The 56,548-nt window shown below is 69.0% G+C and carries 53 protein-coding genes and 3 riboswitches (2 of these 56 only partly in view); of the genes, 35 read left to right on the top strand and 18 right to left on the bottom strand.

Annotation, left to right across the window (positions count from 1 at the left end; translation table 11 throughout):
* The 8 genes from HWX76_RS08250 to HWX76_RS08215 all read left to right on the top strand — a co-directional run.
* Positions 1–133: the 3' end of a non-ribosomal peptide synthetase gene (locus HWX76_RS08250; protein ID WP_176015676.1), read on the top strand. It extends 4,856 nt beyond the left edge of the window; only the last 133 of its 4,989 coding nucleotides appear in the window; its start codon lies beyond the left edge, outside the window; its stop codon occupies positions 131–133.
* Positions 123–1,154, top strand: coding sequence for a GNAT family N-acetyltransferase (locus HWX76_RS08245; protein ID WP_050012614.1), 1,032 nt, complete (start codon positions 123–125; stop codon positions 1,152–1,154). The genes HWX76_RS08250 and HWX76_RS08245 overlap by 11 nt, the downstream gene beginning before the upstream one ends.
* Positions 1,155–1,187: 33 nt before the next feature.
* Entirely contained in the window at positions 1,188–2,564 is a 1,377-nt protein-coding gene (locus HWX76_RS08240; RefSeq protein WP_175978246.1) for a lysine N(6)-hydroxylase/L-ornithine N(5)-oxygenase family protein, read from the top strand.
* A 22-nt stretch (positions 2,565–2,586) separates the two neighbouring features.
* Positions 2,587–4,851, top strand: coding sequence for a TonB-dependent siderophore receptor (locus HWX76_RS08235; RefSeq protein WP_176015675.1), 2,265 nt, complete (start codon positions 2,587–2,589; stop codon positions 4,849–4,851).
* A gap of 88 nt (positions 4,852–4,939) precedes the next feature.
* Positions 4,940–5,779 carry a formyltransferase family protein gene (locus tag HWX76_RS08230; protein ID WP_176015674.1) on the top strand — a complete coding sequence of 280 codons (840 nt, stop codon included), beginning with the start codon at positions 4,940–4,942 and terminating at the stop codon, positions 5,777–5,779.
* Positions 5,779–6,795, top strand: coding sequence for a GNAT family N-acetyltransferase (locus HWX76_RS08225; protein ID WP_124556440.1), 1,017 nt, complete (start codon positions 5,779–5,781; stop codon positions 6,793–6,795). Before HWX76_RS08230 ends, HWX76_RS08225 begins: the two co-directional genes overlap by 1 nt.
* A gap of 250 nt (positions 6,796–7,045) precedes the next feature.
* Positions 7,046–7,309: a type II toxin-antitoxin system VapB family antitoxin gene (gene vapB / locus HWX76_RS08220; protein WP_050012619.1), complete on the top strand. Its 264-nt coding sequence runs from the start codon at positions 7,046–7,048 to the stop codon at positions 7,307–7,309.
* Complete coding sequence (locus HWX76_RS08215; RefSeq protein WP_089488429.1) at positions 7,306–7,722, top strand: PIN domain-containing protein; 417 nt, start codon at positions 7,306–7,308, stop codon at positions 7,720–7,722. Before vapB ends, HWX76_RS08215 begins: the two co-directional genes overlap by 4 nt.
* Positions 7,723–7,766: 44 nt before the next feature.
* Here HWX76_RS08215 and HWX76_RS08210 read toward each other — a convergent pair whose 3' ends face one another.
* Entirely contained in the window at positions 7,767–8,672 is a 906-nt protein-coding gene (locus HWX76_RS08210) for a nucleotidyl transferase AbiEii/AbiGii toxin family protein (protein ID WP_124630388.1), read from the bottom strand.
* Positions 8,641–9,711: a type IV toxin-antitoxin system AbiEi family antitoxin gene (locus HWX76_RS08205; RefSeq protein WP_124652857.1), complete on the bottom strand. Its 1,071-nt coding sequence runs from the start codon at positions 9,709–9,711 to the stop codon at positions 8,641–8,643. Before HWX76_RS08205 ends, HWX76_RS08210 begins: the two co-directional genes overlap by 32 nt.
* Before the next feature lie 359 nt (positions 9,712–10,070).
* Here HWX76_RS08205 and HWX76_RS08200 point away from each other — a divergent pair, with 359 nt between their 5' ends.
* Positions 10,071–11,234 carry a M20 aminoacylase family protein gene (locus HWX76_RS08200; protein WP_176015673.1) on the top strand — a complete coding sequence of 388 codons (1,164 nt, stop codon included), beginning with the start codon at positions 10,071–10,073 and terminating at the stop codon, positions 11,232–11,234.
* A 112-nt stretch (positions 11,235–11,346) separates the two neighbouring features.
* Positions 11,347–11,634, top strand: coding sequence for a type II toxin-antitoxin system ParD family antitoxin (locus HWX76_RS08195; RefSeq protein ID WP_176015672.1), 288 nt, complete (start codon positions 11,347–11,349; stop codon positions 11,632–11,634).
* 35 nt (positions 11,635–11,669) lie between these two features.
* On the opposite strand, the gene HWX76_RS08190 is transcribed toward HWX76_RS08195, so the two are convergent.
* From HWX76_RS08190 to cobA, 4 genes are read right to left on the bottom strand one after another with little or no spacing between them, the layout of a single operon-like run.
* Positions 11,670–12,980, bottom strand: a complete 1,311-nt coding sequence (locus HWX76_RS08190; RefSeq protein ID WP_050012623.1) for a cobyrinate a,c-diamide synthase — start codon at positions 12,978–12,980, stop codon at positions 11,670–11,672.
* A gap of 2 nt (positions 12,981–12,982) precedes the next feature.
* Positions 12,983–13,585, bottom strand: a complete 603-nt coding sequence (cobO, locus tag HWX76_RS08185; RefSeq protein WP_050012624.1) for a cob(I)yrinic acid a,c-diamide adenosyltransferase — start codon at positions 13,583–13,585, stop codon at positions 12,983–12,985.
* A 34-nt stretch (positions 13,586–13,619) separates the two neighbouring features.
* Positions 13,620–13,997, bottom strand: coding sequence for a cobalamin biosynthesis protein (locus tag HWX76_RS08180; protein ID WP_050012625.1), 378 nt, complete (start codon positions 13,995–13,997; stop codon positions 13,620–13,622).
* Positions 13,994–14,803, bottom strand: a complete 810-nt coding sequence (gene cobA, locus HWX76_RS08175) for a uroporphyrinogen-III C-methyltransferase (RefSeq protein WP_244137948.1) — start codon at positions 14,801–14,803, stop codon at positions 13,994–13,996. The genes HWX76_RS08180 and cobA overlap by 4 nt, the downstream gene beginning before the upstream one ends.
* A 109-nt stretch (positions 14,804–14,912) precedes the next feature.
* A riboswitch (cobalamin riboswitch) is annotated at positions 14,913–15,149 on the bottom strand.
* A 298-nt stretch (positions 15,150–15,447) separates the two neighbouring features.
* On the opposite strand from cobA, the gene HWX76_RS08170 reads away from it, so the two are divergent.
* Positions 15,448–16,944 carry an EAL domain-containing protein gene (locus tag HWX76_RS08170; protein WP_176015671.1) on the top strand — a complete coding sequence of 499 codons (1,497 nt, stop codon included), beginning with the start codon at positions 15,448–15,450 and terminating at the stop codon, positions 16,942–16,944.
* Between the two features lie 93 nt (positions 16,945–17,037).
* On the opposite strand, the gene HWX76_RS08165 is transcribed toward HWX76_RS08170, so the two are convergent.
* On the bottom strand, positions 17,038–19,176 hold the full coding sequence (locus HWX76_RS08165; protein WP_176015670.1) for a TonB-dependent siderophore receptor: 2,139 nt from the start codon (positions 19,174–19,176) through the stop codon (positions 17,038–17,040).
* Positions 19,177–19,327: 151 nt separating this feature from the next.
* Positions 19,328–19,593, top strand: a riboswitch (cobalamin riboswitch).
* Positions 19,594–19,813: 220 nt separating this feature from the next.
* On the opposite strand from HWX76_RS08165, the gene cobW reads away from it, so the two are divergent.
* The 7 genes from cobW to HWX76_RS08130 all read left to right on the top strand — a co-directional run bounded on the left by cobW (position 19,814) and on the right by HWX76_RS08130 (position 28,003).
* Positions 19,814–20,902 (top strand): cobalamin biosynthesis protein CobW, encoded by a 1,089-nt coding sequence (gene cobW / locus HWX76_RS08160; RefSeq protein ID WP_176015669.1) that lies wholly within the window; start codon positions 19,814–19,816, stop codon positions 20,900–20,902.
* A gap of 6 nt (positions 20,903–20,908) precedes the next feature.
* Entirely contained in the window at positions 20,909–24,718 is a 3,810-nt protein-coding gene (gene cobN / locus HWX76_RS08155; RefSeq protein ID WP_176015668.1) for a cobaltochelatase subunit CobN, read from the top strand.
* Positions 24,715–25,788, top strand: a complete 1,074-nt coding sequence (locus HWX76_RS08150; RefSeq protein WP_050012630.1) for an ATP-binding protein — start codon at positions 24,715–24,717, stop codon at positions 25,786–25,788. Before cobN ends, HWX76_RS08150 begins: the two co-directional genes overlap by 4 nt.
* 68 nt (positions 25,789–25,856) lie before the next feature.
* Positions 25,857–26,465: a VWA domain-containing protein gene (locus HWX76_RS08145; protein WP_050012631.1), complete on the top strand. Its 609-nt coding sequence runs from the start codon at positions 25,857–25,859 to the stop codon at positions 26,463–26,465.
* Between the two features lie 61 nt (positions 26,466–26,526).
* Positions 26,527–26,979: a YaiI/YqxD family protein gene (locus HWX76_RS08140; protein ID WP_050012632.1), complete on the top strand. Its 453-nt coding sequence runs from the start codon at positions 26,527–26,529 to the stop codon at positions 26,977–26,979.
* Positions 26,980–27,075: 96 nt separating this feature from the next.
* Positions 27,076–27,648, top strand: coding sequence for a DUF1993 domain-containing protein (locus tag HWX76_RS08135; RefSeq protein WP_176015667.1), 573 nt, complete (start codon positions 27,076–27,078; stop codon positions 27,646–27,648).
* A 28-nt stretch (positions 27,649–27,676) separates the two neighbouring features.
* Entirely contained in the window at positions 27,677–28,003 is a 327-nt protein-coding gene (locus HWX76_RS08130; RefSeq protein ID WP_050012634.1) for a low molecular weight protein tyrosine phosphatase family protein, read from the top strand.
* 56 nt (positions 28,004–28,059) lie between these two features.
* Here HWX76_RS08130 and HWX76_RS08125 read toward each other — a convergent pair whose 3' ends face one another.
* Together HWX76_RS08125 and HWX76_RS08120 are read right to left on the bottom strand one after the other, a co-directional pair.
* The gene (locus HWX76_RS08125; RefSeq protein WP_050012635.1) at positions 28,060–28,464 is read right to left on the bottom strand and encodes an NUDIX hydrolase; all 405 of its coding nucleotides are present in this window, start codon (positions 28,462–28,464) and stop codon (positions 28,060–28,062) included.
* Positions 28,465–28,621: 157 nt separating this feature from the next.
* A complete protein-coding gene (locus tag HWX76_RS08120; protein WP_050012636.1) occupies positions 28,622–28,882 on the bottom strand; it encodes a hypothetical protein in 261 nt (86 codons plus the stop codon).
* 277 nt (positions 28,883–29,159) lie between these two features.
* On the opposite strand from HWX76_RS08120, the gene HWX76_RS08115 reads away from it, so the two are divergent.
* The 4 genes from HWX76_RS08115 to HWX76_RS08100 all read left to right on the top strand — a co-directional run bounded on the left by HWX76_RS08115 (position 29,160) and on the right by HWX76_RS08100 (position 33,765).
* Entirely contained in the window at positions 29,160–30,323 is a 1,164-nt protein-coding gene (locus HWX76_RS08115) for a CoA transferase (RefSeq protein WP_176015666.1), read from the top strand.
* A gap of 132 nt (positions 30,324–30,455) precedes the next feature.
* Entirely contained in the window at positions 30,456–31,757 is a 1,302-nt protein-coding gene (locus HWX76_RS08110) for a citrate:proton symporter (protein ID WP_050012638.1), read from the top strand.
* Between the two features lie 37 nt (positions 31,758–31,794).
* Positions 31,795–32,961 (top strand): acyl-CoA dehydrogenase family protein, encoded by a 1,167-nt coding sequence (locus tag HWX76_RS08105; protein WP_050012639.1) that lies wholly within the window; start codon positions 31,795–31,797, stop codon positions 32,959–32,961.
* A gap of 60 nt (positions 32,962–33,021) precedes the next feature.
* Positions 33,022–33,765 (top strand): IclR family transcriptional regulator, encoded by a 744-nt coding sequence (locus HWX76_RS08100; RefSeq protein WP_124630386.1) that lies wholly within the window; start codon positions 33,022–33,024, stop codon positions 33,763–33,765.
* Between the two features lie 102 nt (positions 33,766–33,867).
* On the opposite strand, the gene HWX76_RS08095 is transcribed toward HWX76_RS08100, so the two are convergent.
* The 5 genes from HWX76_RS08095 to cobG form a co-directional block, all read right to left on the bottom strand.
* Positions 33,868–35,223, bottom strand: a complete 1,356-nt coding sequence (locus HWX76_RS08095) for a chitinase (RefSeq protein WP_050012641.1) — start codon at positions 35,221–35,223, stop codon at positions 33,868–33,870.
* Positions 35,224–35,570: 347 nt separating this feature from the next.
* Positions 35,571–37,286 (bottom strand): precorrin-3B C(17)-methyltransferase, encoded by a 1,716-nt coding sequence (cobJ, locus tag HWX76_RS08090; protein WP_176015665.1) that lies wholly within the window; start codon positions 37,284–37,286, stop codon positions 35,571–35,573.
* Positions 37,283–38,017, bottom strand: coding sequence for a precorrin-2 C(20)-methyltransferase (locus HWX76_RS08085; RefSeq protein WP_050012643.1), 735 nt, complete (start codon positions 38,015–38,017; stop codon positions 37,283–37,285). The genes cobJ and HWX76_RS08085 overlap by 4 nt, the downstream gene beginning before the upstream one ends.
* Complete coding sequence (locus HWX76_RS08080) at positions 38,014–38,640, bottom strand: precorrin-8X methylmutase (protein ID WP_050012644.1); 627 nt, start codon at positions 38,638–38,640, stop codon at positions 38,014–38,016. The genes HWX76_RS08085 and HWX76_RS08080 overlap by 4 nt, the downstream gene beginning before the upstream one ends.
* On the bottom strand, positions 38,633–39,994 hold the full coding sequence (cobG, locus tag HWX76_RS08075; protein WP_279612889.1) for a precorrin-3B synthase: 1,362 nt from the start codon (positions 39,992–39,994) through the stop codon (positions 38,633–38,635). The genes HWX76_RS08080 and cobG overlap by 8 nt, the downstream gene beginning before the upstream one ends.
* 106 nt (positions 39,995–40,100) lie before the next feature.
* A riboswitch (cobalamin riboswitch) is annotated at positions 40,101–40,292 on the bottom strand.
* Positions 40,293–40,494: 202 nt separating this feature from the next.
* Here cobG and cbiE point away from each other — a divergent pair.
* The 4 genes from cbiE to cobM are packed head-to-tail and all read left to right on the top strand — an operon-like array spanning position 40,495 to position 44,362.
* Positions 40,495–41,775: a precorrin-6y C5,15-methyltransferase (decarboxylating) subunit CbiE gene (cbiE, locus tag HWX76_RS08070; RefSeq protein WP_176015720.1), complete on the top strand. Its 1,281-nt coding sequence runs from the start codon at positions 40,495–40,497 to the stop codon at positions 41,773–41,775.
* The gene (locus HWX76_RS08065) at positions 41,775–42,863 is read left to right on the top strand and encodes a cobalt-precorrin-5B (C(1))-methyltransferase (RefSeq protein WP_176015664.1); all 1,089 of its coding nucleotides are present in this window, start codon (positions 41,775–41,777) and stop codon (positions 42,861–42,863) included. The genes cbiE and HWX76_RS08065 overlap by 1 nt, the downstream gene beginning before the upstream one ends.
* Entirely contained in the window at positions 42,860–43,591 is a 732-nt protein-coding gene (locus HWX76_RS08060; protein WP_089488440.1) for a cobalt-precorrin-6A reductase, read from the top strand. Before HWX76_RS08065 ends, HWX76_RS08060 begins: the two co-directional genes overlap by 4 nt.
* Before the next feature lie 42 nt (positions 43,592–43,633).
* On the top strand, positions 43,634–44,362 hold the full coding sequence (cobM, locus tag HWX76_RS08055) for a precorrin-4 C(11)-methyltransferase (RefSeq protein ID WP_089488441.1): 729 nt from the start codon (positions 43,634–43,636) through the stop codon (positions 44,360–44,362).
* 37 nt (positions 44,363–44,399) lie between these two features.
* Here the strand turns inward: cobM and HWX76_RS08050 are convergent, their stop codons facing one another.
* The gene (locus HWX76_RS08050; protein WP_089488442.1) at positions 44,400–45,578 is read right to left on the bottom strand and encodes an MFS transporter; all 1,179 of its coding nucleotides are present in this window, start codon (positions 45,576–45,578) and stop codon (positions 44,400–44,402) included.
* Between the two features lie 130 nt (positions 45,579–45,708).
* Between HWX76_RS08050 and HWX76_RS08045 the strand changes: the two genes are divergently transcribed.
* On the top strand, positions 45,709–46,230 hold the full coding sequence (locus tag HWX76_RS08045; RefSeq protein WP_050012651.1) for a MarR family transcriptional regulator: 522 nt from the start codon (positions 45,709–45,711) through the stop codon (positions 46,228–46,230).
* A gap of 176 nt (positions 46,231–46,406) precedes the next feature.
* On the opposite strand, the gene HWX76_RS08040 is transcribed toward HWX76_RS08045, so the two are convergent.
* Positions 46,407–46,760: a colicin immunity protein gene (locus HWX76_RS08040; protein ID WP_080334192.1), complete on the bottom strand. Its 354-nt coding sequence runs from the start codon at positions 46,758–46,760 to the stop codon at positions 46,407–46,409.
* Positions 46,761–47,001: 241 nt separating this feature from the next.
* The gene (locus HWX76_RS08035; protein WP_050012694.1) at positions 47,002–47,706 is read right to left on the bottom strand and encodes a glutathione S-transferase N-terminal domain-containing protein; all 705 of its coding nucleotides are present in this window, start codon (positions 47,704–47,706) and stop codon (positions 47,002–47,004) included.
* Positions 47,707–48,175: 469 nt separating this feature from the next.
* Between HWX76_RS08035 and HWX76_RS08030 the strand changes: the two genes are divergently transcribed.
* From HWX76_RS08030 to HWX76_RS08005, 6 genes are all read left to right on the top strand, one after another.
* The gene (locus HWX76_RS08030) at positions 48,176–49,342 is read left to right on the top strand and encodes an extracellular solute-binding protein (RefSeq protein WP_050012652.1); all 1,167 of its coding nucleotides are present in this window, start codon (positions 48,176–48,178) and stop codon (positions 49,340–49,342) included.
* Positions 49,343–49,392: 50 nt separating this feature from the next.
* Positions 49,393–50,472, top strand: coding sequence for an ABC transporter ATP-binding protein (locus tag HWX76_RS08025; RefSeq protein ID WP_089488650.1), 1,080 nt, complete (start codon positions 49,393–49,395; stop codon positions 50,470–50,472).
* A gap of 49 nt (positions 50,473–50,521) precedes the next feature.
* A complete protein-coding gene (locus tag HWX76_RS08020; RefSeq protein WP_050012653.1) occupies positions 50,522–51,394 on the top strand; it encodes a sugar ABC transporter permease in 873 nt (290 codons plus the stop codon).
* Positions 51,394–52,317, top strand: coding sequence for an ABC transporter permease (locus HWX76_RS08015; RefSeq protein WP_089488443.1), 924 nt, complete (start codon positions 51,394–51,396; stop codon positions 52,315–52,317). Before HWX76_RS08020 ends, HWX76_RS08015 begins: the two co-directional genes overlap by 1 nt.
* Before the next feature lie 113 nt (positions 52,318–52,430).
* Positions 52,431–52,868, top strand: coding sequence for a hypothetical protein (locus HWX76_RS08010; protein ID WP_050012655.1), 438 nt, complete (start codon positions 52,431–52,433; stop codon positions 52,866–52,868).
* A 163-nt stretch (positions 52,869–53,031) separates the two neighbouring features.
* Entirely contained in the window at positions 53,032–53,244 is a 213-nt protein-coding gene (locus HWX76_RS08005) for a hypothetical protein (protein WP_046545736.1), read from the top strand.
* Between the two features lie 212 nt (positions 53,245–53,456).
* Here the strand turns inward: HWX76_RS08005 and HWX76_RS08000 are convergent, their stop codons facing one another.
* Complete coding sequence (locus HWX76_RS08000; protein WP_050012657.1) at positions 53,457–54,422, bottom strand: D-2-hydroxyacid dehydrogenase; 966 nt, start codon at positions 54,420–54,422, stop codon at positions 53,457–53,459.
* Between the two features lie 259 nt (positions 54,423–54,681).
* Here HWX76_RS08000 and HWX76_RS07995 point away from each other — a divergent pair, with 259 nt between their 5' ends.
* On the top strand, positions 54,682–55,872 hold the full coding sequence (locus HWX76_RS07995) for a CaiB/BaiF CoA-transferase family protein (protein ID WP_089488651.1): 1,191 nt from the start codon (positions 54,682–54,684) through the stop codon (positions 55,870–55,872).
* Positions 55,873–55,893: 21 nt separating this feature from the next.
* Positions 55,894–56,548 carry the 5' portion of a hydroxymethylglutaryl-CoA lyase gene (locus HWX76_RS07990; protein ID WP_089488444.1) on the top strand. Its footprint extends 308 nt past the window's final position, so only the first 655 of its 963 coding nucleotides appear in the window; it begins with the start codon at positions 55,894–55,896; the stop codon falls past the right edge of the window.

Genomic DNA, 56,548 nt, shown 5'->3' with positions numbered 1-56,548 from the left:
CGTCGACGTGGCCGGCCGTGCCGGTCATGCGCTGACGGTCGCCGACGTGTTCGCGGCGCCGACGCTCGCGGCGCTCGGCGCGCGGCTCGATGCGCAAGCGGAAACGGGGCAGGAGGCGCGCCATGCTGGCTGAAGTGCGCCCGGACGGATTCACGATGCTCGATACCTACCGCCTCGCGTTCGCGGACGGCCTGTTCGCCGCGCGCGACGGCGCGGAGATCCGCGTCGCGCAGGGCGACGGTATCGGCGCGCAGTTGCTGCGCGCGCAGCTCGGCGACGACGGCGCGCTGCGCCTCGTCGCCTATAACCATCGCGCGGCGCCGGCCGATCAGCGGCGGGCGCTGCTGGCCGCACTCGCCGCGGCGTTCTCGGACAGCGCGCGCCACGCGGCGATTCGGCTCGACCCGGCCGCATGGCCGGCGGTCGCGCTCGACGCGCTGCGCGCGAGCGGCGTGCTGGCCGACGGCGGCCGCTGCCTGCGCGACGGCTGGGCGCAGCAGGCCGACCTGTGGCGCGTCGGCGCGGCGCTGCCGTGCGCGACGCTGCCGACGATCACCGACGGCCGGCGTCATCCGCGCCGTCCGCCCGCACCGCGCGGCGACGTCTATGCGCGCGACCTGCCGGCGCTCGGCGTGCGCTTCACGCTGCGCGGCTGGCAGCCGGCGGAAGACACCGAGCGGCTCGCGCGCTGGTTCGACGAGCCGCGCGTGCGCGACGGCTGGCCCGGCGCACAGCCCGCGCCACGCGGCGCGGAAGGCGCGCAGGAAACCGATCCGCACGTGACGCGGCTGGTCGGCTGTTTCGACGACGAGCCGTTCGCGTATTTCGAAGCGTTCTGGCTGAAGGAGGACGCGCTCGCGCCGCACGTCGCGGCGCGCGACTACGACCGCGGGCTGCGGATGCTGGTCGGCGAGCCGCGCTGGCGCGGTGCGCACCGCGTGGCCGGCTGGCTGCCGTCCGTCGTGCATTACCTGTTTCTCGACGACCTGCGTACCGAAGCGGTCGGCTGTGCCGTTCCGGCCGGCCACACGCGGGTTGCCGACCATCTCGCGCGGCATGGCTTCGCGCGGCAGCGCCGTCTCGCGCTGGCCGACGCGCAGCCGCTGTGGATGCGCACGCTGCGCGAGACGTTCTTCTCCGGCCGTCACGTCTGATGGGCCGGATTCACCGATAAAGGGAGCTGAGACATGCAGAGAGAAACCGTATTCGACCTGATCGGCGTCGGCTTCGGGCCGTCGAATCTGGCGCTGGCCGTGCGCCTCGCGGAGCGCGGCGGCGCGCACACGCTCGCCCATTGCTTCATCGAGCGCCAGCCGGAGTTCGGCTGGCATCGCGGGATGCTGCTCGACGACTGCCGGATGCAGATCTCGTTTCTGAAGGATCTCGTGACGATGCGCGATCCGAAAAGCCGCTACACGTTCATCAACTACCTGTTCGAACGCGGCCGGCTGAACGAATTCATCAACCTGAAGAACTTCTATCCGACCCGTGTCGAATTCCACGACTACCTGAGCTGGGTGGCCGACGCGTTCGACGATCGCGTCCATTACAGCGAGACCGTGCTCGGGATCGAACCCGTGCGCGGCGACGGCGCGAAGATCGACGCGCTGCGCGTGCTGTCGCGCGACGCGGCCGGCCACGAGCGCCAGCGCATCACGCGTGCGCTGTCGGTGGGCGTCGGCGGCACGCCGGCGATTCCCGATGCGTTCGCCGCGCTCGGCCGCGACCGCGTGATCCATTCGTCGACGTATCTGGCCGACATCGACCGGCTCGTCGCGTCGCCCGACGGCGAGCGCCGCCGCGTCGCGGTGATCGGCGCGGGGCAGAGCGCGGCCGAGGTGTTCATCGACCTCGCGCGCCGCTTCCCGCACGTCGACGCGAGCCTCGTGATGCGCGCGGGCGCGCTGAAGCCGGCCGACGACAGCCCGTTCGTCAACGAAATCTTCAGCCCCGAATTCACCGACGTCGTCTATGCGCAGCCGCACGACGCGCGCCGCGCGCTGCTCGAGCGCTATCGCGACACGAACTACGCGGTGGTCGACCGGCCGCTGATCGAGCAGATCTACGAAATGCTCTATCTGCAGCGCATCGACGGCACGCCGCGTCATGCGCTGCTCGCGAACAGCGCGATCGAGGCCGCGGTGCGCACCGCCGACGGCCGCATCGAGCTGACGCTGCGCGACCGGATGAGCGGCGCCACGCGCGTCGAGCGTTTCGACGCGCTCGTGCTCGCGACCGGCTACCGCCGCGACACGCATTCGGCGCTGCTCGAAGGGCTCGCGCCGCACCTGGGCGATGCGCTCACGCGCGGCGACGTCACGCGCGACTACCTGCTCGCGACGCCCGAGCACTTCGCGCCGCGCATCTACCTGCAAGGCTGCTGCGAAGACAGCCACGGCCTGTCCGACACGCTGCTGTCGGTACTGGCGCGCCGCGCCGACGAGATCTGCGCGTCGCTCGAGGACGGGATCGCACCCGCGCACGACGAAGGCGCGGCGCGGGCCACGCACGAAAAACGACCGAACAACGGGGTGAGCGCGGGCCGGATGGCTTTCGCTCTTTGACAAAGGCGCGGTCGGAGACCGCATGAAAAAAGTGGAGCAGAAGAAGATGGAGTGGGCAACAGGCACGCGTTTGCGTGCGATCGCAGCCGCGGCAAGCGTCGCGTTCGGTACGGCGGCGGCAGGGCACGCGTACGCGCAGACGGCGCCGGCCGTGAACGCGGGCGCCGCGGCGTCGGCCAGCAGTGCGCAAAGCGGCGCGACGACGTCAACGTCGAGCACCGCGCAGAACGGCACGCTGCCGGCGATCACCGTCAACGCGGCCTCGGCCGGCGACGGCACGGTCGGACTCGTCGCGAAGCGCAGCACGACCGGCACCAAGACCGACACGCCGCTCAACGAGATCCCGCAGACGATCAACGTCGTCACCGCGCAGCAGATCGAGATGACCGGCGCCACCGACGTGAACGCGGCGCTGCGCTACGTGCCGGGCTTCTCGTCGTACGGGTCGGACAACCGCTCCGACTGGTACGCTGCGCTGCGCGGCTTCACGCCGACCGCCTACGTGAACGGACTGCAGGTGCCGAACACGATCAACCTCGCGAGCTGGCGCGTCGACCCGTACATGATCGACAGCATCAGCGTGCTGCGCGGGCCGACCTCGGTGCTGTACGGCGCGGGCGATCCCGGTGCGATCATCGACGTGCACACCAAGCTCGCCGACGGCGAGCGCGTGCGCGAAGCCGGCGTGCAGATCGGCAACTACGCGCGCAAGCAGTTCATGATCGACGTCGGCGACAAGCTCGATCCGGACGGCAAGTATGCGTACCGCTTCGTCGGCGTCGCGCGCGACGGCAACGCCATGACGGGCCCGAACAACGACCAGCGCGTCGCGCTCGCGCCGTCGTTCCGCTGGCGCCCGGATGCGGATACGTCGCTGACGCTGTCCGCGACCTACCTGCAGGACTGGGGCGACATCTCGTCGAACTTCCTGCCCGCGCAGGGCACGGCGCTGCCGAACCCGAACGGCCAGATCAACAAGGACATCTACGAAGGCGACGGCAGCTTCAACTACTACCGCAAGAAGCAGTGGTCGGTCGGCTACCAGTTCGAGCGCAACCTGACGCCGGCCTGGACGTTCCGCCAGAATACGCGGCTGATGCACCTGTCGCTCGACAACGGCTCGGTGTTCGGCAACGGCTTCGTCGACGGCAGCACGACCGACGTGTCGCGCTGGGCCGGCGTGTTCCAGATGAACTACAGTCGCTTCGACATCGACAACAACCTCGAGGGCCGCTTCGCGACGGGCCCGCTGCAGCACACGCTGCTGCTCGGCTTCCAGTACAACCGGCAGACCGCGACCGACAGCGAGTGGCTCGCCGCCGCGCCGCCGCTGAACATCTACAACCCGGTGTACCAGCCGGTCACGACGGCGGTGTTCACGCCCGACGCGACGTTCCGCACCAACACGTACACGACGCTGAACACGTTCGGCCTGTACGCGCAGGACCAGATCAAGTGGAACCGCTGGACGCTGACGCTCGGCGGCCGCGAGGACTGGGTCAACATGCGGCAGGACGACCGCGCGGCCGGCACGTCGACGAAGGCCGACGTGACGGCGTTCACGGGCCGCGTCGGCCTCACGTACCAGGGCGACTACGGGCTGTCGCCGTACGTCAGCTACGCGACGTCGTTCAATCCGCTGATCGGCGTGAACCTGGTCGGCGGCGGACTGCCGCAGCCCACGCGCGGCAAGCAGATCGAAGCCGGCCTGCGCTGGCAGCCGCCCGGCAAGAACCTGATGCTGAACGCGGCGATCTACCAGATCAACCAGACCAACGTGCTCACGTCGGCGCTGCCGAGCCAGGACCCGACCGGCACGAAGTCGGTGCAGACGGGCGAAGTGCGTTCGCGCGGGATCGAGTTGAGCGCGACCGGCAAGGTCACGCGCAACCTGTCGGTGATCGCGTCGTACGTCTATCAGGACGTGAAGAACGTGCAGGCCAACGACGTTTCGCTGAACAACTGGCCGGTCGACATTCCGCGTCCGCGCCAGATGGCGTCGCTGTGGACCGACTGGACCTGGTACACGGGGCCGCTCGCCGGCTTCGGCCTCGGCGGCGGCATTCGCTACCAGAGCGCGTCGGCCGGTGCGGCCGACAACTCGCTGACGGTATCGAGCGTCACGCTGTTCGACGCGGGCCTGCATTACGACATGCGCAACTGGCGCTTCGCGGTGAACGGGACGAACCTGTTCAACCGCCATTACATCAGCGGTTGCCAGTCGAACAACGTCTGCATCTTCGGGACCGACCGCACGGTGATCGCCACCGCGAAATACAACTGGTGACGTCGCGCGCCGCGGCTCGCCGGCCGGCCTTCGTAGCCGGGGCGGGCCGGCCGCGGCGCCTTCGTCCGCTTTTTTCCACGACGCCTCCATGCCGAAGAAAAATCTCGTCTACATCCAGTCGCTGCGCAACGGCGCGGCCGATCGCGCCGGCCAGCCGGTCGCTTATCGCGGCGGCACGCGCTACATGAAGGCGCCGCTCGAATTCCTCGTCGAGCGCCTGAACGATTCGCCGCTCGGCGAACGCTACACGCTCCAGGGCGTGATCGTCGACGACGACGAAGGCTCGCCGGCCGACCGCGCGAAAGTGGCCGATTACGGCTTCGCGCGCACGCCGGGCCGCCCGTGGATCCTGCCGGAAGGGCTGACGGTGCAGGGCCGGCCGGTCGACGAACTGTTCTGTTCGATCCCGTCGACGTACCGGCGGCTGCCGCGCGACGCGCGCGAGCGCGTGGCCGGCAAACAGGCGTTCGAGCGCCGCGTGCTCGAGCGCCTGCTCGAACTCGACGCCGACATCGTCGTGCTCGACGGGCTGCTCGTGATCCTCGACGAACTCGTGCGGCCGGGCGCGCGCTTTCACCGGCGCATCGCGAACATCCACCCGGGCATCACCGCCGACGATTCGCCGTACCAGCGGCGCGGCGCGTGGGCGACGCTCGACGCGCTGCACGGCGCGCGCGGCGAACGGGTCGACTGGGCCACCGGCGCGACGTCGTCCACCGAACCCGTGACGATGACGGGCGCGTCGTTCCACTACGTCGACAACGGTATCGATTCCGGCGAGGTGATCTGCGACGTGCTCGACACGCCGATCGCGCCGGACGACACGATTCTCGAACTGCGCTGGAACAACTTCCAGCACAGCCTGTTTCCGGCGCTCGAGCGCGGGCTGCATGTGCTCGCCGATCGCCACGACGCGGGAGCATTGTGATGCAAGACACGCTGACGAAACCGGCCGGCGCCGCCGACGCCGTCGAAGGTGAAGTGGCCGCCGCGCTCGACGGCGCCGCGCACGGGCAGGCGGCGGCGGTCGTCGAGCATGCGCTCGACGCATGGCGGCCCGACGACGCGCCCGACGCGCTGCTCGCGACGTTCGTCGCGCTGTTCAACACCGACACGCGGCACGACGCGGCGACGATCACGGTGCCGCTCGGCGGCGCCGATGCGGCGGCCGTGGCCTCGTACGTCGCGCGGGCGGTGCGCGAAGGCGTGATCGACGGCGCGCAGGTCGCGGGCGACGCGCTGCGGCTCACCGTGTCGCGCACGACGTTCTGGCAGAACCCGCGGCCGTGGCTGAAGGCGCCTGCGTCGGGCGGGATGCCGCTGCGCTACGCGATCACGAACGGCCACCGGCATCCGGTGCGGCCGCCGTCGCCGGCCGGCGAGATCTATGCGCGCGCGATGCCGCAGGTCGGCATGACGTTCAGCCTGCGCACCGTCGACATCGACGCGCACGCGGACCTGTTCAGCGGCTGGATGAACCTCGACCGCGTCGCGCATTTCTGGGACCAGCGCGGCACGCGCGACGAGCATGCGGCGTATCTCGCCGAACGGCTGGCCGATCCGCACATGCACCCGATGATCGGCTATTTCGACGACACGCCGTTCGGCTATTTCGAGTTCTACTGGGCGAAGGAGGACCGCCTCGCGCCGTTCTACGACGCACACGACTACGATCGCGGGCTGCACCTGCTGATCGGCGACTCGCGGTTCCAGAGCGCCGGCAAGCTGCATGCGTGGTGGAGCGGGGTGCTGCACTACATGTTCGTCGACGAACCGCGTACGCAGCGGCTCGTCGGCGAACCGCGCGTCGATCACGTGCGGCATATCGCGTACATGCATCGGCTCGGGTTCTACACGCTGAAGGAATTCGATTTCCCACACAAGCGCGCGGCGCTCACGGTGATCGAGCGCGATACGTTCTTTGACACTTTCCGGTTGCCGTGACGAGGCGGGCGCGCGGCGTCGGTGCGACGGCCTGCGTAGCCTGGCGATGCGCATGCATCGGCCGTCCGGTATATGGACCGCGCGGCCTGCGTCGTGAAGAATGGATCGCTCCTCTCATCGACGACAGGCCGGCAGCATGAATCAGACATCCGCGACAACGTGGGACGCAACCGCGAATGCGCGTCCCGACAAATTGACATATGCCAGCATATGTTTAGAATGGGCGCATCGTACTCCCATGGAGTGGCTCATGCGCACTGTTTCCATTTTCAAGAACGCCCGTAACCAGGCAATCCGCATCCCGAAGGACATGGAGTTCGAGGGTGTCACGGAACTCGAGATCCGCCGCGAGGGCGACACGCTGCTGTTGCGGCCGGTACGTCCCACGTGGCTGTCGTTCGCGAACGAACCGCTGGCCGATGCCGATTTCCTGGCCGAACGCCCGGCCGTCATCGAGTCCGGTCGCTTCGACCTGTCCGGCGATGCCGACGCGCCGTCGGAGTCCAACCGGTGACCACGCTCTACATGCTCGATACGAATATCTGTTCGTTCATCATGCGCGAGCGGCCGCCCGTGGTGCTGTCGCGGTTGCAGTCGTGCGTCAACGCACAGCACCGGATCGTCGTGTCGGCCGTGACCTACGCCGAGATGCGCTTTGGCGCGGTGGGCAAGAAAGCGTCGCCGAAGCATGCGGAACTCGTGACGGCCTTCGTTTCGCGGTTGGATGGTGTGCTGTCGTGGGATTCGGCGGCAGTCGACGCTACCGCCGCGATTCGGGCGGATCTCGCCCTACGCGGCACGCCGATCGGCGCGAACGATGCGTCGATCGCCGGACATGCGATCGCGGCCGGCGCGGTGCTGGTCACGAACAACGGCCGCGAATTCAGTCGTGTCGCGGGGTTGCCCGTCGAAGACTGGGTGGCTTGACCCCGACGCGCGGCAGCGTCGTCCGCTTGCCGGGCTGCGTCACGTCACACGCGGCGGGCGGGTGGGCCGGCAAGAAAGGCGTCACGGAACGCGTCGAGATACCGGTCCGCGTCGTCGTCGAACTCACCCGGCAACAGCGCGAACGCACGTGCCAGCAGGTCCTGCCCGAGCATCGCGTACATCGTTTCGTCGGCTAGCAGCGCGTGAATGGCGTCGCGCGTATGCGGCAACGCAATCCGTTTCGCATCGCGCGCCAGCAACGCCGCCGCCGCCAGCTCCGGCTGGAAACCATGTCGTTCCACCAGATCGGGCGCGACGTCCCAGATGCGCTCGCGATTACCCGCGTCGTGAAAATGCGTGAGCAGGAACAGCAGGTCGTACGCGTCGCTGTTCTGGCGCGCGCGCCGGTCCTTCCACGCAAGCAGCTTCAGCAGCGCGAGCGCCGGCAGGCTGGCCACCGGCACCACGACGCCCGCGCCGACCGACACGGGCAGTGCCGTATCGACCGCCTCCTGGAAACCCAGCACGTTCAGCACGAACTCGCCGCCGGGCGGCCACGCGATTTCCCCGGGCGGCGTTTCGAGCGGCCCGAACGGCACGAGATCGAGTTCGGTGCGAAAACCCGGCGTGCCGCTGTCGAACAGCAGCTTCTGCTGATGCTTCGGCGCGTGCGCGAATTGTCCGGTCGCGACGAGCGCATCGACGAGCTGCGCGTGAAACGGCCAGCTCACCGCGCATACGGCAACGTCGACATCCCGCGTCGCACGCACCGGACGGATGCCGTGCACGTGCCACATCAGAATGTCGCGCGCGGTCGCACCGGCCACGACGAAGGCCGCGTCGAGATGCGCGCAGGCCGCGCCGACCGCTTGCAGCAGCGCGACCGCCGCCGGCTCGAGCGGCCGGCTCGCATCGATTTCAAGCGGGCGGGTGGGCGAGGTATCGGTCATGGAGCTGCGCGGCGGCGGCAAGGTTGCGGCTGTCTCCGGACGAGACGAGATCCGCATAGATCAGAAGCGGCGGCACGAGCGGCACATCCTGCTCGCGCCAGTCGAGCGCCGGCGAGCGCGGCCAGAACGCTTCGAGGATTTCGACGTCGCCACGTTCGTCCGGACGCATGCGGCCTTGCAGCAGCAGGCGGTTCGGCACGGCGCCGTGCGTATAGACGGTGATCGTGGCGGGCTTCAGATCGTGAGTCAGCAGATCGGCCGCGGGTTCGCCGCCGAGTTGCGCATCGAAGGACGCGAAATCGAAGTCGCGCCACCAGTCTGGCGAGATCGCGGCAAACCGCCGGGCCGGCAACTTCGCGCGCAGGCGGCTCGGGTAGAGCGCGACCCACTCCTGTACGAAGCGCGGCCAGTCGGGAATCAGGCGCTCGCCGTTGCGCCGTTGCGCGACGAGGCCGCGCGCGATCAGATCGTCCATCGCAAGGTTGACCGTGCCGAGCGCGACGCCCGACGCGGCGGCAATCCCCCGATACGGCTGCGCGACGAGGCCCGACTGCGTCGCGAGTGCGAACATCACGGCGAGCCCCTTCGGCGTGGTCGCGCGTGACGCCTGACGGCGCGGCGTGCGGGCAGGTTTCGGCCGACCGGCGATCATCACGGTGGCCTCCGGCTGGATCAGGCTCGCATTGCCGGCGGTATCGAGAAACGGGATGTCGTGCTCGATCAGGCGGGCGGCCAGTTCGGCGGAAAAATAAGGCGCGACCAGCATCAGCGGCCGCTCGCCCGGCGCCGGCGTGCCGCCGCGGCGACGCAGCGCCGCGAGCGCGCCCTGCAGCGATTCGACGCCGATGCTCACGGCCGCCGGCATCTCGATAGTCTGCCCGGCGATGTCGAAGCGGATCATTGCGTCGGCGCGCGCCCGGTACGTCGCCGGCACGCGCACGGGCCGCGCAGCGAAGCGCCGGGTCGCGCGCGCGAACGCGGCACAGGCCTCATCGAGCACGTGCTGTTCTGATATCGGAAGAGGAGCGTTTGCGGGCATCACGGAGGATCGCTTGTTCACTGTTTTGTCAGCGTACACAAAGAATGTACATTCGTCAAAAAATGAACAAACGTTCCCAACCATTTGATGTAAATGGATTATTCCAGATTGTTGAGCGACACCCAACGATCCCCTCCGCATGAAAATTCGAACCTGAACACACAGTGTCGTGCGTGCCGATCGCCAGCGGCAGTCGTCCGGACGGCATAGCGCTCGCGAGGGCCGCGCTTCGTCCCCTGCGTGCGCGATCCGACCGGCAATCAGTGGTTGCCGCCACGACGACTTTCTGTCTGTCCGGTTGCTGCTCAACGCACTATCCTTGCCTGCACATTCCCCACTGCATAACAGGAGACGACACCGTGACGCACAGCGTGATCCCCGCAGGCCTCGCCGACGAAATGATCGAGATCCGGCACCGCATCCATGCGCATCCCGAACTGGGTTTCGAGGAATTCGCGACGAGCGAGCTCGTCGCCGAGCAGTTGCAGTCGTGGGGCTACGCCGTGCATCGCGGGCTCGGCGGCACCGGCGTCGTCGCGCAGTTGAAAGTGGGCGACGGCCAGCAGCGCCTCGGCCTGCGCGCCGACATGGACGCGCTGCCGATCCACGAAGCGACGGGCCTGCCGTACCAGAGCACGATCGCGGGCAAGATGCACGCGTGCGGCCACGACGGGCACACGGCGATGCTGCTCGCGGCCGCGAAGCACCTCGCGCGCGAACGCCGCTTCTCGGGTACGCTGAACCTGATTTTCCAGCCGGCCGAGGAAGGGCTCGGCGGTGCGAAGAAGATGCTCGACGAAGGGCTGTTCGAGCAATTTCCGTGTGACGCGATCTTCGCGATGCACAACATGCCGGGCTTCCCGACCGGCAAGTTCGGTTTCCTGCCGGGGCCGTTCATGGCGTCGTCGGATACCGTCGTCATCGACGTGCAGGGCCGCGGCGGCCACGGCGCGGTGCCGCACCGGGCGATCGATCCGGTGGTCGTGTGCGCGCAAATCGTGCTGGCGTTGCAGACGATCGTGTCGCGCAACGTGTCGCCGCTCGACATGGCGATCATCACGGTCGGCGCGATCCACGCGGGCGACGCGCCGAACGTGATTCCCGATCGCGCGCAGATGCGCCTGTCGGTGCGCGCGCTGAAGCCCGACGTGCGCGACCTGCTCGAAACGCGCATCAAGGAGGTCGTCCATGCGCAGGCGGCCGTGTTCGGCGCGACCGCGACGATCGACTACCAGCGCCGCTATCCGGTGCTCGTGAACGATGCGGAGATGACGGCGTTCGCGCGCGGCGTCGCACGCGAATGGGGCGGCGAAGCCAATCTGATCGACGGGATGGTGCCGCTCACCGGCAGCGAGGATTTCGCGTTCCTGCTCGAGAAACGGCCGGGCTGCTATCTGATCATCGGCAACGGCGACGGGGAGGGCGGCTGCATGGTGCATAACCCCGGCTACGACTTCAACGATGCGGTGCTGCCGACTGGCGCGTCGTACTGGGTGAAGTTGGCCGAGGCGTTTCTGGTGTGATGGAGGATGCGACGCGAGGTTGGGGCCGGGCATTCACAATCCGCTCCCAGTCATGACAGACGGCATGTATCTGGCCTTGGTATATGCCCATCGTGCTCAAACGAAGTGAATCATGTCGAGAAAAGCGCCTGTTTCTCCAGACGATCACGTTGTCGAGTACGTCGACGCCAGCGGGCTGTCGGAGCGATGTTCCGATAGCGACACCATGCGAGCGAGATGGCGGCCGCCCGAATCATGCAACGCACAGGTGCGCGTGTTGCATGACGCGCTGGACGCCGGGGAGGCCTCCGGTCATCCCAAGACGTTCGACGGAGAAACCTTCCTGGCTCGCATGCGGGCGCAACGCGTTGCGGTCAAGGCCGGTCACGCCTGGTCATACGCTTCCTGTCCCGAATCCTGAAGAGCGTTGGCGTCGTACCGCCGAAGGCCGGCCGATCATGTCTCGAATGCTTCCCCACCGAACAGCGCCACGACCGCATCCGGATTCGACGGCCAGTACATGTGCATGTACGTCGCGACGATCGCACCCGCGCGATAAACGGCTTCGCCGCTGCCAGCCTCGCCATCGGGCCGGGCCGCGGTCGCGACCGGCGCCAGCGCCGTATCCAGCCGCGAATAATGAAACGTATGGCCGCGCATCGGCCCGGTGCGCGTATCGAGCTGCTGCATGCCGAGCGCCGCGAACCGGCGCTGCATCGTCGCATGCCCGGGCAGCAGGCCGAGCATCGGCGTCGTCGAGCCGTCCACGTCGGTCAGCGATTCGCACAGGTACACCATCCCCCCGCATTCCGCGACGATCGGCCGGCCGGCTGCCGCATGCGCGCGAATCGTTCGTGCGGTCAGGGCATTCCCGGCAAGCGTCGCCGCGTGCAGTTCCGGATAGCCGCCCGGCAAAAACAATGCATCGCAATCGTCGGGCACGGGTTCGTCGGCGAGCGGCGAGAAGAACCGCGGCTCGGCACCGAGCGTATCCAGCAACGCGAGATTGGCCGGATAGATGAACGAAAACGCCGCATCGCGCGCCACCGCGATCCGCTTGCCGGCCAGCGCGCGCGGCAGCGGCGCGGCCACGTCCGGTTCCGCGAACGTGACGGCAGCCGGCAACTCGACAAGCGCGGTTTGCGCGAGCACATCGGCCGCGCGCTCGAGCCGTGCATCGAGATCGTCGATATCGGCCGGCTGATGCAGCCCGAGATGCCGCTCCGGCAACGCGATGCCTGCATCGGCCGGCACGTGCCCGAGCCAGCGCAGGTCGTCGGGCAACGCCTGTTGCAGCAATTCCGCGTGCCGTGCCGAGCCGACGCGGTTCGCCAGCACGCCGTGAAACGGCACCTCGGGCCGGAACCGCGCGAGCCCGAACGCGATCGCCGCGAACGTTTGCGCCATCGCCTTCGCCGAAATCACCGCGACGACCGGCACGCCGAACGCGGCCGCGAGATCGGCGCTGCTCGGCGTGCCGTCGAATAGCCCCATCACGCCTTCGATCAGGATCAGGTCCGCGTCGTGCGCGGCGTCGGCGAGCAGCGCGCGGCAACCGGCCTCGCCGACCATCCCGAGATCGAGCGCATGCACGGGTGCGCCGCTCGCGCGTTCGAGCAGCATCGGATCGAGAAAATCCGGCCCGGTCTTGAACACGCGCACGCGACGGCCGAGCCGGCGGTGCAGCCGCGCGAGGCCGGCCGTCACCGACGTCTTGCCCTGTCCGGACGCGGGCGCGCTGACGAACAGCGCGGGGCAGGCCGGCATGCTCAGAACTCCACGCCGCGCTGCGCCTTCACGCCTTGCTCCTTGTACGGATGCTTGACGAGCCGCATTTCGGTGACGAGATCGGCCGCATCGATCAGCGCATCGGGCGCGTGCCGCCCGGTGACGACGACGTGCACCGACTCCGGTCGAGCCGTGAGCGTCGCGAGCACTTCGTCGAGCGGCAGGTATTCGTACTTCAGCACGGTGTTCAGCTCGTCGAGGATCACCATCCGGTAATCGCCGCTTTCGATCATCCGGCGCGCCTCGTCCCAGCCCTTGCGCGCGGTCGCGATGTCGGCGTCGCGGTTTTGCGTGTTCCACGTATAGCCGTCGCCCATCGTCACGAAATCGCACTCCGCGACCGCGCCGAGGAAGTCGCGCTCGGACGTATGCAGCGCGCCCTTGATGAACTGCACGACACCGAGCCGCATCCCGTGGCCGAGCACGCGCACGGCCATCCCGAACGCGGCCGTACTCTTGCCCTTGCCGTTGCCGGTGTGGACGATCAGCAGGCCCTTTTCCTGGGTGGCGGCGGCCTGTTTCTTTTCATGGCCGGCGCGGCGGCGTTCGGCCATCCGCTGATGGGATTCGGAATCGGTCTTCATCGGGAGTCGTCCTGTCGAAAGCGAAACAATGGGTTCAAAGCGGGCCGGCGAGCGCGACCGTCACGCCGTCCCGGATGGATTTGGGGCCGAGCAGCCGGCCGTGCGGCGCGGCGAGCTGCGCGCACGGCTCGGCTACGCCCGCGATGCCGAAGCGGGCGAGCGCGGCGCCGGACGGACCGCTCGCGGCCAGTTCCGGGCGGCTCGCGAGTTGCGCCGCGTCGAACGCGACGAGCGGCCAGCCGCGGCGCGCGCACAGCGTGCGCAGCGCACGGGCGCGCGCCTTGTCGGCGAGCGTCGCGACGAGCGCCGGTTCGGCGGCCGGGTAGCACGCGAGCGCGGCGCGGATCGCGGCATCGAGTTGCGCGGCCGTGACGCCCGCGCGGAAACCGACACCGAGCGCGACGCGCATCATGCGTGGCCGCCGAGCGCCGCACACACCGCCGGATCGTCGGCGAGCGCCGCGACGCGGCCGATCACGACGATCGCCGGCGAGCCGATACCGGTTTCCGCGATGCGATCGACGAGCGTATCGAGTGTCGCGACGACGTGGCGCTGTTCGGGGCGCGTCGCGTTCTCGATCGCCGCGCACGGCGTGTCGGCTGGCAGCCCGCCGTCGCGCAACGCCGCGGCAATCGCGTCGAGCCGGCGGATGCCCATGTAGACCACGATCGTCATGCGGGTGGCCGCGAGTGCGCGCCAGTCGGGCTCGTCGGCCCCCGCGCCGTGGCCCGTGACGAAGATCACGCCTTGCGCGTCGCCGCGGTGCGTGACCGGGATGCCGAGCGCGGCCGGCGCGGCGATGCCCGCGGTGATCCCGTTGACGACTTCCACCGGACAACCCGCCGCACCGAGCGCGATCAGCTCCTCGCCGCCGCGGCCGAACACGAACGGATCGCCGCCCTTGAGCCGCGCGACGCTGCGGCCCGCGCGCAGGTGCGCGAGCATCGCGGCCACGATCGCCGCCTGCGGCGTCGACGCATGGCCGCCACGCTTGCCGACGTGCTCGATCAGCGCATCGGCGCGCGCATGGCGCAGCACCTCGGGGTTCACGAGATCGTCGACGAGCAGCACGTCGGCCGCGCCGATCGCGCGCACGGCCCTGAGCGTCAGCAGGTCGGCGTCGCCGGGGCCGGCGCCGATCAGCCACGCGCGGCTCATCGCGCGCGGCACGGCGCGCACCGTGTCGAAACAGTGGAACAGGGAAGGCGGGCGGCGCATCGGCGGCCGGCGGGCAGGCAGTGCATGTCGGATCGGGCGAAACCCGCGCGAACGCGGGTGGAATGCGCACCCCATCCGTTCCCCGCGGATCGGGCGTTCGGCGAGCATCGCGCTCGCCCCTTGCGTCGGCCGGTATCCGGGCTGGCCGCTTGCCAGGCCGCAGCCTTCCCGCCCGTCGAAGGGCAGTGGCATCGCGGGCGGCCTGGGCGCACGCGCGGGAAAGCGCGTTGCGCGGGCGGCGTACCGTTGCGGGGACAGCACAGGCCGGGCGGATGTCCGCCTCCTGTTTCCCGTTTAACTGCATGCGCGGAATGCGCATGCGAGCACCGAACGCGGCGCATACGATAGCACAGCGTGCGTCGGGCGCGAGGCCGGCGAACCGCGCCCGCATCCGTCCGGGACTCAATCCGGGGAAGAAGCATTGCGTACCCGCAATATTGGTGTGCAATCATCTGGTCGACATCGTAAGCAAGGCGCCGGCTTCGGGCTGCCAGTCGCACGAAGCTGACGAGACCCATACCAAAATCGGCTCGCTCTGCCGGACCTGCAGGGCGATGGCCACTACATCGCGAAGTGCCGCGCCTATGGCGAACGTACGCAGATGGACAACCTCCAGTGGGGCCGGTTATGCACTCGCGATCGGCATGCTGGTCGTTTCGGCAGGACTGGCGCTGAAAGCCTGGCCGCTTGTTACGAAGACCGTGCTGGCGCAATCGGTTGCGGGGCTGGGGGCGCAAGTCGTGCAGCAGATCGACCTTGTGTTCGATTCGGCGGCCAGGACGCTTGCCGACGTGGATGCCTCCCCGTACGCGGACTGCTCGCCGCGAGACCTGCGCCTGTTGCGATCGGCTTCCGTGCAGTCGAAGTACGTCAAGGACGTCGGACGCCTGTCGGGCACCGATCTGCTTTGCACGACGATGCTGGGCATGCTGCCCAGGCCCTTTTCTCCGAAGCGGCAGCCATTCCGGCTGACCGACGCGATGTCGGCCTTCTGGACCGTGCCGTTGTTGTCGAGCCCCGACACGCTTGGGCTCGTGGTCGCGGGAAGGAGGGCGAACCTGCTGATGGATCTGGACGCGTTCAGGGTACTGCCGCCGTCAGGTCTGCACTACGTGATCGGGCTCAAAGGCCACCCAACCGCGCTCGTCATCGGGCTCGACGCGCGCGGCGTCCCGGCGTACGTCGATGCCAGCCAGGTGCCGGGGTTTCGGGACGGCAAATCATTCTGCTCGGCCCGCGTGCCGGTGTGCACGATCGTCGTCGTGACACCGCAAGCACTGGCAAACGCCAGTCGGCACGCCGCCTGGCTGCTGGGGATCGCCGGTGGCGCGGCGGGCTGCTGTCTGGGGCTCGGGGCGCTGATGCTGCACCGACGGTGGACGGCGCTTCCCGCGCAGATACGTCGAGCGCTGGCAAACGGGCAATTTGTCCTGCGCTATCAGCCGATCGTCGCGCTGGGCGCATCATCGCGGATCGTCTCCGCCGAGGCGCTGATCCGCTGGATCGACGGGCCAGCCGCACCCGACGTATTCATTGCCGACGCCGAACGCGCCGGCATGATCGCCGACGTCACGGCCTTCGTCGTGCGCACGGTCCTGCGGGAGATGCGCCTGCTGTTCGACAGCGAGCCGGACTTTCGCGTGACCATCAACGTCAGCGCTGACGAACTGCGGGACGGCAGCCTGATGGCGACGCTGGACCGTTGCTGGCCGGCCGGATTGTCGCGCAAGCATGTCGGCTTCGAACTGACCGAGCGGTCGACCGTGGAACTGCCGGAAATTGTGCCGGCGCTTCGGCAATTGCGCGATCTCGGGCATCCCGTCTACATGGACGATTTCGGCACGGGCTACTCCAGCCTGAGCCTGTTGCAGCATCTTCCGATCGACTACATCAAGGTCGACCGTTCGCTTCTGCCAGCCGCGCCGCAGCATGACGGCACCTCGATCATTCCGGAGATCCTCGCGATTGCCCGTCGGCTCGGGGTCGGCGTGGTCTTTGAGGGCGTCGAGACCCGTGAGCAGGCGCAGATGCTCGACATCCCGGGGCTGTCGATCGGCGCGCAGGGCTGGTATTTCGGGCGTCCCGATACAGTGCAAGCGCTGCAGGAAGCGATCGCGGAGCAGTCGCCGCGAACCGGCTGAGCATCCGGACCGAAACGCCGGTCGCGACGACCGCTCGTCTTGACGCCGTCCCCCGCGGGCCGGCCGTGCGGGGCGTCGGCGCGGCCCGCGCGGTCAGAACTTGTACGCCGCCGTCAGCGTGAACGTGCGTGGCGCACCGGGCATGATCTGCGCGAGGCCCGTCGCATTCGCGTAATAGTCGCGATCGGTCAGGTTGACGGCCGCCAGCGTGACCTCGAAGTCGCGCGTGCGATAGCCGGCCTTGCCGTCCCAGCGAACGTAGGCGGGTAGTTCGAGCAGGTTGTCGCGATCGGCGTAACGCGCACCTTCGTACACCAGCCCGAGTTCGGCGAAAAATCCGCGCAGCGGCGCATGGCTGACGAACAGGCTGCCGTTCGCCCCGGACACGCCCGCCGACCGCTTGCCCGCGTACTTCGGCTCGGCGTCGACCACCCGCGCGTGTTGCCAGCCGATGCCGCCGCGGACGAACCAGTCGCCCGTGAGCCGGCCGGCGACGCCCAGTTCCAGGCCGCGATTGCGTTCGAGGCCGGTGAGGTCGAAAAAGCCCGGCCGAACCGGGTCGGCGACGCGGCGGTTGTACAGATCGAGCTGAAACAGTGCGAGGGTCGTGGTGAGCGCGCCGCCGCGCCAGTCGCTTTTCACGCCGATCTCGTATTGGCGGTTGTATTGCGGGCCGAGATCGTTGGCGTTGCCGCGCGCGTCCGGCGTGATGCCGATCAGGTCGCCGCCGACCGGCGCGAAACTCTTGCTGTACGACGCATACACGCCGTGCGCGCGGACCGGCGACCACACGACGCCGAGCCGCGGGCTCCATGCCGTCGTCGTGCGCCGCGAATGCAGATCGTTCAGCACGTTGGTCGAATCGACGTCGAAACGTTCGCCGCGCAGGCCGCCGAGCAACTTCCACGCTCGACCGAGGTCGATGCGGTCCTGCGCGAAGATCGCGTAGTCGCTCACGCGATGGCGGTTCATCGCATACGGGCGCGGCGCCGAACCGGCCAGAGCGAAACGATCCGGTCCGCTGATCGGGACCGGCGTCGCGTCGGCCTGCCAGAGCGTCGGGCTGCGTTTCTGCCAGCCGTATTCGATGCCGAACAGCAGATGATGCAGCGCCGGTCCGGTCGCGACCTTGCCGCCCAGTTCGACGCCGGTCTGCACGTTGAGATGCGTCATGTCCTGCAGGTAGCGCGCCCGTTGCACGCGCCGGTAGTCGCGCGGCTTCGTGACGTAGCTTTGCGTGACGTAGGTATTGTCGAAGGTGCTGCGCAAATCCAGCACGCCCAGCGTATGACGCAGTTCCCAGTCGCCGCCGAGCGCGTGCGTGAAGACCGAGCGCCAGTTCATGTTCTGGTCGCGGATGGTGTCGCGTCCCGCCGCGCCGAAGAAGGTCGCGCGCCGCTCGGACGGCAGTGAGTACGCAACGGGTTTGCCGGCCGCGTCGAGCGCGGCGACCGGCGCCGGGATGCCGCGATCTGGCACGCGTCGGTACGCGTCGTATTCGAACTGCAGCAGCCAGCTGCGCCGCGCGTCCCGCCATTTGATCGACGGCGCGATGGTCTGGCGCGTGCCGTCGACGTGGTCGCGGAAGCTGCCGGCGTGTTCGCGTCCGGCATTGAGCCGCACGCTCCATGCGCTCGACAGCATCCGGTTGAGATCGACCGATGCGCCGAGCCGTCCATCACTGCCGGTCGCCGCCGACAGATGGCCGAAGTTTTCCGGCAACGGCTGCTTGGTGATCCGGTTGATGACGCCGCCGCCGCTGCCGCGCCCGTACAGCGCCGCCGCCGGCCCCTTCAGCACTTCGACGCGTTCGATGTTGCCGAGACTGCGCACGTATTGCGCATCGTCGCGCATGCCGTCGAGCAACAGGTCGCCCGCGGCGGAAAAGCCGCGAATGCGGAACGAATCGAAGCGCGTATCCGACGTATTGGACACGCCCGGCACGCCGGCCAGCGCGTCGGCCAGCGTGCGGCCGCCGTAGGACAGCGTTTCGTCGACTGCGACGCTGTCGATGGTTTGCGGGACGTCGCGCGGATCGCTCGCGGTGCGGGTTGCCGTGCTCACGCTTTCGGCGCGCGGATCGTTCGGATGACGGCGGCTGCGCACCTCGAGCGCGGGCAGTTCGTCGTCGAACTCGGCCGCCGGCGCAGGGAAGGAGGCCACGCCGGCGAGCGAGCACAGCGACAGGGCCAGCACAGGAAAGCGCCGCCCGGATATCTGTCGTTTCGACATGAAAATTTAAGGATGACTGAGTGATTGCCTCACATTGCCGTTGCGCGGTGGTTTGCGTTGTTGTCGGCGAAGTTTATCCCGATCAGTTGAAAACGACAATCATTCGCGTTCGCTGAGGGCCGCTCGCCTTGACGCTCCCGGCCCCGCCGCCTACACTCGCACGCGTTTTGGTGCTCGCGCGCGCCGCTCCGGCACGCGCAGTTAAACGGGAAACAGGGAGCCTGCCTGCACCGCAGTCGAGCCAACCTGTGCTGCCCCCGCAACGGTAAGCGAACGCGTCGCGCGAGAAGCGCCACGCAGCGCCGCTTCGCCGCATGCCATGCGCATGCGGACGACTGCCACTGGATGCCGCGCATCCGGGAAGGCGAAGCGGCGTGTTCGTCAGCCCGGATACCGGCCTAAACGTTGGGGTTCAGCGCCGCGGGGAGGCGGCGCATCGTCCACGGCCGCAGCCGTGTTGGCATTCACGATGTCGACCGTTCGCAAGGAAGCACCATGTCCGATTCGTTGTTCCGCCCGCCGTGCGACTGTCCGCGCGGATCACGCGGCGAGCTTCCCGCGCACCGCCCGCTGAATGGCCGCGCCGCCCCCGACGCGACGATCCCGTCCTGATTCCCTCTTCGACACCGGACCTACCATGACCCTACGCAAGCTGCCCGTCACGATCGTCACGGGCTTTCTCGGCAGCGGCAAGACGACGCTGATGCGCCATATCCTGCAGCACGCCGAAGGCTGCCGCATCGCGGTGATCGTCAACGAATTCGGCGAGCTCGGCATCGACGGCGAAATCCTCAAGGGCTGCGGCATCGGCTGCGACGATGCCGACGGCGCGCAGAGCGAAGCGTCGGGCCAGCTGTACGAACTCGCGAACGGCTGCCTGTGCTGCACCGTGCAGGAAGAGTTCTATCCGGTGATGGAAGCACTCGTCGAGCGCCGCGCGGACATCGACCACGTGCTGATCGAGACGTCGGGCCTCGCGCTGCCGAAGCCGCTCGTGCAGGCGTTCAACTGGCCGACGATCCGCAACAGCTTCACGGTCGACGCGGTTGTGACCGTCGTCGACGGGCCGGCCGCCGCGAGTGGCCAGTTCGCGGAAAACCCGCAGGCCGTCGACGCGCAGCGCCGCGCCGATCCGAACCTCGACCACGAATCGCCGCTGCACGAACTGTTCGCCGATCAACTGTCGTCAGCCGATCTCGTGATCGTGAACAAGGCCGACCTCGTCGGCGACGCCGAGTTCGCGCAGATCGAAACCGCGATCCGCGAAGAAATCCCGCCGCAGGTGAAGATCGTGCGTGCGACGCGCGGCGAGCTCGATCTCGCGATGCTGCTCGGCCTCGAATCGGCGTCGGAGGACACGATCCATCTGCGGCACGACCATCACGGCTCGGCCGACGACGGCGATCACGATCATCATCACGACGATTTCGATTCGGTGGTGGTGTCGGGCGACGCCGGCACGCGCGAAGCGACGATCGCCGCATTGCAGCGGGTGGTCGAAGCGCACACGATCTATCGCGCGAAAGGTTTCGCCGCGCTGCCCGGCGCGCCGATGCGGCTCGTGATCCAGGGCGTCGGCCGCCGCTTCGACAGCTATTTCGACCGCCGCTGGCAGGACGGCGAAACGCGCGCGAGCCGCTTCGTGCTGATCGGCGAGGATCTCGACGCGGCCGCGCTGCAACGCGCGTTCGACGCCGCATGCGCGGCCGAGCCGCAACAGGCGTAACGCACGATGCATCTGTTGCGCACCACGCCGGGCGGCTTCGTCGACGATACGCAGGGCGTCGTCAGGATCGACCAGCAGCCGGCCGACATCGTGATCCTGAGTTCGGCCGACACGACGCTGTCGCTGCTCGCGAGCGTCGTGCCGCACTTGCCGGCCGGGTTCCCGAGCGTGCGGCTCGCGAACGTCACGTTCCTGCGGCAGCCTGCGTCGGTCGATTTCTATGTCGACGACGTGCTGCGTCACGCGAAGACGGTCGTGATCGATCATCTCGGCGGCGAAGCGTACTGGCCGTACGGGATCGAGCAGGCCGTGTCGCTCGCGTCGAAGCGCGGGCAGCAGCTCGCGATGTTCTCGGGCGACCTGCAGGAGGACCCGAACCTCGTCGCGAAGAGCACGGTCGAGGCCGAGCTGTGCCGGCTGTGGTGGCGCTATCTGCGCGAAGGCGGCGTGCACAACGCCGACGCGCTGCTGCGCAGTATCGCGTTTCACACGCTCGGGTTCGGCGACGAGCCCGAACCGCCGCGCCCGCTGCCGGCCGCCGCGCTGTATCACCCGGCGCGCGACCGCGCGAGCGTCGACGACTGGCGGCCGCGCTGGACGCCGGGCGCGCCGGTCGTCGCGATCCTGTTCTATCGCGCGCACTGGCAGGCCGCGAACACGGCCGTGTTCGACGCGCTGGCCGATGCGTTGATCGACGAAGGATTGAATCCGCTGCCGATCGCGGTGACGTCGCTGAAGGACGCGGTGAGCCGCGAGGTCATCACGCAGCTGTGCGACACGCATGGCGTCGCGCTCGTGCTCAACACCACCGCGTTCGCGGCCGGCGCGATCGACAGCGCCGAGCCCGACGTGCTGGCCGGCGACGCGCCGGTGCTGCAGGTGATTCTGTCCGGCGGCAATCGCGACGCGTGGGTGGCCGACAACCAGGGGCTGCACGCCCGCGACATCGCGATGCATGTCGCGCTGCCCGAAGTCGATGGGCGCATCGTCACGCGCGCGGTGAGCTTCAAGGGGCTCGCGTATCGTTGCCCGCACACTGAAGTCGACGTCGTGCGCTACCAGCCGGATGCGGAGCGGATCGCGTTCGTCGCGGCGCTTGCGCGCGGCTGGTGCCGGCTGCGCACGCTGGATGACGCCGACAAGCGCATCGCGCTGATTCTCGCGAACTATCCGCAAAGCGAAGGGCGGATCGGCAACGGCGTCGGGCTCGACACGCCGGCATCGGCGCTGCGCGTGCTCGCGGCGCTGCGCGATGCGGGCTACACGGTGGCCGATCTGCCGTCTGACGGTGATGCGCTGATCGCGCAACTCACCGAAGGCGTGACCAACGATCCCGCCGTGCGCACGCTGCGTCCCGCGTTTCAGAGTTACGCGCTGGCCGACTACGTTGCGCGCTTCGCGCGACTGCCGGCGGCCGTGCGCGACGCGCTGAACGAACGCTGGGGGCCGCCCGAAGCGGACCCGACGCTGCGGCAGCAGCGCTTCACGATCGCCGGCTGGCGCGCGGGCAACGTGTTCGTCGGCATCCAGCCGTCGCGCTCGCGCGACGACAACGACTACGCGAGCTACCACGATGCGGATCTCGTGCCGCCGCACGCGTATCTCGCGTTCTATTTCTGGCTGCGCGATGCGTATCGCGTCGACGCGGTCATCCATCTCGGCAAGCACGGCAACCTCGAATGGCTGCCGGGCAAGAGCGTCGCGCTGTCCGACGCATGCTGGCCCGACCTGACGCTCGGGCCGCTGCCGCATCTGTATCCGTTCATCGTCAACGATCCGGGCGAGGGCAGCCAGGCGAAGCGCCGCGCGCAGGCGGTGATCGTCGATCACCTGATGCCGCCGCTCACGCGCGCGGAAAACTACGGCCCGCTGCAGGATCTCGAACGGCAGGTCGACGAATACTATGAAGCGCTGATGGTCGATGCGCGGCGCGCGAAGCTGTTGCGCAAGACGATCCTCGCGACGATCGCCGAGCATCGTCTGCATGACGAACTGAGCGTGTCGCCGCCGCGCGATGCGGGCGACGAGGACGCGCTGCTCACGCGCGTCGATGCATGGCTGTGCGAATTGAAGGAAGCGCAGATCCGCGACGGGCTGCACGTGTTCGGCGCGTCGCCGGTCGAGCGCCAGCGGCGCGACACGCTGCTTGCATTGGCACGTTTTCCGGTCGGCGACGGCAAGGACGAACGGGCTGGCCTGATCGGCGCGCTCGCGCGCGATCTGGGGCTCGGCAACGATTTCGACCCGCTTTCGGCCGACTGGGCCGCACCGTGGACCGGGCCGCGGCCGGCCGTGCTGCAAACGCTCGACGCGTCGCCGTGGCGGCATGCGGGCGATACGCGCGAGCGGCTCGAACGGCTGGCGCAGCATTGGCTCAACGTCGTGTGCGGAACCGCTTCGGAGGATTCCGGCCTCGACATTCCGCCGCCCGGCGAATGGCCGCATACGCTCGCGGTGCTCGAACGCGTGCGTTCGACGCTGTTGCCTGCGCTCGACGCGTGCGGCGGCGAGGAAATGCGGCAGTTGCTGCGCGGGCTCGACGGCCGCTTCGTGCCGCCGGGGCCGAGCGGTTCGCCGTCGCGCGGCCGTCCCGACGTGCTGCCCACGGGCCGCAATTTCTACTCGGTCGACACGCGCGCGGTGCCGACGCAGGCCGCGTGGTCGCTCGGGCTGAAATCCGCGCAGCAACTGATCGAACGCCATCTGCAGGATCACGGCGACTATCCGCGCGCGATCGGGCTGTCGGTCTGGGGAACGGCCACGATGCGCACCGGCGGCGACGACATCGCGCAGGCGTTCGCGCTGCTCGGCGTGCGGCCGAAATGGGCGCACGGCAGCCACCGCGTGACCGACTTCGAGATTTTGCCGATCGAGATATTCGACCGGCCGCGCATCGACGTGACGCTGCGCGTGTCCGGTTTCTTCCGCGATGCGTTCCCGAACCTGATGCATCTGTTCGACGCGGCCGTGCAGGCGGTTGCCGCGCTCGACGAGCCCGAGGAACTGAACCCGATCCGCGCGCGCATCGAGCGCGAACGCGAGAAGTGGGTCGCGCAGGGCATGGCGCCCGACGAAGCGCGCCGCCGCGCCGGCTGGCGCGTGTTCGGCGCGCGGCCGGGCAGCTACGGCGCGGGCCTGCAGGACCTGATCGACCAGCGGCGCTGGCAGACCGACGCCGATCTCGCGGATGCCTACCGTCGATGGGGCGGCCATGCATACGCGCAGAACAGTGCGGGCGACGCCGCGCCCGACGTGTTCGGCGAGCGGCTCGCGACGATCGACGTCGTCGTGCAGAACCAGGACAGCCGCGAGCACGACATTCTCGATTCGAACGACTACTACCAGTTCCAGGGTGGAATGACGGCGGCGGTGCGGCACCTGTCCGGGCAGCAGCCGAGTATCTATCACGGCGACCATGCGAACCCGGTCGCGCCGAAGATGCGCACGCTGCGCGAGGAAATCGCGCGCGTGATCCGCTCGCGCGTCGTCAACCCGAAATGGCTCGACGGCGTGAAGCGTCACGGCTACAAGGGTGCGGCCGAACTCGCCGCGACCGTCGATTACCTGTATGGCTACGACGCGACCGCGCGCGTGCTGTCCGATCACCAGTACGCGCTCGTCGCCGACGCGTACCTGTTCGACGACGCCACCCGCGCGTTTCTCGAACGGCACAACCCGAACGCGCTGCACGGCATCTGCGAGCGCTTCGTCGAAGCGATGCAGCGCGGGCTGTGGCAGCAGCCGGGCCCTTATCGCGAGCGGATCGAGGCGATCTGGCTCGCCAGCGAACAACGTCAGGAAGGAGGACGGCGATGACCGATCCGACGACGCACCGCGCCCGCGCGGTTTTTCCGTTTGCGGCGCTCGTCGCGCAGGACGCGTTGCAGCAGGCGCTGCTGCTCGCCGCGATCGACCCGTCGCTCGGCGGCGTGCTCGTCAGCGGCCCGCGCGGCACCGCGAAATCGACCGCGGCGCGCGGCCTCGCGGAGCTGCTGCCGGAAGGGCAGTTCGTCACGCTGCCGCTGTCGGCAAGCGACGAGCAGGTGACGGGCACGCTCGATCTCGCGCACGCGCTGGCCGAAAACGGCGTGCGTTTCCGGCCGGGCCTGCTGGCGCGCGCGCATCGGGGCGTGTTGTATGTCGACGAAGTGAACCTGCTCGCCGACGGGCTCGTCGATACGCTGCTCGACGTCGCCGCGAGCGGCGTGAACATCGTCGAGCGCGATGGCGTGTCGCATGCGCACGACGCGCGCTTCGTGCTCGTCGGCACGATGAATCCCGAGGAAGGCGAGTTGCGTCCGCAACTGCTCGACCGCTTCGGGCTGATGGTCGAGCTGGAGAACTGCTTCGACGCCGCCCAGCGCGAGCGGATCGTGAAGGCGCGTCTCGCGTTCGATCTCGATCCGGATGCGTTTCGCGCGCGTCACGCGGCGGCCCAGCGGGCACTCGCGGACCGGATTGATGCGGCGCGTGCGCGGCTGGCGACGCTGGATTTCGATGATGCGGTCCATGCGCGCGTCAGCGCGCTGTGCATCGACGCGGCCGTCGACGGGTTGCGCGCCGATCTCGTGATGCTGCGCGCCGCGCGTGCGCTGGCCGCGCTGGAGCAGGCCGACGCGGTGACGGTGTCGCATGTGGCGCGCGTGGCCGAAGCCGTGCTGCGGCATCGGCGCCATGCGGGGCCGCCGCCGTCGCAGCAAGGTGGTGAGCACGACGATCGTTTGCGCTCGGATACACCACGGCAGCCCGACAAGCGACACGGCGGCACCGACGACACAGAGGCCGACGCGTCCGCATCGCAGGGCGACTGGGGCTACCTGCCGCCCGAACCGACCGGGCTGCGCGACGTGAAAAGCGTGGTGCCGCTGCCGCTAAAAAAACGCTGAGCCATCGAGCCGGCGCCGCCGCGAACGCGATTCGCGGTCCTCGATGGCAGACAGGCGCCGCCGCGCGCGTGCCGGGCACGGCGCGCGCCGGCACGGCCGTCGCGTGGCCGGCGACGCTCGCCGCGAAACGCGGCGGCCCGCTGCATCGCGATCATCTGCGCTACGGGAAACGCGCGGGCACGCCGCACGCGCTACATTGCTTCGTGCTCGACTGTTCGGCGTCGATGTTGTCGCATGAGCGGCTCGCGCTCGCGAAGGGGCTGATCGTCGCGTATTTCGATCAGGCTGCGCGCGCACGCGTCGAAACCGCGTTGATCTGCTTCGGCGGCAACGGCGCCGCGCGGCGCTTCGGCCCGGCCGTACCGCGCTGGTGGAACGCGCGCTGGCTCGAGCCGGTCGACGGCGGCGGCGGCACGCCGCTCGCGGACGGTATCGCGACCGCCGCGCAGTTGCTTGCCCGCGCCGCTCGCCGCGAGCCCGGCAAGCAGCGCTGGCTGTGGGTGCTGTCCGACGGCCGCACGCGCGAGATGCCGGCCAGACCCGCGGCGGCCGATCACGTCGTGTTCGTCGACTTCGACGATGCGGCCGTGCGAATCGGGCAGGGCGCGCGGCTCGCCGCGGCGTGGGGCGCGCGATGGATGACGGTCGACGCGCTTCGCACGGATCTCGCCGGCTGATGGCCGGTCGGCGGTGCGCTATGATCGGCGTTTGCGCTTCTGCCCACTGGACACTCCCGCCATGCAAGTACTGGTCGATGCCGACGCATGTCCCGCCGTCATCAAGGACATGCTGTTTCGCGCCGCGCGTCGCGCCGAAATCCACGTGACGCTGGTCGCGAACCAGTTTCTGCGTACGCCGCCGTCGCCGTTCATCAAGGCCGTGCAGGTGCCAGCCGGCTTCGACGTGGCCGACGCGCGCATCGTCGAGCTGGCGGAACCCGGCGACCTCGTGATCACCGCCGACATCCCGCTGGCCGCCGCCGTCCTCGACAAGGGCGCGCACGCGCTCGACCCGCGCGGCAACTGGTTCAGCCGCGAGAACATCGAGGAGCGCCTGTCGACGCGCGCGATGATGGACCAGTTGCGCAGCGCGGGCATCGACACCGGCGGGCCGGCGCCGTTCAGCGCGCGCGACGGCAAGACGTTCGCGTCGCAGTTCGACCGGTTCCTCGCGCGGCACGGCAAGCCGTAACGGCATGCGTTTGCGCCCGTCTGCGCCCGGCCGGGATGCAGGTTCGCGCCGACGCTGCTATCGTGTGGCGCGAACCCTCAGCACAGGAGCGCATGCGTGTCACCGACCCAACTTCTCGTTCCGACCTACACCCAGATGCTGCGCGCCCAGTCAGCGTGGCTCGACAAGGCCGTCGCCCACCGGCAGGCCGCCGGTGACGAACCCGACGCGGCGATGACGCTGAGGCTCGCGCCCGACATGTATCCGCTCGCCGCGCAGGTGCGCTTCTCGTGTTTCCAGGCGATGGAGCCGGTGCACCGGCTGCGCGGCGAACCGCTGCCGGCGGCATTGCTCGCGTTGCGCGAGGCGGGCTGGAATGCCGATGCGCAACCTGGCTCGCCGGCCGATGCGCAGGCGCTCATCTCCGGCACGCTCGCCTTTCTCGGCGAACTCGCACCGGATGCGCTCGATGGCGGCGCAGCGCTGCCGATCTCGCTCGAGATGCCGAACGGGATCGCGTTCGACATGACCGGCGAACAGTACGCGCGCGACTGGGCGCTGCCGCAGTTCTACTTTCACGCGATCGCCGCGTACGCGATCCTGCGCCATCACGGCGTCGAACTCGGCAAGGCCGATTACGTGCCGCACATGCTCGCCTACGTGCGGCCGGGCACGATTCCGCAGGGTTGAGCCGGCCTCCGGGCGGCCGCGAAGCGACATGGCACGTGCTCTGTTCCTCTGCAGCCGCAACCGGCTGCGCAGCCCGACGGCCGAAGCGGTGTTCGCCGCGTGGCCGGGCGTCGAAACCGACTCCGCGGGCCTCGCGCCCGACGCGGACGTGCGGCTGTCCGCCGAGCAGCTCGATTGGGCGGACATCGTGTTCGTGATGGAGCGCGCGCACAAAGCGCGACTGTCGGCGCAATTCGGTGCGCATCTGAAGCACCGGAAGATCGTCTGCCTCGATATCCCCGACCGCTACGCGTTCATGCAGCCCGAACTCGTCGCGCTGCTCGAACGCAAGGCTGGCCCATTCCTGCGCGCGTAATCGCCGCGAGCCGTGCCCAAGCCTGAGCCGGCATCGACCTTAGCGAAGCGGTTCGCTCACGAATGCAGAAAACAGTCGAGCCGCAGCAGCTCGATGATCTTGCGTGTCGGCACGCTCGCTCGCAGCGTGTCGAGCCGGTCGACCGCGAACCACTTGCAGTGGGCGATCTCGTTGCTCGCGCGCGGCATCAGGTGCGCCGGCACGTCGGCCACGAACACGTGATGCAACTTCGTCAGCCCGCCGAACTGCACCGCGTAGTCGAGCGCGAGTCCCTCGAGCCGGGTTTCCTCCGCGAGTTCCCGCCGCGCGGCTTCGAGCGGCGTCTCGCCGCGCCGGATCGTGCCGCCCGGCAGCGACCAGCGCGCCGTGGTGCGCGCGACCAGCAGCACGCTGCTGCGCTGGCGGCACACGATCGTGGCGCGTTCCTTGATGACGGCGAGGGTATCCGGCCCGGTGCTCATGTTCTGGCAAGACAGGTGCTGAATCGTGGAGAGAAGTGCACGCCGGCGGCCGTCGTCCGACAGCAGGCGGCGACGGCATGCAAGCCGCCGCGCCGATGTTACCGGCCGTTCGTGACAGTTCCGTGCACCGCGGTCGCACGGCGGAATGGACGAAAGCTCACGCGTGCGTGTAGATCCCGCTGCGCGTCGGCTTCGTGTGGCGCGAATGGCGGCGCTTGTGAACCGCACGCCGGTGATGGGGCGACGGCGCGGTCACGTGCCGACGTGCGGGCGCGGGCCGGGCCGCCGGCGCGGCGGCATGCGGCGCGGCGCCCGGCATCCCGGTTTGCCCTTCGCCGAAATGGAAAGTCTGGTTCTGCGCATGCGCGACGCCCAGCGTCGACGCCAGCACGAGGGCCGCCAGCCACAATCGTTTCATGGAGATTCCGTCTCGTGTCGTTCGGGATGAACGTGATCCGTCAGCTTAGCGAACGGCGGGGCGTCACCGCAACCGGCCTGCGTTCGGCGTCGTTCCCGCTTGCGCGCGACGACGCGATCCGCGCGGCAGCCGGGTCCCTCCGGGCTTGACAACATAATTCTCCGGTGTGAATATAAATTCACGTACAAGAATTATTCGTCGAATCCGGAGAAGCCGCGCGCAAGCGCCCGGCCACCGGAACCGGCAGTCCGATCGACCGGAACCAGGAGCGAGACGCATGGCGGAACACGAGCAGCAGGGCGCGCTGGCGGGATTGCGCATCATCGATCTGTCGCGGGTGCTGGGCGGCCCGTACGCGACCCAGATCCTCGCCGACCACGGCGCGGAGGTGATCAAGGTCGAGCCGCCGTCCGGCGACGAGACGCGCACGTGGGGCCCGCCGTTCGACGGCGACACCGCGTCGTATTTCCTCGGCGTGAACCGCAACAAGCTCGGCATCGCGCTCGACCTGACGCAGCCGGCCGATCGCGAGCGGCTGCTCGGGCTGCTCGAACGCGCGGACGCGCTGGTCGAGAATTTCAAGATCGGCACGATGGAGCGCTGGGGGCTCGGGTTCGACGCGCTGCAGGCGCGGTTTCCGCGCCTCGTGTATTGCCGCGTGTCGGGTTTCGGCGCGGACGGCCCGCTCGGCGGGCTGCCGGGCTACGACGCGGCCGTGCAGGCGCTGGCCGGGCTGATGAGCGTCAACGGCGAAGCCGGCGGTGCCCCGCTGCGCGTCGGCGTGCCGATCGTCGATCTCGTCACGGGGCTGAACGCGGCGCTCGGCGTGCTGATGGCGCTGCGCGAGCGCGATGCGAGCGGGCGCGGCCAGTTCGTCGAATCGACGCTGTTCGACTGCGCGCTGTCGATCCTCCATCCGCATACGCCGAACTTCTTTCATTCGGGCAACGCGCCCGTGCGCACCGGCAACGCGCATCCGAACATCACGCCGTACGACAGCTTTCCGACGGCGGGCGCCGACATCTTCCTGGCGGTCGGCAACAACGGGCAGTTCGCCGCGCTGTGCGACGTGCTCGGCACGCGCGACTGGCTCGACGATCCGCGTTTCGCGGACAACCGCGCGCGCAGCCAGCACCGCGCCGCGCTGCGCACGCTGCTCGAAACGGCGCTGGCCGCGCACGACGGCGCGACGCTCGCCGAGCACCTGATGCGCCGCGGCGTGCCGTGCGCGCCCGTGCTCGGGCTCGACGCGGCGCTCGACCATCCGCATGTCGCGCACCGGAAGATGAAGGTCGAGCTGGGCCGGCACCGCGGCATCGCGTCGCCGATCAAGCTCGGCCGCACGCCGGCCACGTACCGGCGGCCGCCGCCCGCGCTGAACGAACATGCGGCGCAGGTGTTCGAGGACGACAACGGCAACGACGACCACCGCCGCACCTGACCGGCATCGCGGCGTCGGCCGTGCCGCACAGCGGCGCACGGCCGCGCGCCGCGCACACCCACATTCGGACATCACGTCGGCCCGCGCATCGACACGCCCGTCGATGCGCGCCGGCTGAAGAGGAGACGCATCATGCTCGCATGGATCGGCGCGGTCGCCATCGTCGCGCTGTTCGGCCTGATCATCACGAAGCGGCTGTCGCCGCTCGTCGCGCTGATCGTCGTGCCGGTGGCCGCGTCGCTCGCGGCCGGTTTCGGACTGCAGACCGGCAAGTTCGTCGTGCACGGCGTACAGAACATCGGCCCGATCGCCGGGATGTTCGTTTTTGCGATTCTATTTTTCGGAATCCTCACCGATGCGGGGATGCTCGACCCGATCATCGCGGGCGTGCTGCGCGTGATCGGCTGCCATCCGCCGCGCATCGTGATGGGCTCGGCGCTGCTCGCGCTGCTGATCCATCTCGACGGCTCGGGCGCGGTCACGTTTCTCGTCACGCTGCCCGCGATGATGCCGCTCTATACGCGGCTCGGGATGGATCGCCGTATCCTCGCGTGCGTCGCGTCGATGGCGGCCGGCGTCAACTTCCTGCCGTGGGTCGGCCCGATGCTGCGCGCATCGGCCGCGCTGCACATTCCCGGTTCGACGATCTTCACGCCGATGATCCCGGTGCAGATCGTCGGGCTCGTGTTCGTGTTCGGCACCGCGTACGTGCTCGGCGTGCGCGAGGCGAAACGGCTCGGGCTCGACCGCGCCGGCGCGGCCGCGCTCGCGATCGCGCCGCGCGAGCTGACCGACGCCGAACGCGCGTTGCGCCGCCCGGGACGCTTCGGGATCAACGTCGCGCTCACGCTCGTCGTGCTCGGCACGCTGGTGTCGGGCATCGTCGACCCGATGGTGATGTTCATGCTCGGCACGGTCGCCGCGCTGGTGATCAACTATCCGGACGTCCAGGCACAGCGCGAGCGGATCGACGCGCATGCGAAGGCCGCACTGATGATGGCGAGCGTGCTGCTCGCGGCCGGCGCGTTCACCGGCATCATGTCCGGCACAGGGATGCTGAAGGCGATGGCCGAGGTCGTCGTCGCGCACGTGCCCGTCGAGCATGCGCGCCACATGCCGTTCGTGCTCGGGCTGCTGTCGATGCCGCTCAGCCTGCTGTTCGATCCCGACTCGTTCTACTTCGGTGTGCTGCCGGTGCTCGCGGAGAGCGGCAAGCTGCTCGGCGTGCCGCCGATCCAGATGGCGCAGGCCGCATTGCTCGGCCAGATGACGACGGGCTTTCCGGTGAGCCCGCTCACGCCCGCGACGTTCCTGATCGTCGGCCTGACCGGCGTCGAGCTCGCCGAGCACCAGAAATTCACGATTCCGTTCCTGTTCGCCGCCACCGTGCTGATGGTCTTCGCCGCGGTCGCGACGGGCCTGTTTCCATTGTGAGCGGCGCGGCCGTTCACGCTTTCCGGGAGAGCAGTCCATGCAGTTCGACCTGACCGACGACCAGCGCGCGATCGAAAGCGCGATCGAGAAAATCTGCGAACGCTTCGGCGACGACTACTGGCTCGAACGCGATCGCGCCGGCGGGTTTCCCGCCGATTTCCACGCGGCGCTCGCCGACGCCGGCTGGCTCGGCATCGCGATGGACCCGGCCTACGGCGGCGCCGGGCTCGGGATGACAGAGGCGGCGCTGATGATGCGCACGATCAGCGCGTCGGGCGCGGGGCTGTCCGGCGCGTCGGCCGTCCACATGAACATCTTCGGGCTGAACCCGGTGCAGGTGTTCGGCAACGACGCGCAGAAGGCGCGCTTCCTGCCGCCGCTGATCGCCGGCCACGACAAGGCGTGTTTTGCAGTAACGGAACCCGATGCGGGGCTCGACACCACGCACCTGAGCACGCAGGCGCGCCGCGACGGCGATCACTACGTGCTGAGCGGACGCAAGATCTGGATCTCGACTGCGCAGGTCGCGAACAAGATGCTGATCATCGCGCGCACGACGCCGCTCGACCAGGTCGCGAAGCCGACCGACGGGCTGAGCCTGTTCTATACCGACCTCGACCGTTCGCATGTCGAAGTGCGCGAGATCGAGAAGATGGGCCGCAAGGCGGTCGATTCGAACATGCTGTTCATCGACAACCTGCGCGTGTCGCGCGACGACCTGATCGGCCACGAAGGCGACGGCTTCCGCTATCTGCTGCACGGGCTGAACCCCGAACGGATCCTGATCGCGGCCGAGGCGATCGGCCTCGGGCAGGCCGCGCTGCGCCGCGCGACGCAGTATGCGTGCGAGCGCGTCGTGTTCGGCCGGCCGATCGGGCAGAACCAGTCGATCCAGCATCCGCTCGCGCAGGCGTGGATGCAGCTCGAGGCCGCGTGGCTGATGGTGATGAAGGCCGCGACGCGCTACGACGCGGGCCAGTCGTGCGGCGCGGAGGCGAACGCGGCCAAATACCTCGGCGCGGAAGCCGCGTTCCACGCGTGCCAGACGGCGATCGCGACGCACGGCGGGATGGGGTACGCGAAGGAATATCACGTCGAGCGCTATCTGCGCGAGTGTATGATTCCGAGGCTCGCGCCCGTGAGTCCGCAACTGATCCTGTGCTACATCGCGGAGAAGGTGCTCGGGCTGCCGAAGTCATACTGACCGTAGCGACCCGGCGGCCCGCCCGGCGCGCGGTTTCCCGTTCCGAATCAAGCGCTCGTCATGGACGTCAAACTCGTTGCCCGCACGCTCGACCTGTTCGAGCTGTTCGCCGCCGAACGGCGGCCGCTGCCGCTCACCGAACTCGCGCGCCTGCTCAATGTGCCGGCGTCGAGTTGCCTCGCGATGGCGCGCACGCTCGTGAGCCGCGGCTATCTGTACGAAGTGCGCAAGCGCGGCGGCTACTATCCGACGCGACGCCTGCAGACGGTCGCCGCCGCGATCGACGCGACCGATCCGGTCGTCGACATCGTGCATCCGCACCTCATCGCGCTGCGCGACGCGAGCCGCGAAACGGCGGTGCTCGGCAAGATCCAGGGTGCGTCGGTCACGTATCTCGACGTCGTCGAATCGGAACAGGCGATCCGCTATACGCGTCAGCCGGGCGAGCTGCGGCCGCTGCATGCGAACTCGATCGGCAAGGCGATTTTCGCGGAACTCGCGAGCGATGCGCAGCAGGCGCTCGGCGCGCAACTGCCGTTCGAACGCTTTACCGACGCGACGGTGGCCGACCTCCCGGCGCTCGTCGCGCAGACCGCGCGGTTTCGCGAACTCGGCTGGGCCGAGAATTTCGGCGAGAGCGCGCCGGAGCTATCGGCGATCGCGGTCGCGCTGACGCTCGACGGCGACTGGTACGGGCTGTCGGTCGTCGGGCCGACCGAGCGGATCCGCCAGCATCGCGACACGCATGCGGCGCTGCTCGTCGACGCGAAGGCGCGGCTGCAGGCCGAGCACGCGCGCGGGTAGGGCAGCGGCGCGCGACGGCGCGGGCAACGGGCCGTCGCCGGCGTGCGGTCCCGCCACGCCGGAAGCGGCCCGCCGCACGTCACGCGCGGGTGTGTCGCACCGTCACGACTTCACCCACACGCCGCCCGCGCTCGGGTTGTCGCCCTGCGTCCACCATTTCGCGCAATACTTCGCGCCCTGATACGTCACGCACGTGCCGCCCTGATACGCGGTCGTCGCCGACCACGCGGGCGTGCCGCCGCTTATCGGCTTCCACACGGCCGCCTGGCCCGGCACGTCGCCCTGCGTCCACCACTGCGCCTGATACGTGGTGCCCTGGTAGGTGACCGTCGCGCCGGCCGTATAGACCTGGCCGGCCGCCCACGGTGCGCCCGGCTGCGGCGTGCCGCCGTCCGAGCCGCCGCCGTAGTTCGGATCCTGCGTGACGCCCGCGCCCCACTTGCCGTCGAGCTTCTTGAAGATCGTCGCGAATGCGTACGGCTGCTGCGCGACGCCGGAGCAGGTCGGCGACGCATACGTGCCGCCCGACGGGCACGCCTGATCGCGGCCGACCGACCAGTTGCCGAAGAAACCGTAGCCGTTCGCGACGGCCGCGTTCAGCACGGTCTGCGCATTCGCGAGCGTGAAGGTTTCGCCCTGCACGTCGTTGACGCCGATCATCGGCGTGACGCCGACCATCTGCCACAGCTGCGCGTTGGTCTTCGGCTGGCCGGCCGACTTGAACGCGGTGTCGAGCTGCGAATAGAGCGCCTGCGCGGCGCTGATCGCGGCGGCGCCCATGTCGATGTTCGCGGGGCCGTAATCCATCGCCATCACGTTGACCGCGTCGAACGTGGTCTTGTTCGCGATGGCCGCGTTGACGACGTTCACGCCGTCCTGCGTGAGCCCGGTCGGCATCGTCGGCAGCGTCAGCGTCACGTGCAGCGGCTTGCCCTTCGCCGCATAGTCGGCTTGCAACTGCGCGACCGCCTGGAAGTTGCGCGTGACCGCCGCCGTGTCCTGCTGCGACGCGCCCTCGATGTCGAAGTCGATATGCGTGAGGCCGTACGTGTCGATCACCGTCTGGTACGCGGTCTTCAGCGCGGGAACCGTCGAGCACGCCTGCATCAGCGGCGTGCCGTTCGCGCCGCCGAACGACACGGCGACTTCGCCGCCTTTCGCGCGGTAGCTCGCGATCGACGTGGACAGCGCGGTCAGCAGCCCGCCGCTCGCGCCGTTGCCGATCGGCTGCACGCCGCCCCACGACGGCACGCAGCCGTTGCCCGCGACCACGAATGCGAGCGTGAACTGCTGGATGCCCTGGCGCACGCCGATCTGATCGACCAACGGCGTTGGATAAAGCGTCACGTCGACATACGGCGCATAGACGCCGGCACCGTGCGACACGCTCGCCATCGCGAGCAGACAACCCGCGGCAAACCCACGCGGAATGAAACGCGGCAACACATTGTTGTTCATTCTGTGTTCTCCAAGTGGAAGAGGGATACGCTGGCCTGCGTATCGTCGCCGGGGGGCAACGCACGTGTCCCGCCGGCGGCGTGCCTATCTTGGAGGATTCGCGTCGAATAGGAAACTTAGGTGTTCTTCTTTTTGTTATTCGATTTCCGATACGTAACGAACTTGCCGATTCGGTCGAATATCGAAACGCGCGGAGGGCACTTTTTCCGATCGATCGCGCGCCGCCGCGCGGATGGACCGGTTCCAGCGAACCGGCATGCCGATCAACGGCTCGCTCGCATGCGCATTCACATTCGTGCGAACCCCGCCGGGATGCGGTATGCGCAACCCGGCGGGCGCAGCGGCGTTCAACGATACCAGCGCGGCGTATAGACCCATTCGCGTGCGTTGCCGATCGCGAAACGCCGCGTCGTCGACGAGCCGACGATCACCATCGTGCGCATGTCGACCTGGTCGCTGCGCAGCGCGCCGAGGGTCGTGGTCGAAAGCGTCGCGCCCGGCCGGCCGATGTCGCGGCCGAGCACGACCACCGTGTCGGCCGCGCGATGCACGCGCACGATATCGAGCGCACGGTCGAGCTGCCACGGCCGCGCACGCGAGATCGGGTTGTAGAACGCCATCACGAGATCGGCTTGCGCCGCATGCCGCAGGCGCGTCTCGATCACGTCCCACGGCTTCAGGTTGTCCGACAGCGAGATCGCGCAGAAATCGTGGCCGAGCGGTGCGCCGGCCTGCGCGGCCGTCGCGAGCGACGCCGAGATGCCGGGCTCCACGCGCAGGTCGACCGCGGCCCATTGCGGGTCTCGGGCTTCATCGAGCGCTTCGAGCACGGCCGCGGCCATCGCGAATACGCCGGGGTCGCCCGACGACACGACCGCGACGCGCCGGCCCTCGGCCGCCAGTTCGAACGCATGGCGCGCACGCTGCATTTCCTCGCGATTGTCGGTGCCGTGCACGCGCTGGTCGGCCCGAAACGGGCCGGCCATGTTCACGTAGGTGGTATAGCCGAGGATGTCGGTCGCATCCGCGAGCGCCGCGCGTGCGGCCGGCGTGAGCCAGGCGGCGCCGCCCGGGCCGAGGCCGAGCACCGTCAGGCGGCCGCGTGCGCGGCCGAGCGTGGCCGGATCGACCGGGTGCGATGCGATCGCGCACGCGAGGCCGTTCGATTCTTCACGTAGCGTGTGGGCGACGCGTAATGCGCGGCCGAGCAGCGTGGTGGCGTCGGCGGGCGCGTCGCGGTCACTATCGCTATCGACGAAACGCAGCGGCACGTCGAGCGTGTTCGCCGCTTCTTCCAGCGCGGGTTCGCCGATCGCCGATGCGGGCGCGACGAGGGCCGCGAGCGCCAGCCGCGCGAGGCCCTGTGCGTCGAGCAGGGCTTCGATGCGCGCAGCAAGCGCTTCGCCGGCATGCGCGGCATTCGCGGCGACGCCGACCACCACGCTGCGCGGATGAATCACGAGTTCGTCGCGCGCGCCGCGCCACGCATCGGGCGTCACGCGAATCGCGTGCGCGGCTGCGGCATCGCGCGGCAGCGCGACGTCGTCGAGCCACGGCGCGGCGCCGTCGATGCGCATCGACGCGCCCGCGAGCAGGTCGGACACGAAGCGCTTGCCCTGCGCGAGATCGGCGAGCGCATAGCCTTCCGGCGGATTGAGCACGCACGCGCCGAAGCGCAGTTCGCCGCTCGTCGTGATCGCCGGCGCGACGCCGACGCATTCGGCGATTTCGCGCGCGATCACGTTGACGCCGGTCAGCCCCCCGAGCAGCGGCACGACGGCCGAGCCGTCCTCCGCGACCGCGAGCACCGGCGGCTCGACGCCCTTGTCGGCGAGCGCGGGCGCGAGGCAGCGGATCACGATGCCGGCCGCGCACAGCGCGACGATCGGCAAGCCGCGCGCATAGAGTTCGCGCAGGTGAGGGCCGAGTTCGTCGAACGGCACGTCGGCGTCGACGCGCGACGCGAGACCGTGCACGAGGGCATCTGGATAACGCGCCTGGATACGTCGCGCGGTATCGAGCGCGCCCGCGCCGAGGATCACGATCGCGGGCGGCGTCGTCATCCTTGCCATTTTTCCCCCGGCACGACGAGCAGCGAGAAATACGGCGACGCCATCGGATCGACTTCGTCGAGCGGCACGATGCGCTGGTTCGCCATCGTCGCGCGCTCGACGTAGAGCGCGCGCTTCGCGAGCCCGAGTTCGTCGAGCACGCGCCGCACCTTGTCGAAATTGCGGCCGAGCTTCATCACGACGGCCGCGTCGGCCCGCGCGAGCCGCTCGCGCAGTTCGTGCTCGGGCAGCACGCCCGACAGCACCGACAGGCTCTGGTTGCGATAGACGAGCGGCTGGCCGAGCACGGCCGTGCCGCCGAGCATCGCGCACACGCCCGGGATCACCTCGGTGTCGTAGCGCGGCGCGAGACGGTCGTGCAGGTACATGTACGAGCCGTAGAAGAACGGGTCGCCTTCGCAGATCACCGCGACGTCGCGGCCTGCATCGAGGTGCGCGGCGACGATCTCGGCCGCGGTGTCGTAGAAATCTGCGATCACCGTCTCGTAGCACAGCGGCGGCGGCAGCGCCTCGGTCGTCACCGGATAGACGAGGGGCAGTTGCGTCTGTCCGTCGAGCAGGTGCGCTTCGACGATGCCGTACGCGTTGCCTTTCTTGCCCTTCGCGACGAAATACGCGACCACGGGCGCCGCCTGCAGCACGCGTAGCGCCTTGATCGTCATCAGTTCCGGATCGCCGGGGCCGACCCCGACCCCGAACAGCCGTCCGCGCGCGCGCGTCATTCGACCTCCGTCGCGAGCGCATTCACCGCGGCGGCGGCCATCGCGCTGCCGCCGCGCCGGCCGAGCAGCGTGACGTACGGCACGCCGCGGCTGTCGGCGTCGAGCGCCGCCTTCGATTCGGCCGCGCCGATGAAGCCGACCGGGAAACCGACGATCAGCGCGGGGCGCGGCGCGCCGGCGTCGATCATGTCGAGCAGGTGGAACAGCGCGGTCGGCGCATTGCCGATCACGACGACGCTGCCCGCGAGATGCGGACGCCACAGTTCGAGCGCGGCGGCCGAGCGCGTGTTGCCGAGGCGTTGCGCGAGATCGGGCACCTGCGGCTCGCCGAGCGTGCAGATCACGCGGTTGGCCGCGGGCAGCCGCGCGCGCGTGATGCCTTCGGCGACCATCCTCGCGTCGCACAGGATCGGTGCGCCGGTCGCGAGCGCGGTGCGGCCGGCCGTGCCGGCGCCGGCGGAAAAACGCAGGTCGTACACGACGTCGACCATCCCGCTCGCATGGATCACGCGTACCGCGAGTTTCTCGAGATCGGGCGGCACCTGCGACAGGTCGGCCTCGGCGCGGATCGTCGCGAACGACTGACGGTAGATTTCCTGCCCGTCGCGAATGTAGTCAAGCATCGGTGGTGTCCTGGCTGTGCCGCGCGTCCATGAGGCGGACCGCGGCCTGGTCAATCGTCAGACGGCGCGCGAGCAGGGCGCCGAGGCCCGCGGCCGCGTCGCGCCGATAAAGGTCGTAGCGTTCGGGCGCCACCGCGACGAGCGTATGCACGGCAGCGTGCGGTAGCGCGCAGTGGCGTTCGCAACCGGTCAGATGCACGTCGAGCGGATGGCCGATGCGCGCGGCGAGTGCAAGCGCGTCGCGTTTCGTGTCGGCGTGCGCTTTCGCGCAGCCCGCGCTGCCGGTGCAGGCGACGAGCGTCGCCAGCGGGTCGGACGCCGCGCACACGAGGCCGAGCGACGCGAGTGCTTCGCGCGTCGCAGCCGCGTGTTGGTTCGATACGCCGTGCATGAACACGCCTTGCCACGGCGTCATCGACAGCGTGCCGTCGCCGTCGGCTTCGGCCAGCGCGGCGAGCCGCTCCAGTTGCGCCGCGTCAAGCCGCCCGAGCGCGAATTGCGCGCCGATGCTGCAGCGTGCCGCGTCGCGCGACGGGTATGCGCCGAAACGCAACGCGGCGTCCGCGGGCGTGCGCCGCCAGCCGGCGAGCGTCGGATCGGCCGCGAGCGGGAACGGCAGATAGTGTTGCGCGCGCTCGAGCAGCATGCGTTCGCCGCACATCGACAGCAACGCGCGCATCCGCGTGACGTCGGCCGGCGCGAGATCGAGGAACGCGAGCAGCAGTGCGCGGACCAGTGCGACGCCCTGATCGATCGACACGTCGACCGACGCGGGCCGGTCGTCGTGCGCAACCGGAGGGCAGCCGGCCAGCCCCGCCGCGAGACGTACCGCGCCATCGCCGCGACGCCACGCGGCGAGCCAGACGTCGTGCGGATGATCGAGCGCCGCGACCGCTTCGCCGCCGTCGAGCTGGATCGAGAATTTCGGCGACAGTTCGCCGCGGCGCGGCTCGCTCGCGAGCATGTCGAGCAGCGGCATGGCGAGCGCCCGGCTATCGACGAGCGCGGCCGGGTCGTGCCCGGCGAGCGGGCTCAGCATCACGTTGCGAACGTCGTCGCTCGCCGCGAGCGCGGCCGCATCGATGGCGGTGTTGCCGGCGCTTGTGCGCGGGCCGAGCCCTGCTTCGAGCAGCGCGCGCGCGAGCGCATCGGACGCACCGTCGCGAATGCCGCGCAACTGGAGATTCGCGCGATTGGTCGCATCGATCTCGCCGGAGCCGTGCAGGCGCGCGGCGGCGGCGATCGCACGCGCCTGGCGCGTGTCGAGCCGGCCGCCCGGCAGCTTGATCCGGCACAGCCCGCCGTCGGCGGCCGCGACCACGCGCACGAGCCCCGGGCAAGCCGACGGGCGCACGATGGGCGACGCAGGAATCGAATCGGGGGCGGAATTCAACGGGATACCGGAACAGTGTGGCGCCACGGCCAACGCATCGGTACACCCCGCCCGACGCCGACTGGCACGCACGCACTTTCTGGCCGGCAGGTCTCCTGGCTGACAGGTCGGCGCCGCCTCCCGGCCTTCCCGGTGAAACCAGTGGCATGAGGGGGAGATCGGCTCGCTGTCTACAGTTGCGGGGGCAGCCACAGCGGCGCGCGGTGCGCCCTGTGTTCCCTCTTCGGCCCCGAAGGGCACCGGCGAACGAACGGCCGTAGGATACCCGATTTCGGCCGCGATTCGCGACCGGCCGGCCGTTCGAGGCCGGCGAAGCGGGCAACGGTCGGGAGCGGGCAAGCCGGCAGATGAAACGCCGGGTGGAACACGGTACCATGCCGTTTTTTGCAATGCGGACGGCGGCACCGGCGCTTTCACGGCCGTGCGGCGACACGATGGAATCGAACGATGGGGAAGGGTGCATGACGGCGTGGCTGACGGTAGTGGGCATCGGCGACGACGGTTACGCGGGGCTCGGACGCCACGCGCGGCGCGCGCTGCTCGATGCGACGCACGTGGTCGGCGCGAAACGGCATCTCGACATGCTGCCCGCGCGGCTGCGCGCCGCGCGCGAAGCATGGCCGTCGCCGTTCGACCTGTCGGCGCTGCTCGCGCGCCGCGGCGCGCCCGTGTGCGTGCTCGCAAGCGGCGACCCGATGCTGTTCGGCGTCGGCGCGACGCTCGCCCGCGCGCTTTCCCCCGACGAATGGCGCGTGCTGCCCGCGCCGTCGTCGCTGTCGCTCGCGGCCGCGCGGCTCGGCTGGGCGCTGCAGGACGTCGGCGCGGTCTCGCTCGTCGGGCGTCCGCTCGCGACGCTGGGCCGCCACCTGCTGCCGGGCCGGCGGCTGTTCGTGCTGAGCGCCGACGGCCGTACGCCGGCCGCGGCCGCGGCCGAACTCGTCGCCCGCGGCTTCGGGCCGACGCGCATCAGCGTGTTCGAACATCTGGGCGGCCCGCTCGAACGGCGGATCGACGGCCTCGCGCACGACTGGAACATCGACGAAACCGCCGCACTCAATCTCGTCGCGCTCGACTGCCGGGCGGGCCCCGACGCGCCGCGCCGCGCGCTCACGCCCGGCCTGCCCGACGACGCGTACCGCCACGACGGCCAGCTCACCAAGCGCGACCTGCGCGCGATGACGCTCGGGCGCCTCGCGCCCGCGGCCGGCGAACTGCTGTGGGACGTCGGCGCCGGCAGCGGCTCGATCGGCATCGAATGGATGCGCGCGCATCCATCCTGCCAGGCGATCGCGATCGAAGCGCATGCGGAGCGGCAGCGCTTCATCGAACACAACCGCGATACGCTCGGCGTGCCGGGCCTGCAACTCGTCGCGGGCCGTGCGCCCGATGCGCTCGCGGGGCTCGCCGCGCCCGACGCGATCTTCATCGGCGGCGGCGCGACGGCGCCCGGCGTGCTCGACGCGTGCTGGGCGTCGCTGAAACCCGGCGGACGGCTGGTCGCGAACGCGGTCACGCTGCAAGGCGAGATGGCGCTCGCCGCGTGGCGCGATGCGCACGGCGGCACGCTCACGCGCGTGTCGCTCGCGCACGCCGAACCGCTCGGCCGCTTCGACACGTGGCGGCAGCCGCTGCCGGTCACGCTGTACGACGGGCGCAAGCCCGACGCGACAGACGCGACAGACGCGGCCGACGCGGCAGGTTCGTCGAATAGGGCGAACCCGTCGAACCCAGCGGACGCGTGATGCGCGACGAAACCCCCGAACAGCCCGCGCCGCTGCGCTTCGGCTACACGACCGGCAGCTGCGCGACCGCGACGTCGCTCGCGGCCGCGCGGCTGCTGCTCGCGGGTCACGCGGACGACGCGGTCGAGATCGTGCTGCCGAAGGGACAGCGCGTGATGATGCGGCTCGAATTCTGCCGCGTCACGGCCGACGGCGCCGAAGCCGGCACGATCAAGGATGCCGGCGACGATCCGGACGTCACGCACGGCGCGCTGATCTTCGCGCGCGTCGCGCTCGCGGGGGCGCCCGGCGTGCGTTTTCATGCGGGGCCGGGCATCGGCACGGTCACGCGTGCGGGGCTCACGCTGCCGGTCGGCGAACCGGCGATCAACCCGGTGCCGCGCCAGATGATGACCACGCACCTCGAAGCGCTCGCCGCTGAACACGGCTACACGGGCGGTTTCGACGTGACGATCGGCGTCGAAGGCGGCGAGGCGCTCGCGCTGAAGACGATGAACCCGCGCCTGGGCATCGTCGGCGGGCTGTCGATCCTCGGCACGACCGGCATCGTGCGGCCATTTTCGTGCTCGGCCTATATCGCGTCGATTCATCAGGGCATCGACGTCGCGCGAGCGAATGGCATCGCGCACATCGCCGCCTGCACGGGCAACGCGAGCGAGGATGCGATGCGCGCGCACTACCATCTGCCCGACATGGCGCTGATCGAGATGGGCGATTTCGCGGGCGCGGTGCTCAAGCACCTGCGGCGCGCGCCGGTCGCGCGCCTGTCGATGTGCGGCGGCTTCGGCAAGCTCAGCAAGCTCGCGGCCGGCCATCTCGACCTGCACAGCCGCCATTCGAGCATCGATCTGCCGCTGCTCGCGCAGTGGGCGGCGCAAGCCGGCGCGAGCGATGCGCTGCAGGCCGCGATGCGCGCCGCGAACACGAGCCAGGAAGCGTTGAAGCTCGCGCAGGCCGACGGCGTGCCGCTCGGCGATCTGGTCTGCGCGCACGCGCTGCGGGTCGCGCGCGACATCGTGCCGCCGTCGGTCGCGGTCGAAATGTTCGCGATCGATCGACAGGGCCGCTTCGTCGGGGAGGCGCGATGAGCCCGCGCATCCTGCTGCTCGGGGGCACCGGCGATGCGCTGAAAATCGCGCGCGCGCTCGGCCCGCATCATGTCTATAGTCTCGCCGGCCTTGGCAAGACGCCCGACGATTTGCGCTGCGACGTGCGCGTCGGCGGTTTCGGCGGCGCAGCCGGGCTGACCGCGTATCTTCGCGACGCCGGCATCGGCCTCGTGATCGACGCGACCCATCCGTATGCCGCGCAAATCAGCGCGAACGCCGCGGCGGCGACGCGCGACGCGGGCGTGCCGCTATGGGCGCTGCGCCGCGCGCCGTGGACGCCGCAACCGGGCGACGACTGGCGGATGGTCGACGACTGGGCCGGCATCGAGGCCGCGCTCGCGCCGTTCAGGCGTCCGCTGTTCACGCTCGGCCGCGAGCCGCTCGCGCATCTCGACGCGATCCCGCCGCACCAGTTCTGGCTCGTGCGCTGCCTCGATGCGCACCCCGGCAACGCCCGCGCGCAGGTCATCGCCGCGCGCGGGCCGTTCACGCCCGACGGCGAGCGCGCGCTATTCGCGCTGGCCGGCATCGACGTCGTCGTCAGCAAGAACAGTGGCGGCGCGGCCACCGAGGCCAAGCTCGACGTCGCGCGCGAACGCAGGCTGCCGGTCGTGATGCTGCGTCGGCCGCCGCTGCCCGATGCCGACCGCGCATTCGACTCGGTCACGGCGCTCATCGACGCACTCGATCCGGCCGCGCGCGCCTGACGCGACGCAGCGGTCATCCTACGAATTGACGGAGAATTTTCGATGACGGTGTACTTCATCGGCGCGGGCCCCGGCGACCCGGAGCTGATCACGGTGAAGGGCCAGCGCCTCGTGCGCATGTGCCCGGTGATCCTGTATGCGGGTTCGCTCGTGCCGGCCGCCGTGCTCGACGGTCATTGCGCGGAGCAGGTCGTCAACACGGCCGAGCTCGACCTCGATGCGATCGTCGCGCTGCTCGCCGCCGCGCACGCGAAAGGGCAGGACGTCGCGCGCGTGCATTCCGGCGACCCGTCGCTGTACGGCGCGATCGGCGAACAGATCCGCCGCCTGAAAGCGCTCGGGATTCCGTACGAAATCGTGCCGGGCGTGACGGCCACGGCTGCGTGCGCGGCGACGCTCGGTGTCGAGCTGACGCTGCCCGGCGTGGCGCAGACGGTGATCCTCACGCGCTTCGCGGGCAAGACGACGATGCCGGAAGGCGAAGCGCTCGGCGCGCTCGCCGCGCATCGCGCGACGCTCGCGATCCATCTCGGCGTGCGCCATCTCGCGCGTATCGTCGACGAAGTGCTGCCGCATTACGGCGCCGATTGCCCGGTGGCGGTGATCTATCGCGCTAGCTGGCCCGACGAGGAACGCGTGACGGGCACGCTGGCCGACATCGTCGACAAGGTGCAGGGCACGCAGATCGAGCGCACCGCGCTGATCCTGATCGGGCGCGTGCTCGACGCCGAAGGGTTCGCGGATTCGACGCTGTACGCGAGCGGGGGCTGAACGCACTCGCGCCCGCGCCGCTGGCCCGCGGCGTCGCTCAGGCCCGCGCCATGCGTCGCACCCGCTTCGGCGCAAACCCCGCCGCCAGCGCGAACAGCGCGACACAGAGGCACGCCATCGCGATCCACGCGGGCGTCAGGTCCGCAAGATGCTGGCGCACCAGGCCGGCCGCGAACGGAAACAAGCCTGCGACCAGGTAGCCGACGCCCTGCACGAACCCCGTCAGCGACGCGGCATCGGCCGGCGTCGCCGCATGGTCAACCGTGACGATCAACGACAGCGGAAACAGCGCGCCGATCCCCGCGCCGAGCAGCAGCGCGGCCGGCAACGCGAGCGCGTCGGGCGCGGCCAGCATCACCAGCAAGCCGACGAACAGCGACGCGATCGCCGCATGCAGCGCGGGCCGGCGATCGGGCAGGCGGTCGATCGTCGCGGAAATGGTCAGCCCCGCGACGACTTCCGCGAGCGTCACGCCGCCGAGCAAGCTGCCGGCCACGGTCGGCGACCAGCCAAGCCGCATGTAGTACGGCGGCAGCCACGCGAGCACGAGCGTGTAAGCGCCCGTCGCGATGCCGAAGAACAGCGCGAGCCGCCATGCGCGCGGCGAACGCGTCGGCCGTGCATTCGATACCGACGCCGGCCCGCCGGCCAGCGCGTCGCCACCGCGGCTGGCCAGCGGCCACGCCAGTGCGGCGAGCGCCGCAGGCAGCGCCCAGCCCGCGAGCGCGGCGAGCCAGCCCCAGCGCGCCGCGGCGAATGGCGCGACGACGCTCGCGAGCACCGCGCCGCCCATGATCGACGTCGAATAGACGCCCATCGCGCCGCCGATGCGCGTCGCGAAATGCGCCTTCACGAAGCCGGGCAACAACGCCTGCACCATCGCGATCCCGACGCCCGCGCAGCACGCGCTCGCGAGCAGCAGCCATGCGTGCTGCGCACCGACGCGCGACGCGCAGGCCAGCCCGATCAACGCGACGCCGAGCCACACGCCGCCCACGATCCCGGTGATGCGCTGCAGCCGCCGCGCGCTCAGCGCGCCGAGCCCCATCAGCAGGATCGGGATCGTCGTCAGCAGGCTGGCCGCGCCGTCGCCAATACCCGTCGCGCGCTGGATCATGTCGAGCAACGGGCCGACCGCGGCGAGCGCCGGCCGCAGGTTCAGCCCGACGAGCACGATCGCGGCGAGCCGCCATCCGGGGGAAGTGAAGCGATTCATTGCAAGGCCCTCGATATCGGTGCGCGGCTGTCAGCGAGACGCCGCGCGTTTTTCCGGTAAAGTATCTCGACATCAAGATATATGGCGAGTTATCTTGACGTCAAGATAACTGGTGAGCCGAGGAGGGTTAATGGATCGAGCCGAGCATGCGCTCGCGCAATGGCGCGCCGAGCGTCCGGATATCGACGCAACGTCGATGGTGGTGATGGGGCGGCTGCAGGAAGCCGCGCTCGTGATCGCGCGGGACCGTCTCAATCCGCTGTTCGCGCGCTACGGCATGCAGCCGGGCGAATTCGACGTGCTCGCGACGCTGCGGCGCAGTGGCGCGCCGTTCGCGCTGACGCCGACCGCGCTGTACGACGCGCTGATGATGTCGTCGGGCGGGATGACCGCGCGCATCGACCGGCTGCAGAAGGCGGGGTGGGTCGAGCGTCGGCCGAACCCGGCCGACGGGCGCGGCACGCTCGTCGCGCTGACGGATGCGGGGCGGGCGCTGATCGATGAGGCGGTTGGTGCGCATATCGATAATCAGCGCGAGGTGCTGGCTGTGTTGTCGGCGGCGGAGCAGGCGCAGTTGTCGGAACTGCTGGGGAAGTTGCTGGCGGGGCTGGAAGGTGGGGCGCCGGAAGGGGGGGAAGGGACGTCGCGTTGAAGAATGCGTGATGGAACGTACGCGGCGGGCAAAAAATTTCTTCGTGAATTTTCGTGGGCGTCGCTTGCCGACCCGAAGCGGACCTGGACGTCTTGGCAAAACGGACGTTTACCGTGGAATGAGCGGGACCGTGACCTGGGTGTAAATCTGCGTGGCCGAAATGCATCATGGGGGCGTCAAAAGCCCTGTGGTTGTCTGGATTTCCAACCTGTCATCGGCGGGGCCGTCATCAAGAAAACATCGTGCGGCGGGCTCTCCGATCTAATGAACTCGGCTGCCCTTTGATTATTTCGTTCCGCAGCGCTCAGATCAATAGGAGGATCAGCACCATCCCAAATGCAATCGACCCTCGCTTCGAATCCAGGAAAATGCCATATGCCGCCTTCGATTCGAGCGACAACCAAGCCGTGTTGGGCCGCCCGCTCACAAACTGCAATTGCCGCGTCGGTAGAAAGCTTCATCACGATGCTTCCATCGAGGGAAAAAAAGTCATCCGACGAATCGTAGACGCGAGAACGATCGATGTTCATAGGGTGGTTTCAATACAATCCGACTGTGAGAAGTTCATTTTCGATTGTTCTTCACGATTGCGGACGACGCCAATGGCCGCTTTGCGCAACGGTTGTCGACTAGTCCGCTCCTGGCCGAAGACCGACAGTCTTCCCAGCGTTCCCCGAAAATTCGCGATGACCCAAAAAAACCCTCCGCACAATGCGGCGGGCGTCGCAGGTCGCAGGGCGCGGGCCGCACGTGGTGCGCCCGCGTAACCGATCAACCCCGCGCCGGAATATTAAGCCCCCGCGCGACAGCCGGACGAGCAACAAACGCATCAAGCACCCGCTTGACGTTCCGGAATTCGCTGAACCCGACCAGATCGCCCGCCTCATAGAAACCGACCAGGTTGCGCACCCACGGGAAGATCGCGATATCGGCGATCGTGTACGTATCGCCCATCACCCACTGGCGGTTCGCGAGATGGGCGTCGAGCACGCCGAGCAGGCGCTTCGACTCGTCGACGTAGCGCTGACGCGGTCGCTTGTCCTCGTAATCGCGCCCGGCGAACTTGTGGAAGAAGCCGACCTGGCCGAACATCGGCCCGATGCCGCCCATCTGGAACATCACCCACTGGATCGTCTCGTAGCGGCCCGCGAGATCCTTCGGGATCAGCTGGCCCGTCTTGTCCGCGAGATAGATCAGGATCGCGCCCGATTCGAACAGCGGCAGCGGCTGGCCGTCCGGGCCGTTCGGATCGATGATCGCCGGAATCTTGTTGTTCGGGTTCAGCGACAGGAATTCGGGCGACAACTGGTCGTTCGTGTCGAAGCGCACGAGGTGCGGCTCGTACGGCAGGCCGGTTTCCTCGAGCATGATCGACACCTTGACGCCGTTCGGCGTCGGCAGCGAGTAGAGCTGGAGACGGTCGGGATGCTGGGCCGGCCACTTTTGCGTGATCGGGAAGGCGGACAGATCGGGCATGAAGGTTCGCTCGTCGAAGTGAATGATCCGCGCTCCGCCCGTGCCGTCGCGCTCGCGCACGGTTCACGGCTCGGCGGCGGAGCGGAGCGCGCCGAAAGCGCCCACTGTAGCCGATCCGGGAAATCGATGCAGGGGTCGGTCGGCCGCCGGTTGTTCGACACGGTAGCCGTGGCCGGCGTCGTTCACAGTGCCGCAAGACACGGCGAGCAACGCGTGTCCGTCGGCCGCCGGACCGCATACGGCTCGATGCCCGCCGCCCCCCCCGAGATACGACGTCCTAACACACCGTGCCAGGCGACGGCACAACCGCCCACAAAATCAACCACCGCGCAATTCGTCAACGAACGGAAGCTTTTTGTCAGGGAAAGTCCCGCCCCGCATCCCGTGGTTTTTTGTTGACCGACATCGTATAACGCCGTCATGATTTCCTGACAAGAAAGGTCCCATCCACCGACCGAAGTGAGGAGACATGAACACCACCCCGATCGCTCGCCGTGTCCGCCGGATCGCACTCGCCCTGGGCTTCACGCTGTCGGCCGGCGCGGCCGTTGCGGCCCCCGTATCGCTGAACATCGTCGACGTCGCAGGCAACCTGCAGCTCACGCAGAAGGCCATCGAGGCGTTCAAGGAGAAGAACCCGACCCTCGTCGCGAACGTCACGTTCACAAACGCACCCGCGCCGCAGTTGCCGGGCAAGATCAAGGCGATGCAGGCGGCGGGGCGCTCCGACATCGACCTCGTGCTGACGGGCACCGACGCGCTGGCCGCCGGCATCGAACAGAACCTGTGGCAGAAGCTCCTGCCCGACAACGCAGCCGCGCTCCCCGGCGTGCTCGACAAGTACGCGCCCGGCCCGCGCAAGATGCAGGATCTGGCGCAGGGCTTCGGCCTCGAAGTCACCTACATGCCGGCCGGCCCGTTGCTCGAATACAACCCGGCGAAGGTCTCCGACCCGCCGAAGACGCCCGACCAGTTGCTCGCATGGTGCAAGGCGCACCCGAACAAGCTGATCTATGCGCGCCCGGCGAACTCGGGCCCCGGCCGTACGTTCCTGATGGGGCTGCCGTACGTGCTCGGCGACAAGAATCCGCAGGACCCGATCAACGGTTGGGACAAGACCTGGGCATTCCTGAAACAGTTGAACGACTGCGTGCCGTATTACCCGGGCGGCACGTCGGCGGTGATGAAGGAGCTCGGCGAGGGCACGCGCGACATGACCGTGACCGTCACCGGCTGGGATCTCAACCCGCGCGCGCTCGGCATCGTACCGGCCGAATTCAAAGTCCAGGCGTTCGACAACATGACGTGGGTCAACGACGCGCACTACATGGTGATCCCGAAGGGCGTGCCGAAGGAAAAGCTCGACGTGCTGTTCAAGCTGATGAATTTCCTGCTCGAGCCGGCGCAGCAGGCGACGACCTACGACGACGGCTACTTCTATCCGGGCCCGGCGGTGAAGGGCGTGACGCTCGAGATGGCGCCCGCGCACAGCCAGGAAGTGATCAGGAAATTCGGCCGTCCCGAATACGCGAAGCTGCTCGCCGATCGTCCGCACGTGCAGCCGCTCAGCGCGCAGGCGATGGTCGCCGCGTTCCAGAAGTGGGATCGCGAGATCGGTTCGCAGAAATCGAAATAACGCATGAACCCGCGGGCGCTCGGGCGCCCGCGTCGATGGAGTTCGCGTACATGAAGCACAGTTTCGAACGGTTGCGGCTCGACGGCGTGTGCCGCAGTTTCACCAATGCACAAGGCGCGCAGGTTGCCGCGCTGAACGGCCTCGACCTCGAGATCCGGCGCGGCGAATTCATCGCGCTGCTCGGCCCGTCCGGCTGCGGCAAATCGACCGCGCTGAACTGCATCGCCGGGCTGCAGCCGCTCACGCGCGGCGGCATCTGGCTCGACGACACGCGCATCGACGTGCTGCCGCCCGAGCGTCGCGGCTTCGGGATGGTGTTCCAGAACTACGCGTTGTTTCCGCACATGTCGGTGCTCGACAACGTCGGCTTCGGCCTCAAGATGCGCGGCGTGGCGAAGCAGGAAACGCGGCGGCGCGCGCAGCAGGCGCTCGAGCTCGTGCAGCTCGTCGGTCACGAAGGCAAGCTGCCCGGGCAACTGTCGGGCGGCCAGCAGCAGCGCGTCGCGATCGCGCGGGCGATCGTGATCGAGCCGCCGCTCGTGCTGATGGACGAGCCGTTGTCGAACCTCGACACCAAACTGCGCATCGAGATGCGCGCCGAGATCCGCCGCATCCACACGCAGCTCGAACGCGCGACGATCTACGTGACGCACGACCAGGACGAGGCGCTGTCGATGGCCGACCGCATCGTCGTGATGAAGGAGGGCGTCGTGCAGCAGGTCGCGTCGCCGAAGGACGTCTACACGCGTCCGCACAACCTGCACGTCGCGCGCTTCATGGGCTATCGCAACGTGCTGCCGTTCACGCTCGAAGGGATGGCCGGCGACTGCGTTCGGGTGACAGCCGGTGGCGTGCGCCTCCTCGGCGTGCCGATGGCCGGCTTCGACGCGAAGGACGTCGTGATCGCGCTGCGCCCCGACGACATCGAACGCGCGCAAGCGGGTGCCGACAATGCGTTCGACGCGACCGTCGAGACGGTCGAATACGGCGGCCGCGACTCGCTGATCCGCGCGATCACGCCGTTCGGCCCAATCTGGGCGCGCGTGGCCGGCGAGTTCGCGCAAGGCGAGGCGCTGCGGCTGCGCGTGGCGCCGGCGCGCGCGCTCGTCTATGCGGGAGACGTGCAATGAACGGGCTGCGCCAATCGGCATGCGCGGGGGTACCTCGCCCGGAGGCCGCATGAGCACGCTCGCGACCGGCGGCACGCCGCGCGATGCGAAGGCGTGGCTCGTCACGCCGGCGCTCGCGTTCATCGCCGCGCTGTTCATCTATCCGTTCGCGTACGGCCTCGTGCTGTCGTTCCAGCCGACGAACGGCGGCGGCGCGCTCGCGAACTACGTGCAGTTCTTCACCGACACCGCGATGTGGCCGACCGTGCTCGTCACGCTGAAGCTCGCGGTGCCGGCGACGCTGCTCAACGTCGGCATCGCGGTGCCCGTCGCGTTCGCGCTACGCCGCAGTTCGCGGTACCAGAAGTTCGTCACGACGCTGCTCGTGATTCCCGTCACGCTCGGCACGGTGCTCGTCGCCGACGGGATGCTCACGTATTTCGGGCCGAACGGCTGGTTTCCGCAGGCGCTGCAGGGGCTGCACCTGTACACCGACGAAGTGCGCCTCACGCATAACTACTGGGGCGTGCTGCTGTCGCTGATCGTGTCGGGCTTTCCGTTCGCGTTCCTGCTGATGCTGTCGTACATCAGCGGCATCGACCCGACGCTCGCGCGCGCGGCCGCGACGCTCGGCGCGAACCCGTGGCAGCAGTTTCGCCGGATCTACCTGCCGCTGCTCGTGCCGGGGCTCACGATGGCCGCGTGCCTGTCGTTCGTGCAGGCGTTCTCGGTGTTCCCGTCGGCCGTGCTGCTCGGCGCGCCGGCCGGCCCGACGCGCGTGATCTCGATCGCGGCGGCCGAAGCCGCGTTCGAGAGCTACGACTATTCGCTCGCGTCGGCGATCGCGATCGTGATGGGCTTCGTGCAGCTGCTGGTGGTCGCGTCGATGCTCGGCGCGCGCCGCTTCTTCTATACGGGTGCGGTCACGGGAGGCAAGGGCTGATGGCGACCGACAATCATGCCGCTCGCACGTGGCCGCCGAAGCACGACGCGCCCGATGCGCGACCCGTCGACGCAAGGGAACCGCACCGGATGAAAAGCAATCTCGCCGGCCGCGCATGGAAGGCGCTCGTCTGGGGGCTGATGGCATTCTTCCTGCTGAACGTGATGCTGCTGATCGCGACCGTCGCGGTGAACTCGGTCGCGACGCGCTGGTTCGGCACGCCGCTGCCGCAGGGCTTCACGCTGCACTGGTATGCGAAGGCGTGGGAGGATTTCCAGCTTGCGAGCGTGCTGTGGGTGACCGTCGAGGTCGTCGGCGCGGTCGTGCTGCTGTCGATCGCGCTCGGCGTGCCGGCCGCGTATGCGCTCGCGCGCGTGCAGTTTCGCGGCAAGCGCTTCGCGCTGCTGGTGTTCCTGCTGCCGCTGATGGTGCCGCCCGTCACCTACGGGATTCCGATGGCGACCGTGATGTACAAGATCGGGCTGGCGGGCACGCTGCCGGGCGTGATCCTCGCGAATCTCGTGCCGGCGCTGCCGTTCGTGATCCTCGTGATGACGCCGTTCATCGAGCAGATCGATCCGAACCTCGAAGCCGCCGCGCGTATCTTCGGCGCGAACACGTCGCGCTATTTCCGCTACGTGCTGCTGCCGCTGCTCGTGCCCGGCATGCTCGCGGCCGGGTTGCTCGTGCTGGTGCGCACGATCGGGATGTTCGAACTGACGTTCTTCACCGCGGGGCCGAGCACGCAGACGCTCGTCGTCGCGCTGTATTACGCGGTGTTCTCGACCGGCGTGCGCGCGCCGCAGTCGATCGACGCGATGGCGATGATCTACATGGCCATCACGCTCGTGTGGGTCGTGATCGCGTTGCAGTTCGTCAGTCCGACCCAGCTCGTGAGCCGCGTGAAGCAGGAGCGGCAGTAGGCGAGGGCGGCAACGGACACGCCGGGCCGCCGTGCAATTGGTTACAAATGGATACCGCGCACGATACGCGGACGTTGCAGACTACGCGGCGTTCACCCGATCGACGAATATCCATGAAGTTTCAAACGCTGCTGACACTCGCCGGCGCCTCGACGCTGCTGGCCGCCTGCAATCTGCTCCACGACGGTCCCGGATCGAGCGACGTCGACGCCGCCGTGCGCCGCGCGCTCGAGGCCGAAAACCACGGCGGGCTGAACGCGCTGTTCGGCCAGCCGTTGCCCGTGTCGGCCGACGTCGTGTCGGCGAAACCCGACGGCGACTGCAAGAAGCTCGGCGACCGCACGTACTCGTGCGACGTCGTGGTCACGTGGCGGAATGCCGATTACTCGCCGTCGCGCGCGAACCTGACCTTCGTGAAGGCGGCCGACGGCTCATGGCAGACGTCCGGCGTCGATGCGGCGCTCGTGACGGGCACCGCGAAGTCATTGATCGACCATATCGGCAAGGCTTGGCCGGGCAATGCGGCGAGCGGCGCGTCGGCGGCGAAGTGACGCGAGGGCGGCCAGCCTGGACCGCACTGCTGCTTTTTCCCGATAAAAAAGGGCGCGAGCATCGCGCCTATCTCGTTTGAACGCATCCTCGGTATGCAGCCAGGGTTATAGGGAAAACCCTTATCTCAAGGTATAATTCCGGCCATGAGAGAAAGGTCATCCCATGCCTGAACGCTTCCAAACCCTTGAAAAATTTGTGTTTTCCCTCGTCGTGATGTCCGCCGTCGTGTGCTCGGCCTTCCTCGCGTACGAGCGTCACCCCGAGATCAGGATCGCACTGCACGAAGGCGAAGCGCTGATGCGCGAGAGCGCCAAGTACTCGGTCATCTGCTCGCCGTCCAAGGTCGACCCTTGCGTCGAGATGTCCGCTTACTGAGCCGGCTTTCCGCTTTTCGGGCTTGGGCGACGTCACTGCCGGTCTCAATGCCCTGAAGTCGTCTCGTCACGTATTCGGAAACCGGCCGCAAGACAGCGGCGAATGCACGAACCCGTTACGTGCCGAGTCGCCCGCATAAGCAGCCCCGCATCCGGTCGGCCCCGCTTCGAGCAATCGAGCGGGGCCGTTCTGTTTGTGCATGTCTGCGCGTATCACACGACATGCCGCGGCTCGCCACCGACGAACGCGGCGACGTTGTCCACGAGCTGATCGGCCAGCGCCTGCATCGCTTCGTCACTGGCCCATGCGACATGCGGTGTCAGGATGAACGCCGGATGCGATAGGATCGCGTGAAACGGATGCGCGGCCGGCAGCGGCTCCTGCGTAACCACGTCGAATCCCGCGCCCGCGATCTGCCCCGACTGCAACGCGTCGACGAGCGCGCTTTCGTCCACGAGCCCGCCGCGCGCGGTATTGATCAGCAGCGGCCGGCGCGCCATCCGCGCGAACGCATGTGCGTCGATCAGATGCCGCGTCGCGGGCGTGAGCGGACAGTGCAGCGTGATCACGTCGCTGACGCGCAGCAGCGTGTCGAGCGGCGCATAACCGTCGCCCGCTGCGTCGTCGTGCGCGGCGAACAACACGCGCATGTCGAGCGCCCGCGCGATGGCGGCCACCGCATGCCCGAGCACGCCGTCGCCGACGATCCCGAGCGTCGAACCGGCCAGGTCGCGAATCGGATGATCGAAGAAGCAGAACTGCCCGCTGTCGAGCCAGCGCCCACCACGTACCGCGTCGCGATACGCGACGAGGCTGCGGCGCAGCGCGAAGATCAGCGCGAACGTGTGCTCGGGCACCGTACGCATCGCATAGCCGCGAATATTGCTCACGACGATGCCGCGTGCCGCACATGTATCGAGATCGACGATATCGGTGCCGGTCGCGGCGATCGCGATCATCCGCAACCGCCGCGCGTCGGCGAGAGCCGTCGCGTCGAGCCGCACCTTGTTGGTCACGACGATGTCCGCATCGCGGATGCGCGCCGCGACTTCGTGCGCGGCCGTCCGGTCGAACGTCTGCACCACGTGCGGAAACGGAAACGGCTTCAGCACCGTCTGCGGCGACAGCGTCGCGCGATCGAGGAACACGATCTTCGCGGGAGAAGAAACGGAAAACATGGCAGGTCTCGCTGACAGGCGCCCGGCGGCGCGGAACGGATCCGATTTTGCGCGCGGCGCGCGCGCCGCCGTTTGACCGTTGCGGGAGCGTGCTTTCCCGGATGGAAAGGCTGGTGCGTCACACCTGGCCGATACCGCGCTCGCGCCGTCGTCCGCCTTTCCGTTTCGGAAAGTCTGGTTGACCATCGATCGATTTTCGCCACGCGCGAACGCCGTCATGATCGTCGTCATCGACAACACGATTTCATCGGAGACGGTCATGACACGCCCCCTGGACGGCATCCGCGTGCTGGAACTTGGCCAACTGATCGCCGGGCCGTTCGCGGGCCGGATGCTCGCCGAATTCGGCGCGGAGGTCATCAAGGTCGAGCCGCCCGGCGTCGGCGATCCGCTGCGCAAATGGCGGCTGCTGCACGACGGCACGTCGGTCTGGTGGGCCGCGCAGTCGCGCAACAAGACCTCGCTCACGCTCGACCTGCGCACGCCCGAAGGGCAGGACGTCGTGCGCCGCCTCGTCGCCGACACCGACGTGCTGATCGAAAACTTCCGGCCCGGCACGCTCGAAGGCTGGGGGCTCGGCTGGGACGCGCTGTCCGCGATCAACCCGGGGCTCGTGATGCTGCGCGTGTCGGGCTTCGGGCAGACGGGCCCGTATCGCGACCGCCCCGGCTTCGGCGTGATCGCCGAGGCGATGGGCGGCCTGCGCCACCTGACCGGCGAGCCGGGACGCACGCCGGTACGCGTCGGCATCTCGCTCGGCGATTCGCTGTCCGCGCTGCACGGCGTGATCGGCGTGCTGCTCGCGTTGCGGCATCGCGAACAGCAGGGCGGCAAGGGGCAGGTCGTCGACGTCGCGCTGTACGAATCGGTGTTCAACATGATGGAAAGCCTGCTGCCCGAATATGCGGCGTTCGGCGCGGTGCGCGAGCCGGCCGGCAGCAGCCTGCCGGGCATCGCACCGACCAACGCGTACCGCTGCCGCGACGGCCGGTACGCGTTGATCGCCGGCAACGGCGACAGCATTTTCCGGCGCCTGATGGAACTGATCGGCCGGCCCGATCTCGGCAACGATCCGGCGCTCGCGCACAACGACGGGCGCGTCGCCCAGGTCGCGCGCATCGATGCGGCGATCGGCGAATGGAGCGCGCGTCACGACCTCGACGACGTGCTCGCCGCGCTGAACGACGCGCGCATTCCGTCCGGGCGCATCTACGACGTGGCCGACATCGCGGCCGATCCGCACTACCGTGCGCGCGACATGATCGTCGACGCCGCGCTGCCCGACGGCACCCCGGTGCTCGTGCCGGGCATCGTGCCGAAACTCGACGCGACGCCCGGGCGCATCGAGCGGCCGGCGCCCGCGCTCGGCGCGGATACCGATGCGGTGCTCGAATCGCTCGGCATCGACGCGGCGACCCGCGACGACTGGCGCACGCGCGGCGTGATCTGAAACGACCACCGGGACGAAGACATGAACCCCCATCCGCAACGACTCCATATTCACGAAGTCGCGACCCGCGACGGTTTCCAGAACGAAGCGGCGTTCGTCGACACCGACGACAAGATCGCGCTCGTCGACGCGCTGAGCGCCTGCGGCTACGCGAAGATCGAGGTCACGTCGTTCACGTCGCCGAAGGCGATTCCCGCGCTGCGCGACGCGGAAGCCGTGATGCACGGCATCGCGCGCGCGCCGGGCGTCGTCTATACGGTGCTCGTGCCGAACGTGCGCGGCGCCGAGCGCGCGCTGTCGTGCGGCGTCGACGAGGTCAACCTCGTGATGTCGATGAGCGAGAGCCACAACCGCGCGAACCTGCGGATGACGCGCGAGCAGTCGTTCGCGCAGTTGCGCGACGTGATCGACGCGGTGCGCGGCACGGGTGTCGCGATCAACGTGTCGCTGTCGACCGCGATGGGCTGCCCGATGGAAGGCGACGTGCCGGCCGAAACGGTGCTCGCGTGGATGCAGCGCTTCGCGGATCTCGGCGTGCACGGCTTCACGCTGTGCGACACGACGGGCATGGCGTTTCCGTCGCAGGTGCGCGACTTGTCGCGCCGCGCACGCGAGCGCTTCCTGGCGTCGCAGCTCACGCTGCACTTTCACAACACGCGCGGGATGGCGCTCGCGA

This window comes from Burkholderia sp. BCC0398, from assembly GCF_902833245.1.
GTDB lineage: Bacteria > Pseudomonadota > Gammaproteobacteria > Burkholderiales > Burkholderiaceae > Burkholderia > Burkholderia sola.
Note: the sequence above shows the minus strand (reverse complement) of the source record. Positions and strands in the feature narration are given on the sequence as shown.

Bases quoted from the DNA above. Each gene is read 5' to 3' on its own strand.
- HWX76_RS08225 (WP_124556440.1), top strand. From the start codon at position 5,779: ATGCAAGACACGCTGACGAAACCGGCCGGCGCCGCCGACGCCGTCGAA.
- HWX76_RS08010 (WP_050012655.1), top strand. From the start codon at position 52,431: ATGAAGTTTCAAACGCTGCTGACACTCGCCGGCGCCTCGACGCTGCTG.
- cobO (WP_050012624.1), bottom strand. From the start codon at position 13,585: ATGAAGACCGATTCCGAATCCCATCAGCGGATGGCCGAACGCCGCCGC.
- cobM (WP_089488441.1), top strand. From the start codon at position 43,634: ATGACGGTGTACTTCATCGGCGCGGGCCCCGGCGACCCGGAGCTGATC.
- HWX76_RS08050 (WP_089488442.1), bottom strand. From the start codon at position 45,578: ATGAATCGCTTCACTTCCCCCGGATGGCGGCTCGCCGCGATCGTGCTC.
- cobA (WP_244137948.1), bottom strand. From the start codon at position 14,803: ATGCGCCGCCCGCCTTCCCTGTTCCACTGTTTCGACACGGTGCGCGCC.
- HWX76_RS08040 (WP_080334192.1), bottom strand. From the start codon at position 46,760: ATGAACATCGATCGTTCTCGCGTCTACGATTCGTCGGATGACTTTTTT.
- HWX76_RS08235 (WP_176015675.1), top strand. From the start codon at position 2,587: ATGAAAAAAGTGGAGCAGAAGAAGATGGAGTGGGCAACAGGCACGCGT.
- HWX76_RS08190 (WP_050012623.1), bottom strand. From the start codon at position 12,980: ATGCCGGCCTGCCCCGCGCTGTTCGTCAGCGCGCCCGCGTCCGGACAG.
- HWX76_RS08195 (WP_176015672.1), top strand. From the start codon at position 11,347: ATGTCGAGAAAAGCGCCTGTTTCTCCAGACGATCACGTTGTCGAGTAC.
- cbiE (WP_176015720.1), top strand. From the start codon at position 40,495: ATGACGGCGTGGCTGACGGTAGTGGGCATCGGCGACGACGGTTACGCG.
- HWX76_RS08105 (WP_050012639.1), top strand. From the start codon at position 31,795: ATGCAGTTCGACCTGACCGACGACCAGCGCGCGATCGAAAGCGCGATC.
- HWX76_RS08210 (WP_124630388.1), bottom strand. From the start codon at position 8,672: ATGACCGATACCTCGCCCACCCGCCCGCTTGAAATCGATGCGAGCCGG.
- HWX76_RS08205 (WP_124652857.1), bottom strand. From the start codon at position 9,711: ATGCCCGCAAACGCTCCTCTTCCGATATCAGAACAGCACGTGCTCGAT.
- HWX76_RS08015 (WP_089488443.1), top strand. From the start codon at position 51,394: ATGGCGACCGACAATCATGCCGCTCGCACGTGGCCGCCGAAGCACGAC.
- HWX76_RS08005 (WP_046545736.1), top strand. From the start codon at position 53,032: ATGCCTGAACGCTTCCAAACCCTTGAAAAATTTGTGTTTTCCCTCGTC.
- HWX76_RS08060 (WP_089488440.1), top strand. From the start codon at position 42,860: ATGAGCCCGCGCATCCTGCTGCTCGGGGGCACCGGCGATGCGCTGAAA.
- HWX76_RS08035 (WP_050012694.1), bottom strand. From the start codon at position 47,706: ATGCCCGATCTGTCCGCCTTCCCGATCACGCAAAAGTGGCCGGCCCAG.
- HWX76_RS08045 (WP_050012651.1), top strand. From the start codon at position 45,709: ATGGATCGAGCCGAGCATGCGCTCGCGCAATGGCGCGCCGAGCGTCCG.
- HWX76_RS08170 (WP_176015671.1), top strand. From the start codon at position 15,448: ATGCTGGTCGTTTCGGCAGGACTGGCGCTGAAAGCCTGGCCGCTTGTT.
- HWX76_RS08025 (WP_089488650.1), top strand. From the start codon at position 49,393: ATGAAGCACAGTTTCGAACGGTTGCGGCTCGACGGCGTGTGCCGCAGT.
- HWX76_RS08030 (WP_050012652.1), top strand. From the start codon at position 48,176: ATGAACACCACCCCGATCGCTCGCCGTGTCCGCCGGATCGCACTCGCC.
- HWX76_RS08020 (WP_050012653.1), top strand. From the start codon at position 50,522: ATGAGCACGCTCGCGACCGGCGGCACGCCGCGCGATGCGAAGGCGTGG.
- cobW (WP_176015669.1), top strand. From the start codon at position 19,814: ATGACCCTACGCAAGCTGCCCGTCACGATCGTCACGGGCTTTCTCGGC.
- HWX76_RS08065 (WP_176015664.1), top strand. From the start codon at position 41,775: ATGCGCGACGAAACCCCCGAACAGCCCGCGCCGCTGCGCTTCGGCTAC.
- HWX76_RS08080 (WP_050012644.1), bottom strand. From the start codon at position 38,640: ATGCTTGACTACATTCGCGACGGGCAGGAAATCTACCGTCAGTCGTTC.
- HWX76_RS08150 (WP_050012630.1), top strand. From the start codon at position 24,715: ATGACCGATCCGACGACGCACCGCGCCCGCGCGGTTTTTCCGTTTGCG.
- HWX76_RS08230 (WP_176015674.1), top strand. From the start codon at position 4,940: ATGCCGAAGAAAAATCTCGTCTACATCCAGTCGCTGCGCAACGGCGCG.
- HWX76_RS08120 (WP_050012636.1), bottom strand. From the start codon at position 28,882: ATGAAACGATTGTGGCTGGCGGCCCTCGTGCTGGCGTCGACGCTGGGC.
- HWX76_RS08000 (WP_050012657.1), bottom strand. From the start codon at position 54,422: ATGTTTTCCGTTTCTTCTCCCGCGAAGATCGTGTTCCTCGATCGCGCG.
- HWX76_RS08085 (WP_050012643.1), bottom strand. From the start codon at position 38,017: ATGACGCGCGCGCGCGGACGGCTGTTCGGGGTCGGGGTCGGCCCCGGC.
- HWX76_RS08140 (WP_050012632.1), top strand. From the start codon at position 26,527: ATGCAAGTACTGGTCGATGCCGACGCATGTCCCGCCGTCATCAAGGAC.
- HWX76_RS08100 (WP_124630386.1), top strand. From the start codon at position 33,022: ATGGACGTCAAACTCGTTGCCCGCACGCTCGACCTGTTCGAGCTGTTC.
- cobJ (WP_176015665.1), bottom strand. From the start codon at position 37,286: ATGACGACGCCGCCCGCGATCGTGATCCTCGGCGCGGGCGCGCTCGAT.
- HWX76_RS08240 (WP_175978246.1), top strand. From the start codon at position 1,188: ATGCAGAGAGAAACCGTATTCGACCTGATCGGCGTCGGCTTCGGGCCG.
- HWX76_RS08165 (WP_176015670.1), bottom strand. From the start codon at position 19,176: ATGTCGAAACGACAGATATCCGGGCGGCGCTTTCCTGTGCTGGCCCTG.
- HWX76_RS08095 (WP_050012641.1), bottom strand. From the start codon at position 35,223: ATGAACAACAATGTGTTGCCGCGTTTCATTCCGCGTGGGTTTGCCGCG.
- HWX76_RS08125 (WP_050012635.1), bottom strand. From the start codon at position 28,464: ATGAGCACCGGGCCGGATACCCTCGCCGTCATCAAGGAACGCGCCACG.
- HWX76_RS08110 (WP_050012638.1), top strand. From the start codon at position 30,456: ATGCTCGCATGGATCGGCGCGGTCGCCATCGTCGCGCTGTTCGGCCTG.
- HWX76_RS08180 (WP_050012625.1), bottom strand. From the start codon at position 13,997: ATGATGCGCGTCGCGCTCGGTGTCGGTTTCCGCGCGGGCGTCACGGCC.
- HWX76_RS07995 (WP_089488651.1), top strand. From the start codon at position 54,682: ATGACACGCCCCCTGGACGGCATCCGCGTGCTGGAACTTGGCCAACTG.
- vapB (WP_050012619.1), top strand. From the start codon at position 7,046: ATGCGCACTGTTTCCATTTTCAAGAACGCCCGTAACCAGGCAATCCGC.
- HWX76_RS08130 (WP_050012634.1), top strand. From the start codon at position 27,677: ATGGCACGTGCTCTGTTCCTCTGCAGCCGCAACCGGCTGCGCAGCCCG.
- HWX76_RS08115 (WP_176015666.1), top strand. From the start codon at position 29,160: ATGGCGGAACACGAGCAGCAGGGCGCGCTGGCGGGATTGCGCATCATC.
- HWX76_RS08245 (WP_050012614.1), top strand. From the start codon at position 123: ATGCTGGCTGAAGTGCGCCCGGACGGATTCACGATGCTCGATACCTAC.
- cobN (WP_176015668.1), top strand. From the start codon at position 20,909: ATGCATCTGTTGCGCACCACGCCGGGCGGCTTCGTCGACGATACGCAG.